This window comes from Kitasatospora phosalacinea (genome assembly GCF_000716545.1).
GTDB lineage: Bacteria > Actinomycetota > Actinomycetes > Streptomycetales > Streptomycetaceae > Kitasatospora > Kitasatospora phosalacinea.
On sequence record NZ_JNWZ01000005.1, the window covers coordinates 57672 to 115342 of the forward strand.

At 72.9% G+C, this 57671-nt stretch carries 52 protein-coding genes (2 of these 52 cut by a window edge); 44 read left to right on the forward strand and 8 right to left on the reverse strand.

Going from position 1 to position 57671, the window contains the following annotated elements:
- Positions 1 to 399, reverse strand: partial view of an SDR family oxidoreductase gene (locus OO48_RS03875; protein ID WP_033212795.1) — the 5' portion only. It extends 366 nt beyond the left edge of the window; the window shows 399 of its 765 coding nt (coding positions 1-399); the start codon lies at positions 397 to 399; its stop codon lies off the left edge, out of view.
- 101 nt (positions 400 to 500) lie between these two features.
- Between OO48_RS03875 and OO48_RS03880 the strand changes: the two genes are divergently transcribed.
- The 8 genes from OO48_RS03880 (at position 501) to OO48_RS03915 (ending at position 13235) form a co-directional block, all read left to right on the forward strand.
- On the forward strand, positions 501 to 1349 hold the full coding sequence (locus OO48_RS03880; protein WP_033212796.1) for a helix-turn-helix transcriptional regulator: 849 nt from the start codon (positions 501 to 503) through the stop codon (positions 1347 to 1349).
- A 102-nt stretch (positions 1350 to 1451) separates the two neighbouring features.
- On the forward strand, positions 1452 to 2465 hold the full coding sequence (gene adhP / locus OO48_RS03885; protein ID WP_033212798.1) for an alcohol dehydrogenase AdhP: 1014 nt from the start codon (positions 1452 to 1454) through the stop codon (positions 2463 to 2465).
- A gap of 103 nt (positions 2466 to 2568) precedes the next feature.
- Positions 2569 to 3582, forward strand: coding sequence for a LacI family DNA-binding transcriptional regulator (locus OO48_RS03890; RefSeq protein ID WP_033212799.1), 1014 nt, complete (start codon positions 2569 to 2571; stop codon positions 3580 to 3582).
- Positions 3583 to 3783: 201 nt separating this feature from the next.
- Positions 3784 to 8085 carry a discoidin domain-containing protein gene (locus tag OO48_RS03895; protein WP_051731704.1) on the forward strand — a complete coding sequence of 1434 codons (4302 nt, stop codon included), beginning with the start codon at positions 3784 to 3786 and terminating at the stop codon, positions 8083 to 8085.
- 325 nt (positions 8086 to 8410) lie between these two features.
- The gene (locus OO48_RS03900) at positions 8411 to 9811 is read left to right on the forward strand and encodes an extracellular solute-binding protein (RefSeq protein WP_033212801.1); all 1401 of its coding nucleotides are present in this window, start codon (positions 8411 to 8413) and stop codon (positions 9809 to 9811) included.
- A gap of 62 nt (positions 9812 to 9873) precedes the next feature.
- Positions 9874 to 10740, forward strand: a complete 867-nt coding sequence (locus OO48_RS03905) for a carbohydrate ABC transporter permease (RefSeq protein WP_081951897.1) — start codon at positions 9874 to 9876, stop codon at positions 10738 to 10740.
- 9 nt (positions 10741 to 10749) lie between these two features.
- On the forward strand, positions 10750 to 11619 hold the full coding sequence (locus OO48_RS03910; protein ID WP_033212802.1) for a carbohydrate ABC transporter permease: 870 nt from the start codon (positions 10750 to 10752) through the stop codon (positions 11617 to 11619).
- Positions 11620 to 11651: 32 nt separating this feature from the next.
- A complete protein-coding gene (locus OO48_RS03915) occupies positions 11652 to 13235 on the forward strand; it encodes a glycoside hydrolase family 13 protein (RefSeq protein WP_033212804.1) in 1584 nt (527 codons plus the stop codon).
- 71 nt (positions 13236 to 13306) lie between these two features.
- On the opposite strand, the gene OO48_RS03920 is transcribed toward OO48_RS03915, so the two are convergent.
- Positions 13307 to 14419: a glycoside hydrolase family 18 protein gene (locus OO48_RS03920; protein ID WP_106970239.1), complete on the reverse strand. Its 1113-nt coding sequence runs from the start codon at positions 14417 to 14419 to the stop codon at positions 13307 to 13309.
- A 146-nt stretch (positions 14420 to 14565) separates the two neighbouring features.
- On the opposite strand from OO48_RS03920, the gene metH reads away from it, so the two are divergent.
- The 3 genes from metH (at position 14566) to OO48_RS03935 (ending at position 20918) form a co-directional block, all read left to right on the forward strand.
- Positions 14566 to 18069, forward strand: coding sequence for a methionine synthase (metH, locus tag OO48_RS03925; RefSeq protein ID WP_033212805.1), 3504 nt, complete (start codon positions 14566 to 14568; stop codon positions 18067 to 18069).
- A 206-nt stretch (positions 18070 to 18275) separates the two neighbouring features.
- Positions 18276 to 18980 (forward strand): HAD family hydrolase, encoded by a 705-nt coding sequence (locus OO48_RS03930; RefSeq protein WP_051731705.1) that lies wholly within the window; start codon positions 18276 to 18278, stop codon positions 18978 to 18980.
- A 345-nt stretch (positions 18981 to 19325) separates the two neighbouring features.
- Positions 19326 to 20918: an ABC transporter substrate-binding protein gene (locus OO48_RS03935; protein WP_033212806.1), complete on the forward strand. Its 1593-nt coding sequence runs from the start codon at positions 19326 to 19328 to the stop codon at positions 20916 to 20918.
- An 81-nt stretch (positions 20919 to 20999) separates the two neighbouring features.
- Here OO48_RS03935 and OO48_RS03940 read toward each other — a convergent pair whose 3' ends face one another.
- Both OO48_RS03940 and OO48_RS03945 read right to left on the reverse strand, forming a co-directional pair.
- Positions 21000 to 21671, reverse strand: a complete 672-nt coding sequence (locus OO48_RS03940) for a response regulator (protein WP_033212808.1) — start codon at positions 21669 to 21671, stop codon at positions 21000 to 21002.
- Positions 21672 to 22538, reverse strand: a complete 867-nt coding sequence (locus OO48_RS03945) for a RecB family exonuclease (RefSeq protein ID WP_081951898.1) — start codon at positions 22536 to 22538, stop codon at positions 21672 to 21674.
- A gap of 150 nt (positions 22539 to 22688) precedes the next feature.
- Here OO48_RS03945 and OO48_RS03950 point away from each other — a divergent pair, with 150 nt between their 5' ends.
- The 3 genes from OO48_RS03950 (at position 22689) to OO48_RS03960 (ending at position 25620) form a co-directional block, all read left to right on the forward strand.
- Positions 22689 to 23873, forward strand: a complete 1185-nt coding sequence (locus OO48_RS03950; RefSeq protein WP_033212811.1) for a site-2 protease family protein — start codon at positions 22689 to 22691, stop codon at positions 23871 to 23873.
- A gap of 68 nt (positions 23874 to 23941) precedes the next feature.
- Positions 23942 to 24910 carry a tRNA (adenine-N1)-methyltransferase gene (locus tag OO48_RS03955; RefSeq protein WP_033212812.1) on the forward strand — a complete coding sequence of 323 codons (969 nt, stop codon included), beginning with the start codon at positions 23942 to 23944 and terminating at the stop codon, positions 24908 to 24910.
- A 131-nt stretch (positions 24911 to 25041) separates the two neighbouring features.
- A complete protein-coding gene (locus OO48_RS03960) occupies positions 25042 to 25620 on the forward strand; it encodes a hypothetical protein (RefSeq protein ID WP_051731706.1) in 579 nt (192 codons plus the stop codon).
- A gap of 7 nt (positions 25621 to 25627) precedes the next feature.
- Here the strand turns inward: OO48_RS03960 and OO48_RS03965 are convergent, their stop codons facing one another.
- Positions 25628 to 25915 (reverse strand): ferredoxin, encoded by a 288-nt coding sequence (locus OO48_RS03965; RefSeq protein ID WP_033212814.1) that lies wholly within the window; start codon positions 25913 to 25915, stop codon positions 25628 to 25630.
- 232 nt (positions 25916 to 26147) lie between these two features.
- Here OO48_RS03965 and arc point away from each other — a divergent pair, with 232 nt between their 5' ends.
- The 24 genes from arc (at position 26148) to OO48_RS04080 (ending at position 49228) form a co-directional block, all read left to right on the forward strand.
- The gene (gene arc, locus OO48_RS03970; RefSeq protein WP_033212815.1) at positions 26148 to 27914 is read left to right on the forward strand and encodes a proteasome ATPase; all 1767 of its coding nucleotides are present in this window, start codon (positions 26148 to 26150) and stop codon (positions 27912 to 27914) included.
- A 105-nt stretch (positions 27915 to 28019) separates the two neighbouring features.
- Positions 28020 to 29531 (forward strand): depupylase/deamidase Dop, encoded by a 1512-nt coding sequence (gene dop / locus OO48_RS03975; protein WP_033212817.1) that lies wholly within the window; start codon positions 28020 to 28022, stop codon positions 29529 to 29531.
- A gap of 97 nt (positions 29532 to 29628) precedes the next feature.
- Positions 29629 to 29847 (forward strand): ubiquitin-like protein Pup, encoded by a 219-nt coding sequence (locus OO48_RS03980; protein ID WP_033212818.1) that lies wholly within the window; start codon positions 29629 to 29631, stop codon positions 29845 to 29847.
- Between the two features lie 179 nt (positions 29848 to 30026).
- Entirely contained in the window at positions 30027 to 30872 is an 846-nt protein-coding gene (gene prcB, locus OO48_RS03985; RefSeq protein WP_033212820.1) for a proteasome subunit beta, read from the forward strand.
- A gap of 32 nt (positions 30873 to 30904) precedes the next feature.
- Positions 30905 to 31657, forward strand: a complete 753-nt coding sequence (gene prcA, locus OO48_RS03990) for a proteasome subunit alpha (RefSeq protein ID WP_033212821.1) — start codon at positions 30905 to 30907, stop codon at positions 31655 to 31657.
- A gap of 97 nt (positions 31658 to 31754) precedes the next feature.
- On the forward strand, positions 31755 to 33116 hold the full coding sequence (gene pafA / locus OO48_RS03995) for a Pup--protein ligase (RefSeq protein ID WP_033212823.1): 1362 nt from the start codon (positions 31755 to 31757) through the stop codon (positions 33114 to 33116).
- An 80-nt stretch (positions 33117 to 33196) separates the two neighbouring features.
- The gene (locus OO48_RS04000; RefSeq protein ID WP_033212824.1) at positions 33197 to 34192 is read left to right on the forward strand and encodes an FKBP-type peptidyl-prolyl cis-trans isomerase; all 996 of its coding nucleotides are present in this window, start codon (positions 33197 to 33199) and stop codon (positions 34190 to 34192) included.
- A gap of 113 nt (positions 34193 to 34305) precedes the next feature.
- On the forward strand, positions 34306 to 35589 hold the full coding sequence (locus tag OO48_RS04005) for an FKBP-type peptidyl-prolyl cis-trans isomerase (RefSeq protein WP_051731707.1): 1284 nt from the start codon (positions 34306 to 34308) through the stop codon (positions 35587 to 35589).
- Positions 35590 to 35654: 65 nt separating this feature from the next.
- Positions 35655 to 36026: an FKBP-type peptidyl-prolyl cis-trans isomerase gene (locus OO48_RS04010; RefSeq protein WP_033212825.1), complete on the forward strand. Its 372-nt coding sequence runs from the start codon at positions 35655 to 35657 to the stop codon at positions 36024 to 36026.
- Between the two features lie 118 nt (positions 36027 to 36144).
- A complete protein-coding gene (locus tag OO48_RS04015; RefSeq protein ID WP_033212827.1) occupies positions 36145 to 37119 on the forward strand; it encodes a helix-turn-helix transcriptional regulator in 975 nt (324 codons plus the stop codon).
- On the forward strand, positions 37116 to 38081 hold the full coding sequence (locus OO48_RS04020; RefSeq protein ID WP_033212828.1) for a helix-turn-helix transcriptional regulator: 966 nt from the start codon (positions 37116 to 37118) through the stop codon (positions 38079 to 38081). Before OO48_RS04015 ends, OO48_RS04020 begins: the two co-directional genes overlap by 4 nt.
- On the forward strand, positions 38078 to 38308 hold the full coding sequence (locus tag OO48_RS04025; protein ID WP_033212829.1) for a hypothetical protein: 231 nt from the start codon (positions 38078 to 38080) through the stop codon (positions 38306 to 38308). Before OO48_RS04020 ends, OO48_RS04025 begins: the two co-directional genes overlap by 4 nt.
- A 13-nt stretch (positions 38309 to 38321) precedes the next feature.
- On the forward strand, positions 38322 to 38477 hold the full coding sequence (locus tag OO48_RS38050; protein ID WP_157845369.1) for a hypothetical protein: 156 nt from the start codon (positions 38322 to 38324) through the stop codon (positions 38475 to 38477).
- A gap of 132 nt (positions 38478 to 38609) precedes the next feature.
- On the forward strand, positions 38610 to 38873 hold the full coding sequence (locus tag OO48_RS04030; RefSeq protein WP_033212830.1) for a twin-arginine translocase TatA/TatE family subunit: 264 nt from the start codon (positions 38610 to 38612) through the stop codon (positions 38871 to 38873).
- A 117-nt stretch (positions 38874 to 38990) separates the two neighbouring features.
- Positions 38991 to 39887 carry a twin-arginine translocase subunit TatC gene (gene tatC, locus OO48_RS04035; RefSeq protein ID WP_051731708.1) on the forward strand — a complete coding sequence of 299 codons (897 nt, stop codon included), beginning with the start codon at positions 38991 to 38993 and terminating at the stop codon, positions 39885 to 39887.
- A gap of 136 nt (positions 39888 to 40023) precedes the next feature.
- Entirely contained in the window at positions 40024 to 41190 is a 1167-nt protein-coding gene (locus OO48_RS04040; RefSeq protein ID WP_033212833.1) for an NAD(P)/FAD-dependent oxidoreductase, read from the forward strand.
- 53 nt (positions 41191 to 41243) lie between these two features.
- Complete coding sequence (locus OO48_RS04045) at positions 41244 to 41552, forward strand: (2Fe-2S)-binding protein (RefSeq protein WP_106970240.1); 309 nt, start codon at positions 41244 to 41246, stop codon at positions 41550 to 41552.
- Complete coding sequence (locus tag OO48_RS04050; RefSeq protein WP_051731709.1) at positions 41533 to 42966, forward strand: FAD/NAD(P)-dependent oxidoreductase; 1434 nt, start codon at positions 41533 to 41535, stop codon at positions 42964 to 42966. Before OO48_RS04045 ends, OO48_RS04050 begins: the two co-directional genes overlap by 20 nt.
- Before the next feature lie 132 nt (positions 42967 to 43098).
- Positions 43099 to 43962 (forward strand): dihydrodipicolinate synthase family protein, encoded by an 864-nt coding sequence (locus tag OO48_RS04055; RefSeq protein WP_081951908.1) that lies wholly within the window; start codon positions 43099 to 43101, stop codon positions 43960 to 43962.
- A 92-nt stretch (positions 43963 to 44054) separates the two neighbouring features.
- The gene (locus tag OO48_RS04060; protein WP_033212835.1) at positions 44055 to 45062 is read left to right on the forward strand and encodes a proline racemase family protein; all 1008 of its coding nucleotides are present in this window, start codon (positions 44055 to 44057) and stop codon (positions 45060 to 45062) included.
- 42 nt (positions 45063 to 45104) lie between these two features.
- The gene (locus tag OO48_RS04065; protein ID WP_033212837.1) at positions 45105 to 46484 is read left to right on the forward strand and encodes an aldehyde dehydrogenase family protein; all 1380 of its coding nucleotides are present in this window, start codon (positions 45105 to 45107) and stop codon (positions 46482 to 46484) included.
- Positions 46484 to 47491, forward strand: a complete 1008-nt coding sequence (locus OO48_RS04070; protein WP_033212838.1) for a proline racemase family protein — start codon at positions 46484 to 46486, stop codon at positions 47489 to 47491. Before OO48_RS04065 ends, OO48_RS04070 begins: the two co-directional genes overlap by 1 nt.
- On the forward strand, positions 47488 to 48444 hold the full coding sequence (locus OO48_RS04075) for an ornithine cyclodeaminase family protein (RefSeq protein WP_051731710.1): 957 nt from the start codon (positions 47488 to 47490) through the stop codon (positions 48442 to 48444). Before OO48_RS04070 ends, OO48_RS04075 begins: the two co-directional genes overlap by 4 nt.
- A gap of 64 nt (positions 48445 to 48508) precedes the next feature.
- Positions 48509 to 49228: a GntR family transcriptional regulator gene (locus tag OO48_RS04080; protein ID WP_033212839.1), complete on the forward strand. Its 720-nt coding sequence runs from the start codon at positions 48509 to 48511 to the stop codon at positions 49226 to 49228.
- 48 nt (positions 49229 to 49276) lie between these two features.
- On the opposite strand, the gene OO48_RS04085 is transcribed toward OO48_RS04080, so the two are convergent.
- Positions 49277 to 49948: a flavin reductase family protein gene (locus OO48_RS04085; protein WP_033212841.1), complete on the reverse strand. Its 672-nt coding sequence runs from the start codon at positions 49946 to 49948 to the stop codon at positions 49277 to 49279.
- 65 nt (positions 49949 to 50013) lie between these two features.
- On the opposite strand from OO48_RS04085, the gene OO48_RS04090 reads away from it, so the two are divergent.
- Positions 50014 to 50718: an ArsR/SmtB family transcription factor gene (locus OO48_RS04090; protein WP_033212842.1), complete on the forward strand. Its 705-nt coding sequence runs from the start codon at positions 50014 to 50016 to the stop codon at positions 50716 to 50718.
- 50 nt (positions 50719 to 50768) lie between these two features.
- Here OO48_RS04090 and OO48_RS04095 read toward each other — a convergent pair whose 3' ends face one another.
- Both OO48_RS04095 and OO48_RS04100 read right to left on the reverse strand, forming a co-directional pair.
- A complete protein-coding gene (locus OO48_RS04095) occupies positions 50769 to 51506 on the reverse strand; it encodes an ABC transporter ATP-binding protein (RefSeq protein WP_425338503.1) in 738 nt (245 codons plus the stop codon).
- Positions 51503 to 52555: an FtsX-like permease family protein gene (locus OO48_RS04100; protein WP_033212844.1), complete on the reverse strand. Its 1053-nt coding sequence runs from the start codon at positions 52553 to 52555 to the stop codon at positions 51503 to 51505. Before OO48_RS04100 ends, OO48_RS04095 begins: the two co-directional genes overlap by 4 nt.
- A 249-nt stretch (positions 52556 to 52804) precedes the next feature.
- On the opposite strand from OO48_RS04100, the gene OO48_RS04105 reads away from it, so the two are divergent.
- The 5 genes from OO48_RS04105 to OO48_RS04125 all read left to right on the forward strand — a co-directional run.
- Entirely contained in the window at positions 52805 to 54160 is a 1356-nt protein-coding gene (locus OO48_RS04105; protein ID WP_051731711.1) for a sensor histidine kinase, read from the forward strand.
- Entirely contained in the window at positions 54157 to 54801 is a 645-nt protein-coding gene (locus tag OO48_RS04110; protein ID WP_033212845.1) for a response regulator, read from the forward strand. Before OO48_RS04105 ends, OO48_RS04110 begins: the two co-directional genes overlap by 4 nt.
- Before the next feature lie 213 nt (positions 54802 to 55014).
- Positions 55015 to 55359: a WXG100 family type VII secretion target gene (locus tag OO48_RS04115; RefSeq protein WP_081951900.1), complete on the forward strand. Its 345-nt coding sequence runs from the start codon at positions 55015 to 55017 to the stop codon at positions 55357 to 55359.
- A gap of 3 nt (positions 55360 to 55362) precedes the next feature.
- The gene (locus OO48_RS04120; protein ID WP_033212848.1) at positions 55363 to 57528 is read left to right on the forward strand and encodes a DUF6571 family protein; all 2166 of its coding nucleotides are present in this window, start codon (positions 55363 to 55365) and stop codon (positions 57526 to 57528) included.
- A 32-nt stretch (positions 57529 to 57560) separates the two neighbouring features.
- Positions 57561 to 57671, forward strand: partial view of a hypothetical protein gene (locus tag OO48_RS04125; protein ID WP_157845371.1) — the beginning only. 969 nt of this gene lie beyond the right edge of the window; only the first 111 of its 1080 coding nucleotides appear in the window; the start codon lies at positions 57561 to 57563; the stop codon falls past the right edge of the window.

Consider the following 57671-nt stretch of genomic DNA (forward strand, 5'->3'; position numbering starts at 1 on the left):
CGTGGCGTCCGGCTGCCGCTGGAGGTGCTCGACGAAGGCCGCGACGAGCCGGATCGTGCCCAGGAGGTTCGTGGTGACCGTGGCTTCGGCGGTGGCCAGGAACGACGAGGGGCGGTGCCAGTCCTCGGCGCTCATCACGCCGGCCATGGTCACCAGGACGTTCAGGCCGGGGTGGCGGGCGAGGACCTGCTCCGCCGCCGCCTCGATGCTCGCCGGGTCGGCGGCGTCGACGCGCACGGTGTCGATGCCGGGGTGCTCGGCCGCGATCTGCTCCAGCAGGTCGGCCCGCCGGCCGCCCACGACGACGGTGTTGCCCCTCTCCCGCAGCGCGAGGGCGAGCGCCAGCCCGAGGCCGCTGGTGGAACCGGGGATGAAGACGGTGTTTCCGGAGATGTTCACGGCTCCCAATGTCGTCCCTCCCCGGCGGCGGTGGCAGAGACGCGTTGTCGGGGGACCGCCGGTCCCTGGTTGGGCGGCGGCGACCGGACGACAATCGGACCATGGACCGCACCGCACTCGCCGACTTCCTGCGCCGCCGCCGCGAAGCACTCCGGCCGGAGGACGTCGGCCTGCCCCGGGGCGCCCGCCGGAGGGCTCCGGGGCTGCGCCGGGAGGAGGTCGCCTCGCTCGCCGTGATGTCGACCGACTACTACACCAGGCTGGAGCAGCGGCGCGCCCCCCAGCCCAGCGAGCACATCCTGTCCTCGCTCGCGCGGGCGCTGCGACTGACCGGGGACGAACGCGACTACCTGTACCGGATCGCCGGGCGCAACGCCCCCGCCGCACCGTCGGCCCCGCCCCACGTCGCCCCCGCGCTGCTGCGGGTGCTCGACCGCCTCGACGACACCCCGGCGCTCGTTCTGGGCGACCTGGGCGAGACCCTGGTGCAGAACGGCCTGGCCGCGGCGCTGTTCGGCGACGCCTCGCACCTGACCGGCCCGGCCCGCAGCGCGATCTACCGCTGGTTCACCGACCCCGCCGCCAGGTCCCTCTACCCCGAGGAGGACCGCGACCGGCAGAGCCGCGCCCAGGTGGCGAACCTGCGCGCCGCCCACGGCGTCCGCGGCCCGCGCTCCAGCGCGGGCGAGCTGGTGCGGGCCCTGAGCGCGGCCAGCGAGGAGTTCGTCGACCTGTGGGCGCGGCACGAGGTCGCCCGGCGCTTCGAGGACCGCAAGACGCTCGTCCACCCCGAGGTCGGGCCGATCGAGGTCGACTGCCAGGCCCTGTTCACCGAGGACCAGTCCCAGGTGCTGCTGGTGCTCACGGCCGCGCCGCGCAGCGAGAGCGAGGAGAAGCTGCGCCTGCTCGCCGTGCTGGGGCAGAGCCGCTTCGCCGCCGCCGACCGCTGAACCGGCGCGTCCGTTCGCGGTCCGAGCGGGGAACACGCAGGCTGTTCCGGGGGATTCGTCCCCATTCGTCACCACCGTCCGGCCTGCGAGGAGAGCAAGGACATGAAGGCAGCCGTCGTCCGGGACTTCACCGAACCGCTGGAGATCGAGGAGCGCGAGGTGCCGTCCCCGCAGCCGCACCAGGTGCTGGTGCGGATCGAGTGCTCCGGCCTGTGCCACACCGACATCCACGCCGCGCACGGCGACTGGCCGGTCAAGCCGTCCCCGCCGTTCGTGCCCGGCCACGAGGGCGTCGGCATCGTGGAGTCGGCCGGCGCGAACGTCCGGCACGTCCAGGTCGGCGAGCGGGTGGCGATCCCGTGGCTGGCCGATGCCTGCGGCCGGTGCGACCACTGCGTGACCGGCTGGGAGACGCTCTGCCTCGCCCAGCACAACTCCGGCTACTCGGTGGACGGCGCGTACGCGCAGTACGCGCTGGCGCACGGCGACTACGTCGTCCCGGTGCCGGACGGGGTGGACCCGATGGACGCCGCCCCGCTGTCCTGCGCGGGCGTCACCACGTACAAGGCGGTCAAGCTCTCCGGCGCCCGGCCGGGCACCCGGGTGCTGGTCTCCGGCATCGGCGGCCTCGGCCACCTCGCGCTGCAGTACGCCCGGATCTCCGGCGCCGAGACGGTCGCCGTCGACATCACCGACGACAAGCTGGAGCTGGCGCAGGAGCTCGGCGCCGACCACGTCCTCGACGCCCGCACCCAGGACGTCGCGCACGAGGTGCGGAAGCTCGGCGGCGCGGACGCGGCGGTCTCGCTGGCGGTCTCCAACGCCTCCTTCCGGGCCGCCTACGACTCGCTGCGCCGCGGCGGCACGCTCGTCCTGGTCGCGCTGCCCGCCGAGGGCGAGCTGACCCTGCCGGTCTTCGACACGGTGCTGAACGGGACGAAGGTGATCGGTTCGATCGTCGGCACCCGGCAGGACCTGGCGGAGGTGTTCCGGCTGCACCGGCTGGGCCGGACGAAGGTGATCCGGGAGACCCGCAGGCTGGAGGACGTCAACTCCTGCTTCGCGGAGGTGCTGGCCGGCAAGGTCTCGGCCCGGCTGGTGTTCGACCTGCGCTGACCTCCGCAAGCCGGGGGAGCGGACCGAGGACGGCACCGACCGGTTCCGTCCTCTTCTGCAAATCAACGCAAGCCGCTTGCGTTTTCTGTCGTACACTCGGCGCATGACACGACGACTTGCCGAGGTGGCGAAGAAGGTCGGGGTCAGCGAGGCGACCGTCAGCCGGGTGCTGAACGAGAAGCCCGGTGTCTCCGAAGCGACCAGGGCGGCCGTTCTCACCGCCCTCGACGTGCTCGGCTACGAGCGGCCCACCCAGTTGCGCGGGGAGCGCGCCCGCCTGATCGGGCTGGTCCTGCCGGAGTTGGGCAACCCGATCTTCCCGGCGTTCGCCGAGGCGGTGGGCGGCGCGCTGGCCGGCCAGGGCTTCACCCCGGTGCTGTGCACCCAGACCGCGGGCGGGGTCTCCGAGGCCGACTACGTCGACCTGCTGCTGGAGCAGCACGTCTCCGGCGTGGTGTTCTTCGGCGGCCTGTACGCCCAGGGCGACGCGCCGCACGACCACTACCAGCGCCTGGCCGAGCGCAGCCTGCCGACGGTGCTGCTGAACGCCGCGATCGAGCACCTGGACTTCCCCCGGGTCTCCTGCGACGACGCGGTGGCGGTCGAGCAGGCCTTCGGCCACCTGCGGCAGTTGGGGCACACGGAGGTCGGCCTGGTGCTCGGCCCGCTGGACCACATGCCCTCGCAGCGCAAGCTGGCCGCGGCCCGGGCGGTGGTGGCCAAACTGGGCCTCGAACTGCCGGACGAGCACGTCGAGCGGGCGCTGTTCAGCCTGGAGGGCGGCCAGGCGGCCACCACCCGGCTGCTGCGCCAGGGCGTCACCGGCGTGGTCTGCGCGAGCGACCCGCTGGCGCTGGGCGCGGTGCGTGCGGTGCGCCGGGCCGGGCTCGCGGTGCCGGACGACGTCTCGGTGGTCGGCTACGACGACTCCTCGTTCATGATGTGCACCGATCCGCCGCTGACCACCGTCCGGCAGCCGATCGAGGCGATGGGCCGGGCGGTGGTGGAACTGCTGGTCGGCGAGATCGCCGGGGTCCGGGTCACCCACGACGAGCTGCTCTTCGAGCCCGAGCTGGTGGTGCGCGGATCGACCGCGCCGGCCCGCGCGCGGGGCTGACCGGCAGCGGGCAGCGGCCCCCGAGGGGGCGTCAGGGCAAGGCCGCCGAGCGGGCGGGCACTTCGGTGCCCGCCCGCTTTTCGTGTGCGCACGCTTGCACCGATCCGTTGACATGTTCGTAGCGTCGCTGTAACTCTTGGCTGCCATCGCGCAAAAGATAGACAGAAGACTGTCATCTTCTTGACCTTGTGAAGGGACGTCATGAGATCGAAGCGCATAACCGCGCGGCTGACGGCGTCGTCAGCCGCGCTGGGAATGCTCCTGCTCGCCGGGCCGCTGCTCCCGGCGGCGCAGGCGGCCGGAGGGCCGAACCTGGCGCTCGGCAAGACCGTCACCGCCTCCAGCGCCAACGGCGCCTACACGGCCGGCAACGTCAACGACGGCAACCAGGACAGCTACTGGGAGTCCAACGGCATCGCCTCCGCGCAGTGGGTCCAGGTCGACCTGGGCGCGGCGGCCCCCATCGACACCGTGGTGCTGAAGATCCCCGGCTCCTGGGGCGCCCGGACCGAGACGCTCAGCGTGCTCGGCTCCACCGACGGCACGAACTTCTCCACCATCACCTCCGCGGCCGACCACACCTTCGACCCGGCCTCCGGCGACCGGGTGACGATCTCCTTCGGGGCCACCAGCGCCCGCTACGTGCGGGTCAGCATCACCGCCAACACCGGCTGGCAGGCCGCCCAGATCTCCGAGTTCGAGGTCTACGGCGCCACCTCCGCCTCGGCGAACCTGCTGGCCGGGCGCACCTTCACCGCCAGCGGCTACTCGCAGACCTACGTGGCGGGCAACGTCGGCGACGGCAACCAGGCCACCTACTGGGAGAGCGCCAACAACGCCTTCCCGCAGTGGATCCAGGGCGACCTGGGCTCCGCCGTCCCGGTCAACAAGCTGGTGCTGAAGCTGCCGGCCGGCTGGGAGAAGCGCACCGAGACGCTCAAGGTCCAGGGCTCCACCGACGGCACCAACTTCACCGACCTGGCCGCCTCGGCCGGCTACGTGTTCGACCCGGCCGCCGGCAACGCGGTGACGGTCAACCTGGCGACCACCACCACCCGGTACCTGCGGCTGGCCTTCACCGCCAACACCGCCTGGCCGGCCGGCCAGCTCTCCGAGTTCGAGGCGTACGGCCCGACCTCCGGCGACACCCAGGCGCCCAGCGCCCCGGCCAACCTGGCGTACAGCTCGCCCGCGGCCGGGCAGACCAAGCTGACCTGGGGGGCGTCCACTGACAACGTGGGCGTCACCGGCTACGACGTGTACGCCAACGGCGCGCTGCTGACCTCGGTGTCGGGCACCACCCTGACGTACACCGACAGCCGCTCCGACAGCCAGACGGTGTCGTACTACGTGAAGGCGAAGGACGCGGCGGGCAACCAGTCCGCGGCCTCCAACACCGTCACCCGCACCGGCCAGTCCGGCGACACCCAGGCGCCCAGCGCCCCGGCCAACCTGGCGTACAGCTCGCCCGCGGCCGGGCAGACCAAGCTGACCTGGGGGGCGTCCAGCGACAACGTGGGCGTCACCGGCTACGACGTGTACGCCAACGGCGCGCTGCTGACCTCGGTGTCGGGCACCACCCTGACGTACACCGACAGCCAGCCGGACACCGCGACCGTCTCGTACTACGTGAAGGCGAAGGACGCGGCGGGCAACACCTCCGCGGCGTCCAACACCGTGGTGCGCACCGGCAGCGGGGGAGGGACGGGCACCAACCTGGCGGCGGGCAAGCCGATCTCGGCCTCCTCCTCCACCTTCACCTTCGTGGCGACCAACGCCAACGACAACGACACCGCGACCTACTGGGAGGGCGCGGCGGGCAGCTACCCGAGCACCCTCGCGGTGAAGCTGGGCGCCAACGCGACCACCAGCGCGGTGGTGGTCAAGCTCAACCCCGCCTCGGCCTGGGGCCCCCGCACCCAGACCATCGAGGTGGACGGCCGCGAGCAGAGCGCGAGCGGCTTCACCACCCTGGTGCCGGCGCAGAGCTACACCTTCGACCCGGCGAGCGGCAACGCCGTCACCATCCCGGTCTCCGCGACCGTCGCCGACGTGCAGCTGAAGTTCACCGCCAACTCCGGCTCCAGCGGCGGCCAGGCCGCCGAGTTCCAGGTGATCGGCGTCCCGGCCCCCAACCCGGACCTGAGCGTCACCTCGGTCGGCAGCAACCCGGCCGCCCCGGTCGAGACCGACACCCCGACCCTGTCGGCGGTGGTGAAGAACGGCGGCACCAACCCCTCCGGCGCCACCTCGGTCAACTTCTACCTGGGCACCGCCAAGGTCGGCTCGGCCAACGTCGGCGCCCTCGCAGCCGGTGCCTCCACCACCGTGACCGCGCAGATCCCGGCGCAGAACGCGGGCAGCTACCAGCTGACCGCGAAGGTCGACGAGGACAACAAGGTCATCGAGCAGGACGAGACCAACAACTCGTTCACCGCCGCGAGCGTCCTGACGGTCAGCCAGGTCGCCTCCTCCGACCTGGTCGCCGCCCCCTCGACCTGGTCGCCCTCCAACCCCGCCGACGGCAGCGCGGTGAACTTCACCGTCGCGGTCAAGAACCAGGGCACGGTGGCCAGCGCCGCCGGCAGCCACGGCATCACCGTCACCATCGCGGACGCCACCAGCGGCACCGTGCTGAAGACCCTGACCGGCGCGTACAGCGGCACGCTCGCCCCCGGCGCCACCGGCGGCCCGGTCTCGCTGGGCAGCTGGACCGCCGCCAACGGCCGCTACACCGTCAGGACGGTGATCGCCGACGACGGCAACGAGCTGCCCGTCAAGCAGGCCAACAACGCCAGCAGCCAGTCGCTGTACGTCGGCCGCGGCGCCAACATGCCGTACGACACGTACGAGGCCGAGGACGGCGCGCTGGCCGGCGGCGCCCGGGTGGTCGGCCCCAACCGCACCATCGGCGACCCGGCGGGCGAGGCCTCCGGCCGCAAGGCCGTCACCCTCAACTCGACCGGCTCCTCGGTGGAGTTCACCACCAAGGCCGCGACCAACACCCTGGTCACCCGGTTCTCCATCCCGGACGCGGCGGGCGGCGACGGCACCAGCGCCACCCTGAACGTCTACGTGGACGGCACCTTCCTCAAGTCGATCGACCTGACCTCCAAGTACGCCTGGCTGTACGGCTCGGAGACCGGCCCCGGCAACACCCCGAGCGCCGGCAGCCCGCGGCACGTCTACGACGAGGCCAACGTCCTGCTGGGCACCACCGTCCCGGCCGGGCACCGGATCAAGCTGCAGAAGGACGCCGCGAACACCTCGCAGTACGCGATCGACTTCGTCAGCCTGGAGCAGGCCACCCAGGTCCCCAACCCGGACCCGGCCAAGTACGCCGTCCCGGCCGGCTTCTCGCACCAGGACGTGCAGAACGCCCTGGACAAGGTCCGGATGGACACCACCGGCACCCTGGTCGGCGTCTACCTCCCGGCCGGCGACTACCAGACCGCGAGCAAGTTCCAGGTCTACGGCAAGCCGGTGAAGGTGGTCGGCGCCGGCCCCTGGTTCACCCGGTTCTACGCCCCGACCAGCCAGTCCAACACCGACGTCGGCTTCCGGGCCGAGTCCACCGCCAACGGCTCGACCTTCAGCGGGTTCGCCTACTTCGGCAACTACACCTCGCGGATCGACGGCCCCGGCAAGGTGTTCGACTTCGCCAACGTCGCCAACATCACGATCGACAACATCTGGACCGAGCACATGGTCTGCATGTACTGGGGCGCCAACACGGACTTCATGACGATCACCAACTCGCGGATCCGGGACACCTTCGCCGACGGCATCAACATGACCAACGGCTCCACCGACAACCTGGTCTCCAACAACGAGGCCCGGGCCACCGGTGACGACTCCTTCGCGCTGTTCTCCGCGATCGACGCGGGCGGCGCGGACGAGAAGAACAACGTGTTCCAGAACCTCACCTCGATCCTGACCTGGCGCGCGGCGGGCGTCGCGGTGTACGGCGGCTACGCCAACACCTTCCGCAACATCTACATCGCGGACACCCTCTGCTACTCGGGCATCACCATCTCCTCGCTGGACTTCGGCTACCCGATGAACGGCTTCGGGGCCTCGCCCACCACCAACCTGCAGAACATCTCCCTCGTCCGGGCCGGCGGCCACTTCTGGGGCCAGCAGGTCTTCCCGGCGATCTGGGTGTTCTCCGCCTCCAAGGTGTTCCAGGGCATCCGGGTGAGCGACGTGGACATCGTCGACCCCACCTACAGCGGCATCATGTTCCAGACCAACTACTCGGGCGGCCAGCCGCAGAACCCGATCACCGACACCGTCTTCACCAACGTGTCGATCAGCGGGGCGCAGCGGAGCGGTGACGCCCTCGACGCCAAGTCCGGGTACGGCATCTGGGCCAACGAGATGCCGGAGGCGGGGCAGGGCCCGGCGGTCGGCAGCGTCACCTTCAACCACCTGACGCTGAGCAACAACTACAAGGACATCCAGAACACCACCTCGACGATGCGCATCACCGTCAACCCGTAACACCCTCCCGCCGCCGGGGCGGGGCGCGGACGGCCCCTGACCGCCGTCGCGCCCCGTCCCGGCAGGTCTGCGGCCCGGCCGCCGGCCGACGGCCCGTGACGCCCTCCCCGGGGGCGTTGCGGGCCGTTGCCGCGTTCCGGGCCGTCCCGTGTCACGGTACGCGCAAGCGAAAGTCACGTTTTTGCGAAATACAGTCGACATCTTGTGGCAACCTGTCGGCGGCTGCTTAAGTAGTCGGCACATCCCCACCGCAAACCAACGGGCTTCCACGGCGCCTGCCGTCTGCTGCGCGCTGCCCTCCTGTGCTCGAAAGGGACCACCCCCCATGAACCGTGACCGGCTCCTCCGCAGATCCGTCGCCCTGGTCGCCGCGGCCGGCCTGGCGCTCACCGCCGCGGCCTGCTCGTCCAGCTCGGGCTCCTCGGACGGCGGCGACAAGGGCGGCAGCGCGGACGCCGCGGCGCCCCTCGACCCGAACACCAAGGTCACCCTCTCGATCGACTGCGAGCCCCCGGTCACCAAGGCCGCCGAGCGCAAGCAGTGGGAGGACGACATCAAGGAGTTCAACAAGCAGTACCCGAACGTCACCATCAACGCGAAGGACGCCTCGCCCTGCGAGGAGCCGCCGGCCTTCACCGCCCAGCTCAAGGGCAAGACCCAGCCCGACGTCTTCTACAGCTACTTCACCGACCTGAACCAGGTGCTGGACGAGGACGGCGCCGAGGACATCAGCGCCTACGTCAACGAGAAGACCGTCCCCGCGCTCAAGGACATCGACCCCTCGGTGCTGGCCACCCTCAAGTCGGACGGCAAGCTGTACGGCCTGCCCACCTCCAACTACAAGATGGGCCTGCTCTACAACCGCAAGCTCTTCACCCAGGCCGGCCTGGACCCGGACAAGCCGCCGACGACCTGGCCCGAGGTCCGCGAGGCCGCCAAGAAGATCGCCGCGCTCGGCAACGGCGTCAACGGCTACGGCGACTACAGCGCCACCAACCAGGGCGGCTGGCACTTCACCGCCGAGCTCTACGGCCTCGGCGGCTCGATGACCACCGAGGACGGCAAGAAGGCCGCCTTCAACACCGCCGAGGGCAAGCAGGTCCTGCAGAACCTGTACGACATGCGCTGGACCGACAACTCGATGGGCGCCACCCAGGGCCTCAAGTGGCCCGACCTGATGACCCAGATGTCCTCCGACAAGCTCGGCATGTACATCGGCGCCCCGGACGACATCACGTACATGGTCCAGACCCTCAAGGGCAAGTACGAGGACTACGGCATGGGCCCGATGATCGGCGGCAAGGGCGCCCTGCTCGGCGGCAACGACTACCTCTTCAAGAAGGGGTCCACCCCGGACCAGATCAAGGCCGGCATCGCCTGGATCAACTTCAAGTACCTGACCGTCGGCAAGGGCCAGTTCCAGTACTCCCGCAACAAGGCCGACGGCCTGCCGGTCGGCCTGCCGCAGCCCGCCTTCTTCACCGGCGCCAGCCTGGAGGCCGACAACAAGGCCAAGGCCGCCGACGCCACCGTCCCGGTCGCCAACTACGCGCCGTTCATCAACACCCCCGTGCCCGGCAAGACGGAGCCCGCCAACGCCCAGCAGATCTACAAGGTCCTGGACAACGCCGTCTCCGGTGTCCTGACCGACAAGGGCGCCGGCGTCGACAAGCTCCTGTCCGACGCCGAGACCCAGGTCAACCAGGTCCTGGCGAGCCTCCAGTAACACCCCGACCGGGGCCGGCCGCACGGGCCGGCCCCGGTCCTGATTCCCCTTCGGAGACACCCATGCGGCAAACACTGCGCCGAAACGTGACCGCGCACGGTTTCCTGCTCGGCGCGCTGCTCTGCTTCGCCCTCTTCTCGTGGTACCCGATGATCCGCGAGATCGTGATGAGCTTCCAGCGCACCAAGCGCGGCCACACCCGCTGGGTCGGCCTGGACAACCTGGACCTGCTCACCCAGGACCCCGCGTTCTGGCAGGCCTGGCGCAACACCCTGCTGTTCACCGTGCTCGCCCTCGCCCTGGGCTTCGCCGTCCCCTTCGTGGTCGCCATCGTGCTCAACGAACTGCGGCACGCCAAGGGCTACCTGCGGGTCCTGGTCTACCTGCCGGTGATGATGCCGCCGGTGGCCTCCGTGCTGCTGTTCAAGTACTTCTACGACCCGGGCTACGGCCTCTTCAACAACATCCTGCACACCCTGCACCTGCCGACCTCGGCCTGGCTCAACTCCTCCGACACCGCGATGATCTCGGTGGTCATCGCGGCGACCTGGATGAACATGGGCGGCGCCACCCTGATCTACCTGGCCGCGCTGCAGACCATCCCCGGCGAGCTGTACGAGGCCGCCGAACTCGACGGCGCCGGCCTCCTGCGCCGGATCTGGCACGTCACCATCCCGCAGACCAGGCTGATCCTCTCGCTGCTCCTGCTGCTGCAGATCGTCGCCACCATGCAGGTGTTCGTCGAGCCCTACCTGCTCACCGGCGGCAACGGCCCGCAGGGCTCCACCACCACCGTGGTCTACCTGATCTACCAGTACGCGTTCAACTTCAACAACTACGGCGCCGCCTCGGCGCTCGGCCTGGTCCTGCTGCTCGTCCTCGCGGCCTTCTCCGCGGTGTACGTCCGGCTGTCCCGGAACAACGACTAGGAGGCCGCCGTGCGCACCCTGATATCCGACACCCAGCTCAACCGCCGCCGCGGCAGGATCGTCTACCGGATCGTCCTGTGCCTCGTCGTCGGCGGCTTCACCCTGGTCTTCCTCGGCCCGCTCTACTGGCTGGTCACCGGCGGCCTGAAGACCACCCAGGAAGTCATCCAGAACCCGCCCACGCTCTTCCCGCACTCGGTCCACTTCGACACCTACGGCGAGGCCTGGTCGAAGATGCGGATGGGCCGGCTGCTGTTCAACACGCTCTACTACGCGTTCGGCGCGCTCGCCTTCCAGCTGGTCTTCGACGTCGCCGCCGCCTACGCGCTCTCCAAGCTCCGCCCGGTGCTCGGCAACGTCATCCTCGGCATGATGCTGGCCACCCTGATGATCCCCTCCGCGGTGCTCATCGTCCCGCAGTACCTGACCGTGCTCGACCTGCCGCTGCTGCACGTCAACCTGGTCAACACCCCGTGGGCGATCTGGCTGCCCACCGTCGCCAACGCCTTCAACATCTTCCTGCTGAAGCGGTTCTTCGACTCCGTCCCGGACGAACTGCTGGCCGCCGCCTCGGTCGACGGCGCCGGACCGCTGCGCACCCTGTGGTCGATCATCCTGCCGATGTCCCGGCCGATCCTCGGCGTGGTCTCCATCTTCGCGGTGGTGAACGTCTGGAAGGACTTCCTCTGGCCGCTGCTGGTGCAGACCGACCCGAAGAACCAGACGCTCAACATCGGCATCACCTCGCTGTCCACCGGCGTCCCGCAGAACGTCGTCATCGCCGCGCTGGCCATCGCCTCCGCGCCGACCGTCGTGTTCTTCCTGATCTTCCAGCGCAACATCATGGCCGGCCTCACCGCCGGCTCCATCAAGGGCTGACGCTCCGTCACCTCCCGAAAGGACAACCCGCCGTGGCACATCAGCCCGCGACCTCCGAGTGGTGGCGCGACGCCGCGATCTACCAGGTCTACCCCCGCTCCTTCGCCGACGGCAACGGCGACGGCGTCGGCGACCTGGCCGGAGTCCGCGCCCGCCTGCCGTACCTCGCCGAACTCGGCGTCGGCGCGATCTGGTTCAACCCCTGGTACCCGTCCCCGATGGCCGACGGCGGCTACGACGTCGCCGACTACCGCGGCGTCGAACCGGTCTTCGGCACCCTCGAAGAGGCCGAACTGCTCATCGCCGAGGCCCGCCGGCTCGGCCTGCGCACCATCGTCGACATCGTCCCCAACCACGTCTCCGACCAGCACCCCTGGTTCCGGGCCGCGCTGGCCGCCGCCCCCGGCAGCCCGGAGCGCGAGCTGTTCCACTTCCGCGAGGGCCGCGGCGAGAACGGCGAACTCCCGCCCAACGAGTGGAAGTCCGAGTTCGGGGGCTGCCCCTGGACCCGCCTCCCCGACGGCCAGTGGTACCTGCACCTGTTCGCCGCCGCCCAGCCCGACCTCAACTGGGCGCACCCCGCCGTCCGCGAGGAGCACCTGGAGATCCTGCGCTTCTGGTTCGACCGCGGCGCCGCCGGCGTCCGGATCGACTCCGCCGGACTGCTCACCAAGGACCCCGACCTCGCCGACGTCGAACCCGGCCGCCCGCACCCCTACGTCGACCGCGACGACCTGCACGAGATCTACCGCAGCTGGCGCGCCGTCGCCGACTCCTACAGCCCGCCGCGCGTCCTGATCGGCGAGATCTGGGTCCCCGACGCCGAACGCTTCGCCCGCTACCTGCGCCCGGACGAGATGCACACCGCGTTCAACTTCGACTTCCTGGCCCGCCCCTGGGACGCCGCCGCGCTGCGCGAGTCCATCGACACCACCCTCGCCGCGCACGCCCCCGTCGGCGCCCCCGCCACCTGGGTGCTCGCCAACCACGACATCACCCGCACCGTCACCCGCTACGGCCGCGAGGACACCCGCTTCCAGTTCGCCACCAAGTCCTTCGGCACCCCCACCGACCTCGGCCTCGGCCGCCGTCGGGCCCGCGCCGCCGCCCTGCTCAGCGCGGCCCTGCCCGGTGCGCTCTACCTCTACCAGGGCGAGGAGCTCGGCCTGCCCGAAGTCGAGGACCTCCCGCTGGACTCCCTCCAGGACCCGATGCACTTCCGCTCCGGCGGCACCGACCCCGGCCGCGACGGCTGCCGCGTCCCGCTCCCCTGGAGCGGCGCCCACCCGCCCTACGGCTTCACCCGCGACGGCAAGGACCCCTGGCTCCCGCAGCCCCCCGACTGGGCGCCCCTCACCGTCGAGGCCCAGAGCGGCGACCCGGACTCCATGCTCACCCTCTACCGCGAGGCCCTCCGCCTGCGCCGCGAACTGCGCGGCGACTTCGCCTGGCTCCCCGACGCCCCCGGAGGCGTCCTGGCCTTCCGCCGCGGCGACGTCCGCTGCCTGGTCAACCTCTCCGCCCCGCCGCTCCCGCTCGACGGCGAGGTCCTCCTGGCCTCCGGCCCCCTGCCGGACGGCCGACTGCCCGCCGACACGGCGGTCTGGCTCCGGTAAGGCCGGACCGAGGGCGCGAGAACAGGGGTGCGAGGAGCCGCGCGCGCCGGCGAACCGGCCGACGCGCGCGGCTAGTCGGACCAGCCCTCCCGGTACGCCGCCCAGTGGTCCGGCGTCGCCGCGAAGTCCACGTACAGCGCGAGGCCGAAGTTCTGCCGCCCGCCCGGGCCGAGGCCCAGCCGCGCCCCGCGGACCGCCGCGCGGACGGTCTCGGCGTCGCCCCGGTGCGAGGGCGTGTCCGCCCAGTACGCGGGCAGGCCCATCAGCAGGTCGACGTCCGGCGGGGTGTTGGCGAGGGCGAGCGAGGTCTGCCGGGCGACGTAGCCGCCGTACAGGGACTCCACCGGCATCGAGGTATCGTAGGACATCACCGCGACCTGGTCGACCCGCCGCGCCGCCGCCGCGAAGTACCCGGCCGACCAGTACTTGCCGTGGTCGCTGAGCGCGAAGGTGACCCGGCCCAGCCCGGGGACGGGGTCGATCTGCGGGGCGGCGATGGACAGCGGCACCGAGCGGGCGGCGGTCAGCCCGTGCACCTGGTCGAGCAGGGCGAGGAAGCCGGGGGAGCCCGAGTGCACCGGCTCCAGGTCGAAGTGGACGCCGTCGAAGCCCAGGTCGAGGACCTGCCCCGCGGCGGCGGCGATCCGGTCCCGGACGTCGGCGCGGTCCAGGTGCAGGCCGACCTTCTCCGGCGCCACCACGTCCCCCAGCCAGGACTGGACCCGCACCCCCGGCATCGCCGCGTGCGCCCGGGCCAGGAAGTCCGCCGCGCCGGGCGCCAGCGCCGGGTCGAGCGAGCCGTCGTGCTCCAGCGGCCCGGTGTGCACGTACAGGTCGTGGATGCCGGTGCGGCGCACCTTCGCGGCCAGCGCGGTCAGCTCCTCGGGCGTGCGCCGCCCGTCGACCCAGGCGTGGCCCAGCCAGATCGCGTCCTTGCCGCGGGTGCGGGCGTCCGCGGCCGGCTCGCCGGCGTACTCCCAGCGCAACGCCGCGGCCGCGCCGAGCACCGGCAGCACCACCAGGGCGAGCGCGGTGCCCAGCGCGGTGAGGACGCGCCGGCGCCGGCTCCAGCGGATCCGCCCGCGCCGGCGGCGGCGCACCCGGGCGGCCAGTGTCCGCCATTCGGACGGACGCAGGGCGAGCCCCGCGCGCTTCCACCGGCTCTGCTCCCCCGAAGCGGGCATGATCGTGCTCCCTTCCGGTGGACAGGGACGCCCACAATGTGGAAAAGGTTCCGCCCGGACCCGGCCGGACCGATACCCTGGCGGGGTGCACCCCCGGTCCAGGCGGGGTGCATAGCCGACAGCCGTCGCACTCAGGGAGCAGCCACATGGCCACCGTTGTACCCACGTCCGCCCAGCAGGACCGCGCCGACGCCCTGCGAGAGGCCCTCGCCACCCGAGTCGTGGTCGCCGACGGGGCGATGGGCACGATGCTCCAGGCGCAGGACCCGACGATGGAGGACTTCCAGCAGCTGGAGGGCTGCAACGAGGTCCTGAACGTCACCCGCCCCGACATCGTGCGCTCGGTGCACGAGGCGTACTTCGCGGTCGGTGTGGACTGCGTGGAGACCAACACCTTCGGCGCGAACCACTGGGCGTTGAGCGAGTACGACATCCCGGAGCGGATCTTCGAGCTGTCCGAGGCGGGTGCCCGGATCGCCCGCGAGGTGGCCGACGAGTTCACCGCCGGGGACGGCCGCGTCCGGTGGGTGCTGGGCTCGATGGGCCCGGGCACCAAGCTGCCGACGCTGGGTCACACCACGTTCGAGGTGGTCCGCGAGGGCTTCCGGCGCAACGCGGCGGGCCTGATCGCCGGCGGTGTGGACGCGCTGCTGATCGAGACCAGCCAGGACCTGTTGCAGACCAAGGCGTCGGTGCTGGGCTGCAAGGCCGCGCTGGCGGAGGCGGGCGTGAACCTGCCGGTCCTCGCCCAGGTGACGGTGGAGACCACGGGCACGATGCTGCTGGGCTCGGAGATCGGTGCGGCGCTGGCGGCGCTGGAGCCGCTGGGCATCGACTTCATCGGCATGAACTGCGCCACCGGCCCGGCCGAGATGAGCGAGCACCTGCGCTACCTGGCGAAGAACGCCAAGGTCGGCCTGTCCTGCATGCCGAACGCGGGCCTGCCGGTGCTGGGCAAGGACGGCGCGCACTACCCGCTCAGCCCGGCCGAACTCGCCGACGCCCACGAGGGCTTCGTGCGCGACTACGGCCTGGCCCTGGTCGGCGGCTGCTGCGGCACCACCCCCGAGCACCTGCGGCAGGTGGTCGAGCGGGTCCAGGGCCTGCCGATCACGGCGCGCGACCCGCGGCCGGAGGCGTCGGCCGCCTCCCTCTACCAGGCGGTGCCGTTCCGGCAGGACACCTCGTACCTGGCGATCGGGGAGCGGACCAACGCCAACGGGTCGAAGAAGTTCCGCGAGGCGATGCTCGCCGCCGACTGGCAGACCTGCGTGGAGATCGCGCGCGAGCAGATCCGCGAGGGCGCGCACCTGCTGGACGTGTGCGTGGACTACGTGGGCCGTGACGGTGTGGCGGACATGCGGGAGATCGCCGGCCGGCTGGCGACCGCCTCCACGCTGCCGATCGTGCTGGACTCCACCGAGCCGCCGGTCCTCAAGGCCGGTCTGGAGATGCTGGGCGGCCGGGCGGTGCTGAACTCGGTCAACTACGAGGACGGCGACGGCCCGGACACCCGGTTCGGCAGGATCGCCGCGCTGGCCCGCGAGCACGGCGCCGGGGTGATCGCGCTGACCATCGACGAGGAGGGCCAGGCCCGCACCGCCGAGACCAAGGTCGCCATCGCCGAGCGCCTGATCGGCCAGCTCACCGGCGAGTACGGCATCGACGAGTCCTCGATCCTGGTGGACTGCCTGACCTTCACCCTGGCCACCGGCCAGGAGGAGTCGCGCCGCGACGGCATCGAGACCATCGAGGCGATCCGCGAGCTCAAGCGCCGCCACCCGGACGTGCAGACCACCCTCGGGCTGTCGAACATCTCCTTCGGCCTCAACCCGGCCGCCCGCCAGGTCGTCAACTCCGTGTTCCTGCACGAGTGCGTGGAAGCCGGCCTGGACTCGGCGATCGTGCACGCCGCCAAGATCCTCCCGATGAACCGCATCCCCGAGGACCGCCGGCAGGCCGCCCTCGACCTGGTCTACGACCGCCGCAGCGAGGGCTACGACCCGCTGCAGAAGCTGCTGCAGCTCTTCGAGGGCGTCTCCGCCGCCTCCTCCGCCGCGTCCAAGGCCGAGGAGCTGGCCGCCCTCCCGCTGGAGGAGCGCCTGCAGCGCCGGATCATCGACGGCGAGCGGAACGGCCTGGAGGCCGACCTGGACGCCGCGCTGGCCGAGCGCCCCGCGCTGGAGATCATCAACGACACGCTGCTGTCCGGGATGAAGGTCGTCGGCGAGCTGTTCGGCTCCGGCGAGATGCAACTGCCGTTCGTCCTGCAGTCCGCCGAGGTGATGAAGGCCGCCGTCGCCCACCTCGAACCGCACATGGAGAAGTCCGACAGCGAGGGCAAGGGCACCATCGTGCTGGCCACCGTCAAGGGCGACGTCCACGACATCGGCAAGAACCTGGTCGACATCATCCTGTCCAACAACGGCTACAACGTCGTCAACCTGGGCATCAAGCAGCCCGTCACCGCGATCGTCGAGGCCGCCCAGCAGCACAAGGCCGACGTGATCGGCATGTCCGGCCTGCTGGTCAAGTCCACGGTGATCATGAAGGAGAACCTGGAGGAGCTCAACCAGCGCGCCCTGGCCGCCGACTTCCCGGTCATCCTCGGCGGCGCCGCCCTCACCCGCGCCTACGTCGAGCAGGACCTGCACGAGATCTACGACGGCGAGGTCCGCTACGCCCGCGACGCCTTCGAGGGCCTGCGCCTGATGGACGCCCTGATCGGCATCAAGCGCGGCGTCCCCGGCGCGGCCCTGCCCGAACTGCGCAAGCGCCGGCACGCCCGGGTCGAGGTGGAGGAGCCGGAGGAGGTCAACCTCGGCCAGATCCGCTCCGACGTGGCCGTCGACAACCCGGTCCCGACCCCGCCGTTCTGGGGCGACCGGATCGTCAAGGGCATCCCGTTCCAGGACTACGCCTCCTGGCTGGACGAGGACGCCCTGTTCAAGGGGCAGTGGGGCCTCAAGGGCGGCCGCTCCGGCGGCCCCACCTACGAGGAGCTGGTGGAGACCGAGGGCCGCCCGCGCCTGCGCGGCTGGCTGGACCGGCTGCAGACCGAGGGCTGGCTGGAGCCGGCCGTGGTCTACGGCTACTTCCCGGCCAACTCCAAGGGCGACGACCTGCTCCTCTACCGCGAGGACGGCTCCGAGCTGACCCGCTTCACCTTCCCCCGCCAGCGCCGCGGCCGCCGGCTCTGCCTGGCCGACTTCTTCCGCCCGGAGGAGAGCGGCGAGCGCGACGTGGTCGGCCTGCAGGTCGTCACCATGGGCAACCGGATCTCCGAGGCCGCCAACGAGCTGTTCGCGGGCAACTCCTACCGCGACTACCTCGAACTGCACGGCCTGTCCGTCCAGCTGGCCGAGGCGCTGGCCGAGTTCTGGCACGCCCGGGTCCGCTACGAGCTCGGCTTCGGCGACGAGGACCCGCAGGACGTCCGGGACATGTTCGCGCTCAAGTACCGCGGCGCGCGCTTCTCGCTCGGCTACGGCGCCTGCCCCGAGCTGGAGGACCGGGCCAAGATCGCCGAGCTGCTCAAGCCGGAGCGGGTCGGCGTGATCCTCTCCGAGGAGTACCAGCTGCACCCCGAGCAGTCGACCGACGCCATCGTGGTCCACCACCCCGAGGCCAAGTACTTCAACGCGAGGTAGTCCTCCGACCGGGCATCATCCGTTCGCCGCACCGCCGCCCGGTGCAATCCCACCGGGCGGGCGTATTCTTGATGATCCTGAAACGGGCCGGTCCGCAGTTAGGCCCCGCCCGGCCGGTCTTGCCGGCCGGGCGGGGCCTGGCGGGCCGGCCCGTGCCATCCCCGGACGCACCCGCGCCGGGGCATCCGACAGGAAGGACGGCGCGCATGACGACGGTCTCGACCCCGCTCCGCATCGACGGGGACGGCGAGGACGGCGGCCTGCACGCCGTCCTGCTCGACATGGACGGCACCCTGGTCGACACCGAGGACTCCTGGTGGCAGGCCGAGGTCGACCTGTTCGCCGAACTCGGCCACCGGCTCACCGCCGAGGACCGCACCCACGTGGTCGGCGGCCCGATGACCCGGGTGATCGACTACCTGATCACCCGCACCGCGGTCACCCTCAGCCCGGCCGAGCTGACCGTCCTGATCAACCAGCGCTTCGTCGACCTGCTGGCCGGCGGCGTCCCGCTGATGCCCGGCGCCGAGCGGCTGCTCAACACCCTGGCCGCGCACGGCGTCCCGACCGCCCTGGTGTCCGCCTCGCACCGGCACATCATCGACATCGTGCTGCGCAGCCTGGGCGCCCAGCACTTCGCCTTCACCGTGGCCGGCGACGAGGTCGCCCGGACCAAGCCGCACCCCGACCCCTACCTGGCCGCCGCCGCCCGGTTCGGCGCCGACCCGGCCCGCTGCGTGGTCGTCGAGGACACCCCCACCGGCGTCGCCGCCGCCGAGGCGGCCGGCTGCCCGGTCATCGCCGTCCCCTCCATCGCCGCCATCGAGCCCGCCCCCGGCCGCCTGGTGCTGCCCTCGCTGGAGCACGTCGACCTCGACCTGCTGCGCACCCTGGCCGCCTCCCGGGTGTGAGCTTCGTCTCGGTCACACCCTTTGCCGGTTTCGTTCCGCGTCCGGTGGTACGCGGAACGTGTCCGTCGCCGCGGGCGAAAACGGGCATTGGCTGACAACTCGTCGGCCGTCGCGGCAAGATCATCCGAACTCGGTGCGACCGCGGACCGAACCCTCGGTGACCGCCCGGGGGCGATATGGCACGCTAAGGCGCGTTCAGTCCCCGTGCCGTGCCGCCGCCCACCCCGGAAACCCGGGACGAAGGGCGCGCGCGGCCGCAGCAGACCCGCGGCCCCGCCCGACCCCGGCGCCGGGCGGCGGGCACCGGCGACAGCCGGCCGCACGCAGTGAGGAAGACCACCCCGCATGACGACGCCCAACCGCCTGGCCGTGCTCAGCTGTGCCGCTCTCGTCGCCACCACGGCAGCCGGCTGCGCCTCCGTCGAGAAGGTCGCCGGCGGCGACGGTGACGGCACCATCACCATGGGCACCACCAACGTGACCAGCGTGCTCGACCCGGCCGGTGCGTACGACGCGGGCTCCTGGCTGATCCTGAACAACGCCTTCCAGTCGCTGCTGAGCTTCCCGCCCGGCGCGACCGAGCCGCAGCCCGACGCCGCCGAGTCCTGCCGCTTCACCGGTGCCGACGCCCTCACCTACAAGTGCACCCTGCGCAGCGGCCTGAAGTTCTCCAACGGGCACCCGCTGACCGCCCAGGACGTCAAGTTCTCCGTCGACCGGGTCAAGAAGATCGCCGACCCGTCCGGCCCGAGCCCGCTGCTGTCGACCATCGCCTCGGTGGACGCCTCCGGCGACCGCGAGGTCGTCTTCCACCTGGAGAGCCCGGACGCGGTGCTCCCGGCCAAGCTGGCCTCCGCGGCCGGCTCGATCGTCGACCACCAGGTCTTCCCGGCGGACGGGCTGCTCGGCAACACCTCCCTGGTCGGCTCCGGTCCCTACAAGATCGACTCGGTCGAGATGAAGGGCAAGGCCCCGAAGAAGATCCAGCTCAGCGCCAATCCGAGCTACCAGGGCACCGCCCAGCTGCACAACAGCAAGTTCACGGTGCAGTACTTCGACAAGCCCGAAGAGCTGAAGACCGCCCTGGACGGCAAGGCGGTCGACCTCACCGACAACAGCCTCGACCCCACCGAGGCCGCCAAGATCAGGACCGACGACCTGTCCGGCGCCGGCACCCTCCGGGTCGCCGAGGGCGCCTCCGGCGACACCCGCTACCTGGTGTTCAACACCAAGGACGAGACCGGCGGCAACCAGGCCGTCCGGCAGGCCGCCGCCCAGCTGATCGACCGCAAGGCGATCTCCCAGGACGTGTACGCGGGCACCGTGCAGCCGCTGTACTCGGTCGTCCCGGCGGGCGTGGCCGGCCACAACACCGCCTTCTTCGACAAGTACGGCGAGCCCGACCCGGTCAAGGCCAAGCGCATCCTGAACAACGCGCACGTCACCACCCCGGTCAAGCTCACCCTGACCTGGTCCCGGGCCCGGGCCGGCGCCGCCGAGCTGGAGGCCGTCAAGCAGGAGCTGGAGAACGGCGACCTGTTCCAGGTCACCGTCCAGCAGGAGCCCGACTGGACGGCCTACCAGGCCGGCTGGAAGAACGGCAGCTACCAGGCCTACACCGTCGGCTGGACGCCCGACTACGCCGACGCCGACGACTACATCAGCCCGCTGGTGGTCAACGGCGGCGCCTACCACAACGGTTGGAACAACCCGCAGATCAGCGACAAGCTGGTGCCCGAGTCGATCAAGCTCACCGACCGCACCGGCGGCGGCGCCTACGACCAGATCCAGAAGATCCTGGCCGACGCCGTCCCGATGGTCCCGCTGTTCCAGAACAAGTCCTTCTACGTCTACCACCCCGGCATCACCGGCGTGGACAGCACCATGGACAACACCGGCGTGTTCCGGTTCTGGCAGATCGGCCGCACCTCGCAGTGACCCGGGCCCCGCGCGAACGGCCCGCCACCCCCTGCGGGGTGGCGGGCCGTTCGGCGTGCCGGGCCCGGGGCCGAGCCGGGCCTACAGCGAGCCGGGGCGCACCAGGCCGCTCTCGTACGCGTACACCGCCGCCTGCACCCGGTCGCGCAGCTGCAGCTTGGTCAGCACGTGGCCGACGTGCGTCTTCACCGTGGTCTCCGAGACGAACAGCTCGGCGGCGATCTCCGCGTTCGACAGGCCGCGCGCCACCAGCCGCAGCACCTCCACCTCGCGCTCGGTCAGCACCGTCAGCGCCTGCGGCGGCGTCTCGTCCCCCGAGGGCAGCTTGGTGGCGTACATGTCCAGCAGTCGGCGGGTCACCGACGGGGCCAGCATCGCCGCGCCGTCCGCCACCACCCGGATCGCCTGCACCAGCTCCTCGGCCGGCACGTCCTTCAGCAGGAAGCCGCTGGCACCCGCCCGCAGCGCCTCCACCACGTACTCGTCCAGGTCGAAGGTGGTCAGCACCAGCACCTTCGCCGGGCCGTCCCGCTCCGGGCCGGCGATCCGCCTGGTCGCCTCCACGCCGTCCATCCGCGGCATCCGGATGTCCATCAGCACCACGTCCGGCTGCAGGGCGCGGACCTGGTCCAGCGCCTGCTGCCCGTCGCCCGCCTCGCCGACCACCACCAGGTCGGGCTCGGCCTCCAGGATCATCCGGAAACCGGTACGCAGCAGCGGCTGGTCGTCCACCAGCAGCACACGGATCGTCACCTACGACTCCTTGCCGGAAATGGTCACAGTGGTCAGCGGCAGTGGGTACGGCGGGGGAGTGCCGCCGAACTCCGGGCACGACGCCTTGTGGTCGCACCAGTCGCACAGCCGGTTGCGCGTCGCCGGGAAGTCACCGGTGGCCACCGCCGCCGAGATCGCCTCCCACAGCGCCTCCAGCTTCCGCTCCACCGCCAGCAGGTCGGCCTCGTCCGGGTCGTACGTCACCACGTCCCCGCCGCCGCCCAGGTACACCAGCTGCAGGCGCTTGGGGACGATGCCCTTCCAGCGCCACACCACCAGTGCGTAGAACTTCATCTGGAACATCGCCTTGCCCTCGAAGTCCCGCGAGGGGGCCCGGCCGGTCTTGTAGTCCACCAGCCGCACCTCGCCGGACGGCGCGACGTCCACCCGGTCGACGTACCCGCGCAGCAGCAGGCCCGAGGGCAGCGCGGTCTCCACGTACAGCTCCCGCTCCACCGGGTGCAGCCGCGCCGGGTCCTCCAGCCGGAACCACTTCTCCACCAGCTTCTCGGCGTCCGCCAGCCAGCCGGCCAACTTCTCCGGCTCGCCCGGGAACAGTTCGGACAGCTCCGGCCGTTCCCCCAGCAACCGCTCCCACTGCGGGCCCAGCAGCCCGAGCGCCCGCTGCGGCGTGCGCTCGGCCGGCGGGTGGTCGAACAGCCGCTCCAGCACCGCGTGCACCAGCGTCCCCCGGGTGGCGGCCGCGCTCGGCGGCTCCGGCAGCCGGTCGATCACCCGCAGCCGGTACAGCAGCGGGCAGGTCATGTAGTCACCCGCCCGGGACGGCGACAGCCCGGTCGGCCGGGCGGCCGGACGCGGAGCGGGCGAAGGGTCGGTCTGCTGCATGCCACGACCCTATTGCACCGGACCGACACGATGGGCGAACGGGTCGAAGAGCTGGGTATAGGAAGGGGGAGGGCGGGGTGCGCCGCCGTTCCCGGGGCGTGATCACGTAGCGTACGAGGCACCAGCGGACGGCGGGACGGAAGGAGCACGGTGAACGACACCGAGGGGCGGGCACCGGAGAAGCCGAAACCCGACGACCAGCCGCGCGGCGGCATCCTGATGGGCCGTCCCTTCGGCGTGCCCGTCTACGTCACCCCGTCCTGGTTCCTGGTCGCCGCGCTGATCACCTGGATCTTCGGCAGCCGCCTCGCCGAGGTCCTGCCCGACCTCGGCGCCGCCCGCTACCTGCTCGCCTTCTCGTTCGCCGTCGCCTTCTACGGCTCGGTGCTGGTCCACGAACTCGCCCACACCGTGGTCGGGCTGCACTACGAGCTCGGCGTGCGCCGGATCCAGCTCCAGTTCCTCGGCGGCGTCTCCGAGATCGAGAAGGAGGCCGACCGTCCCTGGCGCGAGTTCTGGCTCGCCTTCGTCGGCCCGCTGCTCTCGCTCGCCCTCGGCGGCGCCTTCTGGCTCGGCCTGCGCGCCGTCGAACCCGCCACCGTCCCCGGCGTGCTGCTCGCCGGCCTGATGGTCTCCAACCTGGTCGTCGCCGCCTTCAACCTGCTCCCCGGCCTCCCGCTGGACGGCGGGCGGATGCTGCGCGCCGTCGTCTGGGCCGTCACCGGCAACCCGATGAAGGGCACCCGGGCCGCGGTCTGGGTCGGCCGCGCGCTGGCGATCGCCGTCGTCCTCGGCCTGCCGGTCCTCAGCTCCTCCCAGGACGTCGAGCGCACCACCACCGAGGCCATGGTCGACGGCGTGCTCGCCGCCATCCTCGGATTCATCATCTGGCAGGGCGCCGGCAACTCGCTGCGCAACGCCCGCCTCAAGGAGGTGCTGCCCCGGCTCAAGGTCCGCGAGATGGCCCGCCGCAGCATCGACGTCCCCGCCGACACCCCCCTCGGCGAGGCCATGCGCCGGGCCCGCGAGGTGCACGCCGGGGCGATCGTGGTGGTCGACGGACGCGGCGAGCCGACCGCCGTGGTCAAGGAGTCCGCGGTCAGCGACGTCCCCGAGCACCGCCGCCCCTGGATCGCCGTCAGCGCCGTCTCCCGCGACCTCGAACCGGGCCTCACCGTCCCCGTCGACCTGGCGGGCGAACAGATCCTCGACACCCTGCGCCGCGCCCCCGCCACCGAGTACCTGGTGGTCCGCCCGGACGGCTCGGTCTACGGCGTCCTCTCCCTCACCGACCTCGAGCGCAAGCTCACCGCCGCGCTCCAGGGCCGCCCCTGACCGGCCCCGCGGAACCGGGACGATCATGTGGTCGGGGGCAGCCCTCCCGCTCCCGTAGGATGGCCCCCATGTCCGAACCGACCGGTGCCGCCCGCCGACGCGGGCCCTTCAAGGTCGGGGACCAGGTCCAGCTGACCGACCCCAAGGGCCGCCACTACACGTTCACGCTCCAGGCCGGGAACCAGTTCCACACCCACAAGGGTGCGTTCCCGCACGACGAGCTGATCGGCGCTCCCGAGGGCACGGTCGTCCGCACGACGGGCAACGTCCCGTACCTCGCGCTGCGCCCCCTGCTCCCCGACTACGTCCTGTCCATGCCGCGCGGCGCGGCCGTGATCTACCCCAAGGACGCGGGGCAGATCCTGGCCATGGCCGACATCTTCGCCGGCGCCCGGGTGGTCGAGGCGGGCGTCGGCTCCGGCGCCCTCTCCACCTACCTGCTGCGCGCCGTCGGCGACACCGGCATGCTCGCCTCCTACGAGCGCCGGCAGGACTTCGCCGACATCGCCAAGGGCAACGTGGAGCGCTACTTCGGCGGCCCGCACCCGGCCTGGAAGCTCACCGTCGGCGACCTCCAGGACAACCTGGTCGAGGCCGACGTCGACCGCGTCATCCTCGACATGCTCGCCCCCTGGGAGTGCCTGGACGTCGCCTCCAAGGCGCTCGTCCCCGGCGGCCTGATCTGCTGCTACGTGGCCACCACCACCCAGATGTCGCGCACCGTCGAGGCGCTGCGCGAGCACGGCAGCTTCACCGAGCCGCAGGCCTGGGAGACCATGGTCCGCACCTGGCACCTGGAGGGCCTGGCCGTCCGCCCGGACCACCGGATGATCGGCCACACCGGCTTCCTGCTCACCGCCCGCCGCCTCGCCGACGGCGTCGAGCCCCCGCTGCGCCGCCGCCGCCCCGCCAAGGGCTCCTACGGCGAGGACTACGAGACCGGCCCGGAGAGCGAGCTCACCCTCGCCGAGCGCGCCGCCGTCCGCAAGGCGCAGCGCGAAGCGGCCTCGCACGAGGCGCGGGAGCTGCCGCAGTAGCGGTCGGCGCGACCCGGCTGTCGGCGTCCTCCGCCCGGCGCCGTTGCCCGCGCCCCTGGTTGCGCGCGGTGCGCGGGTCTGTGGAAGGATGCGCGGACCGGAAAGGGCGGACCGTGAAGGGGAGTCTCGTGGTGACGGAGCGTCGGATACCCGGGCACGCGCGGTCGGGGCTGAAGCACTGGGTGCTGGTCGCGGCGGGCTGCGCGGCCGTGGTGGGCGGGGCCCTGGGGGCCACCTCGGCGACCGGCGCGGTGACGCCCGGTCAGGCCGCCGCCGAGCCGACCGCCCGGCCGGTGCCCTCCTCCGTGCCGCCGCCGGAGGTCGACCTGACGAAGGCGCACCTGCCGCTGGACTGCGGGCCGTTCCCGGTCGCGGTCGGCCTGAAGGCCTCCGCCGTGCTGGACGGCGAGCCGGTGACCGTCGCCGCCGCGCACTGCCAGGCCGACATGGGCACCCCGCCGGACGGGGTGTTCCTGGTCGCCGCCGGGGGCGCCCCCGTCGCGCTGCTGCCCGACGCCGAGGGCCTGACCGTCACCGAGCTGGCGATCCGCAGCGACGGCTCGATCCGCGGCAGGGCCCGCGGCTACTCGTCCCCCGACGTGCCGCGCTTCTCGCCCGACCTGCAGGTCGAACTGGTCTGGACCCGGACGGGCGGGGCGGGCGGCCCCTGGACGAAGACCGAGGCCGCCGCGCCGGTGCGCACCGCCTGAGCGGCCGTCAGTCCGCGTCCGGCCCGTAGACCTCGACGCCGTCCGCCGCGCGGCGGACGTGGATGCAGTCGCCCGGGCAGTCCTTGGCGGAGTCCACCACGTCCTGAAGGAGCGTCAGCGGGACGGGCACGCTCTCGCCCGGCTGCTGGCGCAACTCGTCGTCCGCGCCCTTGACGTAGGCCAGACCGTCGATGTCGAGCTCGAAGACCTCCGGCGCGTACTGCGCGCAGATGCCGTCGCCGGTGCACAGATCCTGGTCGATCCAGACTTCGAGTGCCTCGCCCGTGCCCGCCATTGCCCCTGCCGTTTCTGCTCTCGTCGCCCCGTATTCGGGGACATTCCTGTCACGATACATCCGCTCTGCTTTGAACCGTTGAGCGGTGGGCATCTCCTCTACCAAGAGGGGAAGCACGCAGGGCGAACAACCGGACACGCCCGACCCGCCTTTCTGATCACTAAGGGGTTTACATCGCCCTGGTCCCAGGTAGGTTTGGGTCGTCCAGCTCCCCCAGGAGGAGGTGAGGACCGTGGCAGCCCACGACGACGAGTACGACCGCAGCGCCGGCAGGCCCGCACGGGGGTCCGACGAGGCCGCGCAGGTCTCCTACCTCGAGCAGGAGATCGCTGTCCTTCGGCGCAGGCTCGCGGATTCCCCGCGCGGATCGAGGATCCTCGAAGAGCGGATCATCGAGCTGCAGACCAGTCTGGCCGGTGTGACCGCCCAGAACGAGAGGCTCGCCGCGACCCTGCGCGAGGCCCGCGACCAGATCGTGGCCCTCAAGGAGGAGGTCGACCGGCTCGCCCAGCCGCCGGCCGGATTCGGCACCTTCCTAGAGAAGAACGAGGACGGCACCGCCGACATCTTCACCGGGGGCCGCAAGCTCCGGGTCAACGTCAGCCCCAGCGTCGAGCTGGACGAACTGCGCCGCGGCCAGGAGGTGATGCTCAACGAGGCGCTCAACGTCGTCGAGGCGATGGCGTTCGAGCGGATCGGCGAGATCGTCACCCTCAAGGAGGTGCTGGAGGGCGGCGACCGCGCGCTGGTCGTCGGCCACACCGACGAGGAGCGCGTGGTGCGGCTCGCCGAGCCGCTCCAGGGCGTCACGATCCGGGCGGGCGACGCACTGCTGCTGGAGCCCCGCTCCGGCTACGTGTACGAGGTGGTGCCCAAGTCCGAGGTCGAGGAGCTGGTCCTCGAGGAGGTCCCGGACATCGACTACCGGCAGATCGGCGGCCTCTCCGGCCAGATCGAGCAGATCAGGGACGCGGTGGAGCTGCCCTACCTGCACGCCGAGCTGTTCAAGGAGTACGAGCTCCGGCCGCCCAAGGGCGTCCTGCTCTACGGCCCGCCCGGCTGCGGCAAGACGCTGATCGCCAAGGCGGTGGCCAACTCGCTGGCCAAGAAGGTCGCCGAGGTGACCGGCCGGCCGCAGGGCAAGAGCTACTTCCTCAACATCAAGGGCCCCGAGCTGCTCAACAAGTACGTGGGCGAGACCGAGCGGCAGATCCGCCTGGTCTTCCAGCGGGCCCGGGAGAAGGCGAGCGAGGGCACGCCCGTCATCGTCTTCTTCGACGAGATGGAGTCGCTGTTCCGCACCCGCGGCTCCGGCGTCAGCTCGGACGTGGAGAACACCATCGTCCCGCAGCTGCTGGCGGAGATCGACGGCGTGGAGGGCCTGGAGAACGTCATCGTCATCGGCGCCTCCAACCGCGAGGACATGATCGACCCGGCGATCCTGCGGCCCGGCCGCCTGGACGTCAAGATCAAGATCGAGCGGCCGGACGCCGAGGCGGCCAAGGACATCTTCTCCAAGTACCTCAAGGACACCCTCCCGTTCCACCCGGACGACCTCAAGGAGCACGACGGCTCGGTGTCGGTCACCGTCGCCGCCATGATCCAGTCGGTGGTCGAGCGGATGTACTCGGAGACCGAGGAGAACCGCTTCCTGGAGGTCACCTACGCCAACGGTGACAAGGAGGTCCTGTACTTCAAGGACTTCAACTCCGGCGCCATGATCCAGAACATCGTGGACCGGGCCAAGAAGATGGCCATCAAGGACTACCTCGACCACGGCCAGCGCGGTCTGCGCGTCTCCCACCTGCTCGCCGCCTGCGTGGACGAGTTCAAGGAGAACGAGGACCTGCCCAACACCACCAACCCGGACGACTGGGCCCGCATCTCCGGCAAGAAGGGCGAGCGGATCGTCTTCATCCGCACCCTCGTCACCGGCAAGCAGGGCGCCGAGTCCGGCCGTTCCATCGACACCGTCGCCAACACCGGGCAGTACCTGTAGCACGCGTACGACCCCGTCCGGCTGCGGCGCTCGGCAGGGCACCGCAGCCGGACGGCGCGTCTGCGCCGGCAGCACCCAGCAGTACCCACAGGTCAGGAGGGCCGCATGACCGTACGGCGCGTGATGGGCATCGAGACCGAGTACGGCATCTCCGTGCCCGGCCACCCCAACGCCAACGCCATGCTCACCTCGTCCCAGATCGTCAACGCGTACGCCGCGGCGATGCACCGGGCGCGCCGCGCCCGCTGGGACTTCGAGGAGGAGAACCCGCTGCGCGACGCCAGGGGCTTCGACCTGGCCCGGGACGTGGCGGACGCCAGCCAGCTCACCGACGAGGACATCGGCCTGGCCAACGTCATCCTCACCAACGGCGCCCGGTTCTACGTCGACCACGCGCACCCCGAGTACTCCTCGCCCGAGGTCACCAACCCGCGCGACGCGGTGCTCTGGGACAAGGCCGGCGAGCGGATCATGGCGGAGGCCGCCGAGCGCGCCCTGGAGCTGCCCAACGGGCAGCGGATCCTGCTCTACAAGAACAACACCGACAACAAGGGCGCCTCCTACGGCACCCACGAGAACTACCTGATGCAGCGGGCCACCCCGTTCGCCGACATCGTCCGCCACCTCACCCCGTTCTTCGTCTCCCGCCAGGTGGTGTGCGGGGCCGGCCGGGTCGGCATCGGCCAGGAGGGCGGCGGCCACGGCTTCCAGCTCAGCCAGCGCGCCGACTACTTCGAGGTCGAGGTCGGCCTGGAGACCACGCTCAAGCGCCCCATCATCAACACCCGCGACGAGCCGCACGCCGACGCCGAGAAGTACCGCCGGCTGCACGTCATCATCGGCGACGCCAACCTGTCGGAGATCTCCACCTACCTCAAGCTCGGCACCACCGCACTGGTGCTGTCGATGATCGAGGACGGCTTCATCGCCGTCGACCTCGCCGTCGACCAGCCCGTGCGCACCCTGCACCGGGTCTCCCACGACCCCGACCTCAAGCAGCTGGTCCAGCTGCGCAGCGGCCGCCGGCTGACCGCCGTCCAGCTCCAGATGGAGTACTGCGAGCTGGCCCGCAAGTACGTCGAGGACCGCCACGGACAGGACGCCGACGACCAGACCATGGACGTACTGGCCCGCTGGGAGGACGTGCTGGGCCGCCTGGAGCGCGACCCGATGAGCCTGTCCCGGCAGCTCGACTGGGTCGCCAAGAAGGAGCTCCTGGAGGGCTACCGGCAGCGGGACGGCCTGGAGTGGGACAGCCCCCGCCTCCAGCTGGTCGACCTCCAGTACAGCGACGTGCGGGCCGACAAGGGCCTGTACAACCGGCTGGCGGCGCGCGGCCGGTTCGAGCGGCTGTTCACCGACGACGAGGTGCGCCGTGCCGCCACCAGCCCCCCGGACGACACCAGGGCGTACTTCCGCGGCCGCTGCCTGGAGCAGTACGCCGACCACGTGGCCGCGGCCTCCTGGGACTCCGTCATCTTCGACCTGCCCGGCCACGACAGCCTCCAGCGCGTCCCGACCATGGAGCCGCTGCGCGGCACCCGGGAGCACGTCAAGGAGCTGCTCGACCGGTGCCGCACCGCCGAGGACCTGGTGCGCGTCCTCTCCGGCGGGTAACTTTTCGATCACCGGGGGTGAACATTTCCCCGACGGGGAATCATTCCGGTGAGCAGCCAGCGTTGAACGAGAACACCGAACGAGCGGGGTGAGGAAAATGGCGGACAAGGACACCGGCGGCGGCCAGCAGCGGGCAAACCGCTCCTCCGAGGAGGCCGAGGAGCAGGCCGCGGAAACTCAGGCTTCGGACGACCTCAAGGAGCGCCAGGAAAAGCTCAGCGACGACGTCGACTCGGTGCTCGACGAAATCGACGAGGTGCTGGAATCCAACGCGGAGGATTTCGTGCGCGGATTCGTCCAGAAGGGCGGCGAGTGAGGAGGGGGAACCCCCTCCTCCACCGAGAACGGCACCACGAGCGCCGCAGGTGTGCCCTGAGCGCGCCTGCGGCCTCGCGTTCCCGCAAGCTCCTGTGCACAGCGGGTGGAACCGGACCCCGAAGCGGGTAGGGTCCGGGGCACCAAGCAACTTTCGATCTTCGATCCGGAAGGACACGTGTGGAAGCCAACCTCAGTGGCACCGGGCGTCTGCCGGCCGCCTTCCTCACCCCCGGCTCCTCCTCGTTCCTCGACTTCCTCGACAGCCACGCGCCGCAGCTGCTCCCCGGCCGGCGCGCCCTCCCCGAGGGGATGACGGTCGAGGCGCCGCACGGCACCACCATCGTCTCCGCGGTGTTCGACGGCGGCGTGGTGCTGGCCGGCGACCGCCGCGCCACGATGGGCAACGTCATCGCCCAGCGGGACATCGAGAAGGTCTTCCCGGCGGACGAGTACAGCGCCGTCGGCATCGCCGGCACGGCCGGCCTCGCGGTCGAGATGGTCCGGCTGTTCCAGCTGGAGCTGGAGCACTACGAGAAGATCGAGGGCGCCGTGCTCTCGTTCGAGGGCAAGGCGAACCGGCTCACCACGATGATCCGTTCCAACCTGGCGATGGCCATGCAGGGCCTCGCGGTCGTCCCGGTCTTCGCCGGCTACGACCTCGACCTCGGCCGCGGCCGGATCTTCACCTACGACGTCACCGGCGGCCGCTCCGAGGAGCGGGCCGGCTTCGCCGCCACCGGCTCCGGCTCGGTGTTCGCCCGCGGCTCGATGAAGAAGCTCTACCGGGAGGGGCTGACCGGCGAGGAGGCCGCCACCCTCGCCGTCCAGGCGCTGTACGACGCCGCCGACGACGACTCCGCGACCGGGGGGCCCGACCTGGCCCGCAAGATCTTCCCGATCGTCACGCTGATCACCGAGGACGGCTTCCGCCGGCTCACCGAGGAGGAGGTCTCCGCGATCGCGATCTCCATCACCGACCAGCGCCGCGAGCACCCGAACGGCCCGCAGGCCCCGCTCCTCTGAGTCCGCCCCAACCACCCGAAGGGAGACCGGCGGTGTCCACGCCGTTCTACGTCTCGCCCCAGCAGGCCATGGCGGACCGCGCGGAGTACGCCCGCAAGGGCATCGCCCGCGGCCGAAGCGTGGTCGTGCTCACCTACGCCGACGGCATCGTCTTCGTCGCGGAGAACACCTCCCGCGCCCTGCACAAGGTCTCCGAGATCTACGACAAGATCGCCTTCGCCGCGGTCGGCCGCTACAACGAGTTCGAGAACCTGCGCATCGGCGGCGTCCGCTACGCCGACCTGCGCGGCTACTCCTACGACCGGGCCGACGTCACCGCCCGCGGCCTGGCCAACGTCTACGCGCAGACCCTCGGCACCATCTTCTCCTCGGTCGGGGAGAAGCCCTACGAGGTCGAACTGATCGTCGCCGAGGTCGGCCGCGCCGCCGCCGACGACCAGATCTACCGGCTCACCCCCGACGGCTCGGTGGTGGACGAGAAGAACGCCGTGGTGGTCGGCGGCAACGCCGACTCCATCGGCAACTACCTCGGCCAGCGCCACCGCGCCGGCCTGAGCCTCGCGGAGGCGCTCAAGCTGGCGGTCGACGGCCTGGCCCGCGACCCCAACGGCGGCACCCCCCGCGCCCTGACGCCCGAGCAGTTGGAGGTCGCCGTCCTCGACCGCCAGCGCCCCCAGAAGCGGAAGTTCAAGCGCATCCTGGGCGGCCAGCTGGCCCGGCTGCTCAGCGGCGACGAGTCGGCGGCCGCCGAGGACGGTAGCGACGGGAGCGCCGACACCGAATGACCGGCCCGGGCGGCCCGCCCGACGCGGCGGGCCGCCCGCCCGGTCCACCACCGCCACCGAGGGGTTCCACCGAGCTTCGAACAGAGAAGAGTCGCACATGGACCGCCGAATTTTCGGGCTGGAGAACGAGTACGGAGTCACCTGCACCTTCCGGGGGCAGCGCCGGCTGTCGCCGGACGAGGTCGCCCGCTACCTCTTCCGCCGGGTCGTCTCCTGGGGCCGCAGCAGCAACGTCTTCCTGAAGAACGGCGCCCGCCTCTACCTCGACGTCGGCTCCCACCCCGAGTACGCGACCCCCGAGTGCGACGACGTCACCGAGCTGGTCACCCACGACAAGTCCGGCGAGCGGATCCTCGAGGGCCTGCTGGTGGACGCCGAGCGGCGGCTGCACGAGGAGGGCATCGCCGGCGACGTCTACCTGTTCAAGAACAACACCGACTCGGCCGGCAACTCCTACGGCTGCCACGAGAACTACCTGGTGGCCCGGCACGGCGAGTTCTCCCGGCTGGCGGACGTGCTGATCCCGTTCCTGGTGACGCGGCAGCTGATCTGCGGCGCCGGCAAGGTGCTGCAGACCCCGCGCGGCGCGGTCTACTGCGTCAGCCAGCGCGCCGAGCACATCTGGGAGGGCGTCAGCTCCGCCACCACCCGCTCCCGCCCGATCATCAACACCCGGGACGAGCCGCACGCCGACGCCGAGCGCTACCGGCGGCTGCACGTCATCGTCGGCGACTCCAACATGTCGGAGACCACCACGCTGCTCAAGGTCGGCGCCACCGACCTGGTGCTGCGGCTGATCGAGGCCGGCGTGGTGATGCGCGACCTGACGCTGGAGAACCCGATCCGGGCGATCCGCGAGGTCAGCCACGACCTGACCGGCACCCACCAGGTCCGCCTCGCCAACGGCCGGGAGGCCTCCGCCCTGGAGATCCAGGAGGAGTACTACACCAAGGCGCTGGAGTTCGCCGACCGCAAGGGCCTCAACGAGGGCACCGTGGCCCGGGTGCTGGACCTGTGGGGCCGCACCCTGGAGGCGGTGCGCAGCGAGGACCTGGCCAAGGTCGGCACCGAGATCGACTGGATCATGAAGTACCAGCTGATCGAGAAGTACCGGGCCAAGCACCAGATGACCATGTCCAACCCGCGGGTCGCCCAGATCGACCTCGCCTACCACGACATCCACCGCCGCCGCGGCCTGTTCTACCTGCTGCAGAAGAACGGCCAGGCCAAGCGGGTCACCACCGACCTGCTGACCTTCCAGGGCAAGTCGGTGCCCCCGCAGACCACCAGGGCCCGGCTGCGCGGCGACTTCATCCGCCGCGCCCAGGAGCAGCGCCGCGACTTCACCGTCGACTGGGTGCACCTCAAGCTGAACGACCAGGCGCAGCGCACCGTGCTGTGCAAGGACCCGTTCCGCTCGGTCGACGAGCGGGTGGAGAAGCTGATCGCCGGCATGTGAACGGCCGGCTCCGCACGGTCCGTCGGGGGCGCGCCGAGCGCCTCCGACGGACCGGACGAATCGGGTCATAGGCTGACGCCATGCGTCGAACCGCCTGCCTGCTCACCGTTCCCCTGACCGTCGCACTGCTCGCCGGGTGCAGCAGTTCGGGCGGCTCGGGGAAGTCCACCGCGACGACGCCCCCGGCCGCCTCGGCCTCCGCCGTCGCGGTGCCGAGCCCGGTGGCGTCCGCCTCGCCGATGCCGTCCGTCAGCGGCGAGTTCGGCTCGAAGGCGACGATCACGCTGCCCTCCGAGCAGCCCGGCGGCCAGTTCGTGGTGAGCGTCGTGAGCGAGGGCTCCGGGCCGGAGGTCAAGAAGGACGACTGGGTGACCGTCAACTACACGGTCAAGGACTGGACCAGCGGCAAGGACCTGTCCAGCTCCTACGACGACAAGGGCAAGCCGCAGCTCTACCAGGCGGGCACCGGGCAGCTGGTGCCCGCCTTCGACCAGAGCGTGGTCGGCAAGAAGACCGGCTCCCGGCTGCTGGTGGTGGCCCCGCCGGCGGCCGGGTTCGGCAGCCAGGGCTCGACCGCGCTGGGCGTCGGCAAGGACGACACCGTGGTGTTCGTGCTGGACGTGGTGGGCACCGTCGCGCCGGACACCACCATCCCCGGGGACATCGTCCAGCCGCCCGCGAACGCCCCGCAGGTGAAGGACAACGGCAAGGCCGCGCCGACCATCACCGTCCCCTCCGGCCAGCAGCCGCCCGCCGACCTGCAGCAGTACGTGCTGGTCAAGGGCACCGGCCCGGAGGTGCAGAGCGGGCAGACGCTGCTGGTCCAGTACACCGGCGTGGTCTGGGCGGACGGCAAGGAGTTCGACTCCTCGTGGAACCACGGCGGGGCGCAGCCCATGCAGGTGGGCACCGGCAGCCTGATCAAGGGCTGGGACCAGGGACTGGTCGGCAAGAACGTCGGCAGCCGGGTGATGCTGGTGGTGCCGCCCTCGCTGGGCTACGGCGACCAGGCCAGCGGGTCGATCCCGGCGAACTCCACCCTGGTGTTCGTGATCGACATCCTGGAAGCAGTCTGAGAACCGCCTGACAGCGGGGCGCGGACCGGACTGAACGGCTCTCATGCCGACCTGACATACTGCTGCCCCGCACCAGTGGTACACGCGTCGTCGGGCGAGTCGAATGGGGAGTCATGTCTGAGAAAGCGTCGAGCCCGGGCGAGGCCGACAACACCGGGAACAAGCCTTCCCTGGACCGCGAGTCGATCGTCGTCCCCGCGGAGATCCTGACCCAGGCCGGCTGGGCCCCGCCCACCAACCCGGTCAGTCCCGATGCCAAGGACGACCAGGCGCCGCAGTTCTTCGCGTCCAACCAGCGCAAGGTGCCGCTCTCCGAGGCCGGGTACGACGAGGACCCGGGCGGGGTGGGCCGGCTCGGCGTCATCCTGGGTTCGGTCGTCGCGGTCCTGCTGCTCGCGTCCGGCGTGACGATGTACTACGTCAACAAGGACGGCGACACCAAGCCCGCCGCCAAGGCGGACGCGGCGACGGCCGCCCCGAGCGCGGCCGCGTCGCCCTCGCCGAGCCAGGAGCCGGTGCCGCCGATCAAGGACAGCGCCAAGGTGCTGCCCTCGGTCTCCGGCGACTTCGGCTCCAAGGCCGCCATCACGCTGCCCAAGGACGCCCCCGAGGGGACGTTCGTGGTCAAGGAACTGTCCGCGGGCAACGGCCCGAAGGTCGACAAGGGCAACTGGGTCTCCGTCGACTACACGGCGATGGACTGGCAGACCGGCAAGGAGATCCCCGGCTCGTACGGCGACGAGAACGCCAAGCCGCAGCTGTTCCAGGCCGGCGGCGGGTCGCTGATCCCGGCGCTGGACAGCGTCGTCGAGGGCCACAAGGCCGGCAGCCGCCTGCTGGTGGTCGCCCCGCCCGCCGCCGCGTTCGGCGCGAACGGCAACAGCCAGCTGGGCATCGGGGCCGGCGACAGCCTGGTGTTCGTGCTGGACATCCGGCAGGCCACCGCGCCGGGCGCGGTCCTCTCCGGCGAGGTGACCCCGCCGCCGGCGGACTTCCCGAAGGTCAAGGACAACGGCAGCAAGCCCGCCGACATCACCCCCGTCCCGGGCGCCGCCGACCCGACCGAGCTGAAGAGCCACGTGCTGATCCAGGGCAAGGGCCGCAAGATCGAGCAGGGCGAGAAGGTGCTGGTCCAGTACACCGGCGCGCTGTACAAGGACGGCAAGAAGTTCGACTCCTCGCTCGACCGGGGCGAGGCGTTCACCTTCACCACCGGCGCCGGCCAGGTCATCGAGGGCTGGGACAAGGGCATCACCGGCCAGAACATCGGCAGCCGGGTCGAGCTGGTCGTCCCCGCCTCGCTGGGCTACAAGGACCAGGCCAGCGGGTCGATCCCGGCGAACTCCACCCTGGTGTTCGTGGTGGACATCCTGGACGCGGGGGCCGGCGGCAACTGACGGTCACCGGCCGCCGGTGCGCCTAGGATGAGTGGCGTTCACGCAACCGAACGAGAAGAGCAATCGTGAGCCTGACCAAGCCGGAGATCGACTTCCCGGGCGGCGACGCCCCGACCGAGCTCCAGATCCGCGACATCGTGGTCGGCGACGGCGCCGAGGCCAAGGCCGGCGCGGTCGTCGAGGTCCACTACGTCGGTGTCACCTTCGCCTCCGGCGAGGAGTTCGACGCCTCCTGGAACCGCGGCCAGACCTTCAAGTTCCCGCTCGGGGGCGGCCGGGTCATCAAGGGCTGGGACCAGGGCGTCGAGGGCATGCGCGTCGGCGGCCGCCGCGAGCTGGTCATCCCGCCGCACCTGGCGTACGGCAACCAGTCGCCGAGCCCGCTCATCCCGGCCGGCTCCACCCTGATCTTCGTGGTGGACCTGCTGGGCGTCTGACCTCGGACGTACCACCGACACCCCCGGTTCCGCCAGGAGCCGGGGGTTCGGCTTTCTCTGGACGCGTCCGTACCGGTACGGTCAGGCGGGTCACCCCCGATCGGAGGAAGGGTCAGCGATGGCGATCGCCAAGGCAGAGCGGCTGATGAACCTAGCCCTGTGCCTGATGAACACCCGGCGTCCGCTCTCCAAGAAAGAGCTGCGCGAGTCCGTCGAGGCGTACCGGGAGGCCTGGCAACAGGGCTCCGAGGACGCCTTCAACCGGATGTTCGAGCGCGACAAGGACGACCTGCGGGAACTCGGACTGATCATCGACGTGGACGAGAACGCGCTCGACGGCGAGATCGGCTACCTCGCCCGCCGCGACCGCAACCGCCTCCCGGAGATCGCCCTGGACGCCGAGGAGGCCGCCGCCCTGGCGCTGGCCGCCCGGGTCTGGCAGCAGGCCAAGATGTCCGGCGCCGCCAGCGGTGCGCTGCAGAAGCTGCGCGCCGCGGGCGTCCCGTTCGTCGAGGACCGCGAGCACGGCGCGCTGGAGCCGCGGATCCCCGGCCGGGAGGCCGCGTTCGAGCCGCTGCTCACCGCCGCCCGCGACCGGCGCCCGGTCACCTTCGACTACCGCAAGGCCGGCGCCGCCACCGCCGAGCCGCGCTCGGTCGAACCCTGGGCGCTGGAGTGCTGGCGCGGCCACTGGTACCTGGCCGGGTACGACCGCGACCGCGGCTCGGCCCGGGTGTTCCGGCTCTCCCGGATCACCGGCAAGGTCCGCTCCCGGGCCGGCGCCTTCACCGGCGAGGTGCCCGAGCACGTGGACGTCCGGGCCGTGGTGGCCCGGTTCGCCGGCGAGGGCGCGACCGCCGTGGCGCAGGTCGAGGTGCGCTCCGGCGCCGCCTACCCGCTGCGCCAGCGGGCGCTGGAGACCCGGCCGGTGGACGCCGACTGGGACGAGCTGGACATCCCGTACGGCAACGGCCTGGGCGCCGACCTTGCCGAGTACGGGCCCGACGTCATCGTGATCGGCCCCGAGGACCTGCGGGCCGACGTCATCGACCGGCTGCGCGCCGTCGCCGGTCTCTCGGAGGTGCGGGCATGAGCAACGCGATCGACCAGACGCGGCGGATGCTGTCGCTGGTGACGTACCTGCGCGAGCGGCCCGGGGCCGAGGTGGCCGAGGTGGCGCGGGCGTTCGGGATCACCGAGCGGGAGCTGATCGGCGACCTGAACGTGCTGCCGATGTGCGGCACCTCCTTCCGCGGCGGCGACCTGCTCGACATCGACACCGACGGCGAGCGGATCTGGTGGCACAACGTGGACGACGTCGCCCAGCCGCTGCGGCTGGCCGCCGACGAGGCCACCGCGCTGCTCGTCGCCGCCCGCGCCGTCGCCGGGCTGCCGGGGCTGCGCGAGCGCGACCGGCAGGCGCTCACCCGGGCCGTCGCCAAGATCGAGGACGCGGCCGGCGAGAACGCCGCCTCCGCCGCCCGGATCGGCGTCACCTTCGAGGCCGAGGGCACCGTCTTCGCCGACATCGACCGCGCCCTGAGTGAGGGCCGCCTGATCTGGCTGCGCTACTGGTCGCACGGCCGCGGCGAGCTGACCGAGCGCGAGGTCGACCCGATCCGGCTGGTCACCGAGGGCCACACCTACCTGGAGGGGTGGTGCCGCACCTCCGAGGACCGGCGCACCTTCCGGCTGGACCGGATCGCCGAGATCAAGGTGCTGGACGAGCCCGCCAACCCGCCCCGGCTCCAGCCCCGCGACCTGTCCGCCGGGCTGGTCGCCCCCACCGCGGACGACCCGCAGGTGGTGGTGGAGGTCGGCCCCGGCGGCCGCTGGGTCGCCGAGTACTACACCCACGACAGCGCCGAGGAACTCCCCGACGGCGGACTGCGGATCACCATGCGCTCCGCCGAGCCGGCCGGCCTGCGCACCCTCGCGCTGCGCCTGGGCCGGGACGGCCGGATCACCGCGCCCGCCCAGCTCGCCGAACAGGCCCGCACCGCCGCGCTGGCCGCGCTGGAGCACTACCGGGACGGACGGGTCTCAACCACGTGACCGGAGGCACCAGGTTCAAGGTGTACTGCTCGCAGTGCCGGGAGAAGGTCGAACTCCCGGCCGGCGAGTTCCGGCTGGCCCTCGGCGCCAGCAAGGAGCGCACCTTCTACAGCTTCACCTGCCCGGCCTGCGGAGCCGCCGTCCGCAAGATCGCCGGGGAGAAGATCGTCGCCGCGCTGACCGAGGCCGGCGTGCGCACCATGCGGCTGCTGCCGGTGGACGGATAGGGGAGGCCCGCACGTGAACTGGACCCTGGTCGGGGCCGTCCTGCTGTCCACCGCGGGCCTGCTGGTGCTCGGCGTGCTCGCGCTGCGGCTGTGGCTGGACGCCCGGGCGCTGGCCCGCGAGGTGGACGGCGCGGTCGACGCGCTGCAGCGGGCGAACAAGGCGGGCTGACGCCCGACCGGCGGCGGGGCGGCCGGTACCCGATCGTTGGGTACCGGGTTCCCGTCGCGACACCCCGAGCGGCTACCATCGCCCGCAGAGGGGGAGCCCTGCCTCCCGGACAAGGAAGGCGGTGCTCCGGAGATGAGACTCCTGTCGCCCGGCTCGCTGCTGCTGGTCACGGTGTTCGCGGTGCTGCTGTTCGGCGGCAAGCGGCTGCCGGACGCGGCGCGGGCGCTCGGACGGTCCCTGCGGATCCTCAAGAGCGAGGGCAAGGCGCTGCGCCGGGAGTTCGACTCCGGCCGCGAGGGCGCGGTGCCCGTCGCCGAGGCCGCGCGGAGCGCCGCCGAACCGGAACGGGTGGTCAAGTCCGCCCCCGGCGCGTCGCGCACCGACCGGGCCGCCTGAGCGACCCGGCCTGAGCACCACCGTCGGGCTCCCGCACCACTCCGACTACGACGAGCGCACGATTCGAGGACCGGGTTGAGCAAGACGACCAAAGCGGCCAAGGACCCTGAAGGGCGGATGGCGCTCGCCGACCATCTCCGCGAGCTGCGCAACCGGCTGGTCAAGTCGCTGCTGGCGATCATCTTCTTCACGATCATCGCGGCGTTCTTCAACAAGCGGCTGCTGGACTTCCTGATCGCCCCGCTGCCCGCCTGCGGTCCGGACGGGCACCCGGTGCCGGGTGACGAGCACTGCGCGCAGGTGTCCAACATCGGCCTGCTGACGCCGTTCACCCTGGTGCTGAAGGTCAGCCTCACCGCCGGCGTGGTGGCCGCCACCCCGGTCTGGCTGTACCAGCTGTGGAAGTTCGTGGCGCCCGGTCTGCACCAGCACGAGAAGCGCTACTCGGTCTCCTTCCTGGCCGTCGGCACCCCGCTCTTCCTGGCCGGTGCGGCGTTCGCCTACCTGGTCATGCCGATGACCGCGCAGATGCTGATCAGCTTCGTCGCGGACGGCGTCACCTCGATCGTGCCGGTGGAGGACTACCTCGACCTGGTCACCCGCATGGTGCTGGTGTTCGGCGCGGGCTTCGAACTGCCGCTGTTCCTGGTGATGCTGAACCTGGTCGGGGTGCTCACCGGCAAGCGGATGCTGGGCTGGTGGCGCGCCATGGTGATGGGCATCACGGTGTTCGCGGCGTTCGCCACCCCGTCGGCCGACCCGGTGTCGATGCTGGCGCTGGCCGCGCCGATCTGGGCGCTGTACTTCATCGCGGTCGGCATCTCGCTGGTGAACGACAAGCGCAAGGCGGCCCGCAACCCCGACGCCGGGCTGAGCGACGAGGAGGCCTCCGAGGTCGACCTGACGGTCGAGGGCGTGGCGGGCCCGGAGTCGGTCGGCGGGGTGGAGCCGGTGGAGGCCCCGGCGCCGATCCCGGCCACGCGGCGCGACCGGATCGACGACGACATCACCTGACGGGCGGCCGTTGACCGGCCAGGCCGACGGACGGCCCCGGACCCCTGTGGTCCGGGGCCGTTCCGCGTTCCGGGTGAGGGGGCCGGGGCCGGCGGGGGTCTTGCCCGAGATTTGAGCCATGTGACATATTACTGGCGTGCTCAAGCGAACCCCCTACGACGTCGTGGTGGTCGGCGCCGGCGTCGTCGGCGCCGCCTGCGCCTACTACGCGGCCCGGGCCGGTCTGAAGACCGCCGTGGTGGACCGCGGCCCGGTGGCCGGCGGGACCACCGGCGCCGGCGAGGGCAACCTGCTGGTCTCCGACAAGGAGCCCGGACCGGAACTCGACCTCGCGCTGCTCTCCGCCCGGCTGTGGCGCGAACTCGCCGCGGAGTTCGGCGAGCGCGTCGAGTACGAGCCCAAGGGCGGCCTGGTGGTCGCCACCGAGGCCGCCGGGCTCGACCCGCTGCACGGCTTCGCCGCCGCGCAGCGCGCCGCCGGCGTGGAGGCCGTCCCGGTCGCCGCCGACGAACTGCGCACCCTCGAACCGCACCTGGCCCACGGACTGCCCGGCGGCTACCTGTACCCGCAGGACGCCCAGGTGCAGCCCGCGCTGGCCGCCGCCCACCTGCTGCGCGCCTCCGGCGCCGACCGCCACCTCGGCGAGGCCGTCACCGGGCTGCTGCGCGGCCCCGGCGGCGCCGTCACCGGCGTGGCCACCGCACGCGGCGCCATCGCCGCGCCCGCCGTGGTGAACGCCGCCGGCACCTGGGGCGGCGAACTCGCCGCGCTGGCCGGCGCGCACCTGCCGGTGCTGCCCCGGCGCGGCTTCGTGCTCGTCACCGAACCGCTGCCGAGGATCGTCCGGCACAAGGTCTACGCCGCCGACTACGTCGCCGACGTCGCCTCCGGCTCGGCCGACCTGCAGTCCTCCGCCGTGGTCGAGGGCACCCCCGCCGGGCCGGTGCTGATCGGCGCCAGCCGGGAGCGGGTCGGCTTCGACCGCACCCTCGACCCCCGGGTGCTGCACCGGCTGGCCGCCCAGGCCGCCGCGCTCTTCCCGGTGCTGCGCACCGTCCAGGTCCAGCGCTCCTACCGGGGCTTCCGCCCCTACCTGCCCGACCACCTGCCCGCCATCGGGCGCGACGCCCGGGTGCCCGGCCTCTACCACGCCTGCGGGCACGAGGGCGCGGGCATCGGCCTGGCGCCCGCCACCGGGCTGCTGATCGGCCGCCAGCTCACCGGAGCCGATCCGGGCTTCGACCTGGCGCCGTTCCGGCCCGAGCGGTTCGAGCGGTTCGAGGGCGCGGAGGGGGAGTCGTGAGGGCGGGCTCGCGGGAGCGGGCGGTGCGAGGCGCGTGGAGACGAGGAGTGGTCATGGATCCGTTCGACCTGGTGGGGGCCGAGCCCGGCCCGGCCCGGACCGTCCTGTTCGACGGGCGTCCGGTGCCCGCGCTGCCCGGGCAGACGCTGGCCGCCGCGCTGTGGGCCGACGGCGTGCTCGCCTGGCGCACCACCCGTGGCGGGGGGCGGCCGCGCGGCGCGTTCTGCGGGATCGGCCAGTGCTTCGACTGCCTGGCCACCGTCAACGGCCGTCCCAACCAGCGCCTGTGCCTGCTGCCCGCCGAGCACGGCGACACCGTCACCACCCAGGAGGGGCACGGCCATGCCGACCTCGAAGTCTGAGCCGACCGGGCCGGCCGGCGGCCGCGCGGGGCCCTGCTACGACCTCGCGGTGATCGGGGCCGGCCCCGCCGGGCTGGCGGCGGCCGACACCGCCGCCCGGTTCGGCCTGCGGGTCGCGCTGGTGGACGCCGGCAGCCGGCTCGGCGGGCAGTACTACCGGCACCCGGCGCCCGAGCTGGGCGCGGCCAGGCCCGGGAGGCTGCACCACGGCTGGGCGGTGTTCACCCGGCTGCGGGCCCGGCTGGCGGCCTCGCCGCTGGTCGACCACCTGGCCGGCCACCACGTGTGGGCGGCCGAGGCGGGCGGGCCCGGGGACGGCGGGCGGCCCTGGCGGCTGCACGCCACCCACGGCCCCGGGGCGGCCGACCGGACCACCGTCCGGGCCCGCGCCGTCCTGCTGGCCACCGGTGCCCACGAGCGGCACCTGCCCTTCCCCGGCTGGACGCTGCCCGGCGTGGTGTCCGCGGGCGGCGCGCAGGCGGTGCTCAAGTCCTCGCTGGTGCTGCCCGGCCGCCGGATCGTGGTGGCCGGCAGCGGCCCGCTGCTGCTGGCCGTCGCCTCGTCGCTGGTCTCGGCCGGGGCGGAGGTCCCCGCGGTCGTGGAGGCCGCCTCCTACCTCGGCTACGCCCGGGGGCTGCCGGTGCTGGCCGGCAACCCCGCCAAGCTGGCCGAGGGCGCCGCGCACGGCGCCGGGCTGCTGCGCCGCGGCGTGCGGCTGCGCCGCGGCAGCGCGGTGGTCGAGGCGCACGGCACCGACCGGGTCACCGCCGTGACGGTGGCCCGGCTGGACTCCCGGTGGAGGCCGGTGCCCGGCAGCGGGCGGCGGATCGCGTGCGACGCGCTGGCGATCGGGCACGGACTCGTCCCGCAGATCGAACTGGCCGTCGAACTGGGCGCCGGGACGGTCACCGGGCCGGACGGCGCGGTCGCCCTGGAGGTCGACGCCGAGCAGCGCACCAGCGTGCCCGGGCTGTGGGCGGCGGGGGAGACCTGCGGCGTCGGCGGCGCGGACCTGGCGCTGGCCGAAGGCGTGCTGGCCGCCCACGCGGTGGCCGGGCGCCCGGCGCCCGCCCGGGAGGCCGCCACCCGGCGGCGGCGGCGCGCGTTCGCCGCGCTGATGGCCGCCGCGCACGCCCCCGGGCCGGACTGGACCGGCTGGGTCACCGACGACACCGAGGTCTGCCGGTGCGAGGAAGTCCCGGCGCGGGAGGTCCGGGCGGCCGTGGAGGAGCTCGGCGCCGGCGACGCCCGGACGGTCAAGCTGCTCACCCGGGCCGGGATGGGCTGGTGCCAGGGCCGGATGTGCGGGCCCGCGGTGGCCCGCCTGTCCGGCGGGGGCGCCGGGCGGCCGGACAGCCGCCCGCTGTCCTGCCCGGTGCCGCTGGCGCAGCTGGCCGAGCCCCGGCCGGACTGAGCCCCCCGCCGCCCCCGGGGCGGCGGGCCCTTGTGGACCCCGCTCGCCCACTTGTAAAATGTCACACATCATATCGAGGGAGATCTCGTGACCCCCACCCCCCGCGACCCCGCCCGCCCCTGGCGCGGCGTCATGGTCGCCACCACCCTGCCTTTCCGCGCCGACCTCACGGTGGACTACGACGCCTACGCCGAACACGTCCGCCGGCTGATCGACCGGGGCTGCGACGGCGTCGTCCCCAACGGCTCGCTCGGCGAGTACCAGACCCTCACCCCCGAGGAGCGCGCCAGGGTCGTCACCACCGCCGTCGAGGCGGCCGGCGACGGCGCCCGGGTGATGGCCGGCGTGGCCGCCTACGGCAGCGCGGAGTCCCGCCGCTGGGCCGAGCAGGCCGCCGAGGCCGGGGCCGGGTCGGTGCTGCTGCTCCCGCCGAACGCCTACCGCGCCGACCACGCCGCGGTGCGCGCCCACTACGCCGAGGTCGCCCGGGTCGGCGTGCCGGTCGTCGCGTACAACAACCCGATCGACACCAAGGTCGACCTCGTTCCCGCCCTGCTCGCCCAACTGCACGCCGAGGGCTCGATCGTGGCCGTCAAGGAGTTCTCCGGCGACGTCCGCCGCGCCTACGAGATCGGCGAACTGGCCCCCGGCCTGGACCTGCTGGTCGGCGCCGACGACGTGCTGCTCGAACTGGCCGTGGCCGGCGCCGTCGGCTGGATCGCCGGCTACCCGAACGCGCTGCCCGCCACCTGCGCCGAGCTGTACCGCGCCGCCGTCTCCGGCGACCTGGCCACCGCCGTTCCGCTCTACAGGTCGCTGCACCCGCTGCTGCGCTGGGACTCCAGGACCGAGTTCGTGCAGGCCATCAAGCTCTCCATGGACCTCGCCGGCCGCCCGGGCGGCCCGACCCGCCCCCCGCGCCTGCCGCTCCCCCCGGAGACCGCGGCCGCGGTGCGCGCCGCGACCGGGAAGGCGCTCGCCGAAGGCCGCGAGTAGCGCCGCCGCCAAGGCGGTCCCGACCGGCGGGGGAGCCGGTCCGGGCCGCCGGACGCCCCTGAACCGCCGTCAGCCGATCGGAGAGCACCGCGATGCGGACCCGCCACGTCTTCCACGCCGTCGACTCGCACACCGAGGGGATGCCCACCCGGGTGGTCACCGGCGGCTTCGGCACCGTCCCCGGCGCCACCATGGCCGAGCGGCGCACCCACTTCCAGCGCCACCTCGACCGGTTCCGCACGCTGCTGATGTACGAGCCGCGCGGCCACTCCGCGATGAGCGGCGCGATCCTGCAGCCGCCCACCCGGCCGGACGCCGACTTCGGCGTGCTGTACATCGAGGTCTCCGGGCTGCTGCCGATGTGCGGCCACGGCACCATCGGCGTCGCCACCGTGCTGGTCGAGACCGGCATGGTGCCGGTGGTCGAACCGGTCACCACGGTGCGGCTGGACACGCCCGCCGGGCTGGTGGTCGCCGACGTCCGGGTGGAGGACGGCGCCGCGACCGCCGTCACCATCCGCAACGTGCCCTCGTACTCCGTCGCGCTGGACCGGAAGCTGGAGGTGCCCGGCTACGGGACGGTCACCTACGACCTCGCGTACGGCGGCAACTACTACGCCATCCTGCCGCTGGAGCGGCTCGGGCTGCCGTTCGAGCGCGGGCGCAAGGACGACATCCTGGCCGCCGGACTGGCCGTGATGGACGCGGTCAACGCCTCGGACGGGCACCGGCCGGCCCACCCCGAGGACCCGTCCATCCACGGCTGCCACCACGTCCAGCTGCTCGCGCCCGGCTCGGACGCGGCGCACTCGCGGCACGCGATGGCGATCCACCCCGGCTGGTTCGACCGCTCGCCCTGCGGGACGGGCACCTCCGCGCGGATGGCGCAGCTGCACGCGCGCGGCGAGCTGGCGATCGGCGCGGACTTCCGCAACGACTCCTTCATCGGGACGACCTTCACTGGCCGCCTGGTCGAGGAGACCACGGTGGCCGGCCTGCCCGCCGTCGTCCCGACCGTCACCGGCCGGGCCTGGGTGACCGGCACCGCGCAGTACTTCCTCGACCCGACCGACCCGTTCCCGGCCGGCTTCCTGCTGTAGCCGCGGCGGCCGTCGGCCACCCCCTGCGAAAGGTTCTCCCGCATGACCACCATCGACTCGTACAACCCCGCCGACCCCGACGACCTGGTCGCCTCGGTGCCGTCCACCGGGGCCGGGGGCGTCGCGGCGGCGCTCGCGGGCGCGCGCGGGGCGCAGCGCGACTGGTGGGCGCTGGGGGCGGCCGGGCGGTCGCTGGCGCTGACGGAGGCCGCCGCCGCGATCGAGCGGGCGGCCGACGAACTGGCCGGACTGGTGGTCCGCGAGGTGGGCAAGCCGGTCGCCGAGGCGCGCGGCGAGGTCGCCCGCACCGTGGCGATCTGGCGCTACTACGCGCAGGCGCCGTTCGCCCCGGCCGGCGAGGTGCACGAACCCGCCGCCGGGCCGGGCCTGCTGCTGACCCGCCGCCGCCCGTACGGGGTGGCCGGGCTGATCACGCCGTGGAACTTCCCGCTGGCGATCCCCACCTGGAAGGCCGCGCCCGCGCTGGCCGTCGGCAACACCGTGGTGCTCAAGCCGTCCTCCGAGGCGGTGGCCTGCGCGCTGCGGCTGGCCGAACTGGCCGGCCTGCCCGAGGGCGTGCTCACGGTGGTGCCGGGCGGCGGGGAGGCGGGGACGGCGCTGGTCGAGGGGGCGGACGTCGTCTCGTTCACCGGCTCGACCCCGGTGGGCCGCTCGGTGATCGCGGGCGCGGCCGGGCGCGGCGTCCCGGTGCAGGCCGAGATGGGCGGCCTGAACGCCGCGCTCGTCCTCCCGGACGCCGACATCGAGCGGGCCGCCGCCCACCTGGCGGGCGCCATCGCCGGCTACGCGGGCCAGAAGTGCACCGCCACCGGCCGGGTGATCGCCGTCGGCGGCGCGTACGGGCCGCTCGCCGAGGCCCTGGCCGGGGCGCTCGCGCGGACCCCGGCCGCCGACCCGTCCGCGCCGGCCACCGTCTGCGGCCCGGTGATCAACCGGTCGGCGCTGGAGCGGCTGACCGGCGCCGTCGACACCGCCCGCGCGGGCGGCGCCACCGTGCTGGCCGGCGGCGCGGAGGCCGAACGGACGGGCTGGTTCCTGGGACCGACCCTGCTGGCGGGCGTCCCGGCCGGGCACCCGCTGCTGGCGGAGGAGTTCTTCGGGCCCCTCGCCGTGCTGCTGCCCGCCGCCGACCTGGACGAGGCGGTCGCGCTGGCCAACGACACCCGGCACAGCCTGTCCGCCTCCGTGCACTCGCGCAGCCTGGAGGTGGCGCTGGCCGCCGCCGACCGCCTGGACGCGGGCATGATCCGGATCAACGCGCCCTCCAGCGGCGTCGACTTCCACCTGCCGTTCGGCGGCGCCAAGGGCGCCTCGTACGGCCCCCGCGAGCAGGGCCGGGCCGCGCTCGACTTCTACACCGCCTCCCGCACCGTCAGCGTGCTGCCCGCCGGGGAGCACTGATGCAGCAGATCTCCACCACCGACTACCACACCGCGGGCGAGCCGTTCCGGATCGTCGTCGCGGGCCTGCCGCCGATCCCCGGCGACACCGTCGCCGAACGCCGCTCGATCGCGATCGGCACGGGCGGCGCCACCTCGCCGCGCCCCGGCGCGCTGGACGACGTGCGCCGCCTGCTGACCCGCGAACCGCGCGGCCACGCCGGCATGTACGGCGGGTTCGTGGTGCCCCCGGACGACGGCGGGGCCCACTTCGGCGTCCTGTTCTGGCACAAGGACGGCTACTCGACCGCGTGCGGCCACGGCACCATGGCGCTCGGCGCCTGGGCCGTCGACACCGGGCTGGTCGCCGCCCCCGACGACGGCACCGCGCTGGTGCGCATCGACGCCCCCTCCGGCCGGGTCAGCGCCACCGTGCACCGCAGCGGCGGCCGCACCACCGCCGTGACCTTCCGCAACGTGCCGACCAGGGTGCTGGCCCGCGGGGTCGGACTGACGGTCGGCGGGCGCCCGGTGGCGGTCGACCTGGCGCACTCCGGCGCGGTGTACGCCGCGCTGCCCGCCGCCGCGCTCGGCCTGTCCGTCGTCCCCGACCGGCTCGCCGAACTCACCGCCGCCGGACGGGACGTCCGCGCCGCGCTGGAGGGCCACCGGGCCCTGGCCGAGCACCGCGACGGCGTCTACGGCGTCATCCTGTACGACGAGCTGCCCGACACGCCGGCCGGTCCGCACCAGCGCAACGTCACCGTCTTCGCGGACGGCCAGGTCGACCGCTCCCCGTGCGGCTCCGGCACCTCCGCCCGGCTCGCCCTGCTCGCCGACGAGGGCGCGCTCGGCGGTGAGCGCACCCTGCGCCACGACTCGGTCATCGGCACCGCCTTCACCGGCCGGGTCCGCGGGCGCCGCGACGGCGGCGTGGTCACCGAGGTCACCGGCACCGTCCACCGCACCGGCGAGCACCGCTTCGTCCTCGACCCCGAGGACGTCCTCGGCGCGGGGTTCCTGCTGTGAACGTCGCCGGGCTGGAACTGACGCTCGACCACCTCGCCGCCGTGGCCGCGCTGGAGCGGGCGCTGCTGGACGGACTGGACGTGGAGGGCACCCCGGCCCGGGCCGGGGTGCCCGTCCCGGCCGGGGAGCTGCTGCTGATGCCCGCCGCGACCGAGCGCTTCGCGGGGGTGAAGATCGCCGGGGTGGCGCCCGCCAACCCGGCGGCCGGGCTGCCCCGGATCACCGGCTGCTACCTGCTGCTCGACGGCCCCACCCTGCGCCCGCTCGCCCTGCTGGACGGGGCGGCGCTCACCGCGCTGCGCACCCCCGCCGTCACCGCGCTCGCCCTGCGGGCGCTGGCCGCGCCGGACGCCCGGCACCTGGTGCTGTTCGGCGCCGGGCCGCAGGCGCTCGGCCACCTGGAGGCGTTGGACGCGGTGCTGCCCGGGCTGGCGCGGGTCACCGTGGTGGCCCGCCGCCCGGGCCCCGCCGGGGAGTTGGCGGCGCGCGCGGCCGCGCTGGGCCTGGACGCGGCCGTCGGCGCACCGGAGGCGGTCGCCGGCGCGGACGTCGTGGTGTGCTGCACCACCGCCCGCACCCCGCTGTTCGACGGCGCGCTGGTGCCCGACCGGGCGGTGGTCGCGGCGGTCGGCTCGCACGAGCCCGGGGCCCGCGAGGTGGACGCCCGGCTGGTGGACCGCGCCGACCTGTTCGTGGAGGCCCGCGAGGCCGCGCTGCGCGAGGCCGGGGACCTGCTGCTGGCCGGGGCGGGGGCCGAACGGCTCGTCAATCTGGCCGAACTGGTCACCGGGAGGGCCGCCGTCCGCCATGATCGGCCCAGGTTCTTCAAGAGCGTGGGCATGGCGTGGCAGGATCTGGCGGTGGCGTCGGCGCAGTACGCGTCGACGCGGTGGGGCGCGGGGCGGTGGAGCACGGGGCGGCGCGCGGACACGGACGGCGACGACCGCGGGTAGGGCACCCACTCTCCGCAACGTGACATTGTACAATGGGGTCCTGTTGAACCTCCGGAGGAACACCATGGCCGACCTCAAGCCCCGCAACCTCATCTCCGTCCAGGAGCGGCTGCGCGACCAGGTCGCCCACGCCCTGCGTGCGGCACTCATCTCCGGTGAACTGCGCCCCGGCGTGGTCTACTCCGCCCCGACGCTGGCCGTCGACTTCGGGGTCTCCGCGACCCCCGTCCGGGAGGCGATGCTCGACCTGGCCCGCGAGGGACTGGTCGAGGCCGTCCGCAACAAGGGCTTCCGGGTCACCGAGCTCTCCGACCGGGACCTCGACGAGTTCACCGAGATCCGCGCGCTGATCGAGGTCCCCACCGTCGGCCAGGTCGCCCGCACCGCCACCGCCGAACAGCTGGAGGCGCTGCGCCCGCAGGCCCGGGCGATCGTCGCGGCCGCCCGCGAGCACGACCTGATCGGCTACCTGGAGGCCGACCGGCAGTTCCACCTCGACCTGCTCGCGCTGGCCGGCAACGCCCGGCTGGTCGAGACGGTGGGCGACCTGCGCAAGCGCTCCCGGCTGTACGGCCTCAACCGGCTCGACCAGCGGGGCGAACTCGTCACCTCCGCCGAGGAGCACCTCGAACTGCTGGACGTCCTGCTGACCGGCGACGCCGAAGCCGCCCAGGCGTGCATGACCCGCCACCTCGGCCACGTCCGCCACCTGTGGGCGGCCGGCGACAAGGCCGCCGAGCGGCCCGCCGGGCCGGAGGGCGCGCTGCGGCTGTCGGGGCGCTGACGGGCCGTCGGCGGCGGTCCGGGCGGGGGTGGTCCGGGCGGGGGTGGTTCAGGGCCGCGGGGTGCGGCTGCGCGCGGAGTGGCCGAGCTCCGGGCCCAGCCCGAAGTAGTGCCGGAAGTTGTACACCAGCGGGCTCCACGCGGCGGGCTCCACGTAGTCGGTGCCCGGCACCGTGACCGACTCCGCCGCGTGCACCCGCCGCACCCGCGCCTGCACCACCCGGAACTCCCCGGTGACGTCCGCGCGCAGGTCCACCACCTCGGCCTCCAGCTGCAGCGGGCACTCGGCGACCCGCGGCGGGACCACGGTGTCGGAGGGCAGCGCGGTCAGCCCCGCGTGGCCGAACTTGTCCCGGACGAACACCGGCCAGCCCGTCCCGTCCGACCCGCCCGTCCCGTCCGGCCGCGCCGGGCGGTCGGGGCACCCGGTGGTGGCGCCCAGCCGCTCCACCTCCCGCCACAGTCCGGGCCCCGGCACGTTCACCACCAGCTCCGGCCGGGCCGCCAGGTTCCGCACCGTCCAACCCTCCCCTCCCAGGCCGAGCACCACCGTGCGGTCCAGCGCCCACGCGGAGGAGACCGGCGCGAGGTTCGCCGAACCGTCCGGGTTGACGGTGCTCAACAGCACCACCGGGGTGCCGAAGTACAGGACGTGCGGCTCGATGACGCGGTGGGACGGGCGGGACGGGTGGGACGGTGCTCCGAGGAGGTCGTTTCGCATGCCGCCGACCGTAGGCCCGGGACGCTTCGGTCAGGACCGAAGCGTCCGCGCGGCAGGATGGACGGATGGACACCCCGACCGGCGCCCGCGCCCTCGCCGACACCGCGGCCCTGCTCGCCGACCCGACCCGGGCCGCGATCTGCCTCGCCCTGCTGGACGGCCGCGCCTGGACGGCCGGTGAACTCGCCCGCCGGGCCGGGGTCGCCGCGCCCACCGCCACCGGCCACCTGAACCGCCTGGCCGGCGCCGGACTGCTGACCGAGGAACGCCAGGGCCGCCACCGCTACCTGCGACTGGCCGGGCCCGCCGCCGCCGAACTCGTCGAAACGCTCGCCCAGTTCGCGGACCGGGACGCTCCCGCGCCGCCCGCCCGCTCCCTGCGCACCGCCCGGCAGCAGGGCGAACTCGCCCGCGCCCGCACCTGCTACGACCACCTCGCCGGGGCGCTCGGCGTCGCCGTCACCGACGCGATGACCACCCGCGGGCTCCTCGACCACCGCAACGGACTCGCCCTCACCACCGCCGGGGCCGACTGGCTCGGCGCGACCGGCATCACCGTCCGCCCCGGCCGCCGCCCCGCCGTCCGCCCCTGCCTGGACTTCACCGAACGGCGCCCGCACCTGGCGGGCGCCGTCGGCGCGGCGCTGTGCCGGCACGCCGTGGACGCCGGATGGGTGGTGCCGCGCCCGGACAGCCGGGCGGTGCGGGTCACCGCCGCCGGGCGGGAGGCGCTGCGCGGGCTGCTCGGGCTGGAGTGGAGCTGCGACTGAGGACCGGGCGGCCGACCCCCGGCGGCCGACCCCCGGCGACCGGGCGCGCCCTACACCTCCTCGGTCAGCCGGCCGTCGCGCATCGCCAGCACCCGGTCGGCCCGGCCCAGCAGGTCGCGGTCGTGGGTGACCATCACGGTGGCGGTGCGGTGGGTGCGGGTCACCTCCGCGAGCAGCTCGACCACCTGCACGCCGCGCTCGTGGTCCAGTGCCGAGGTCGGCTCGTCCACCAGGAGCACCGACGGGCTGCCGAACAGGGCGCGGGCGATGTTCACCCGCTGGCGCTCGCCGCCCGACAGCTGGTGCGGGCGGCGGCGCTGCTCGGCGCCGGTCAGGCCGACCGACTCCAGCAGTTCCTCGGCCCGGCCACGGGCCCGGGCCGGGCGGCGGCCGCGCACCGACTCCAGGACCAGCAGCTGTTCGACGGCGGTCAGCGAGGCCAGCAGGTTCGACTGCTGGAACACGATGCCCAGGCGCTCGCGGCGCAGCGCGGTGCGCTCGCGCCCGCCCAGCGCGCCCGCGTCCACCCCGTCGATCAGCACCTCGCCGCGATCCGGGCGCAGCAGCGTCGCGGCGACCGCCAGCAGACTGGACTTGCCGGAGCCGGACGGGCCCACGAGGGCCGTGAACTCGCCCGGGGCGACGGTGAGTTCGACCTCGTCCAGGGCGATCAGCCGGCTCTCGCCGTCCGGGTAGCCGAGCGTCACGCCGCGCAGTGCGAGGCCGGTGCGCAGGGAGGTGGCGGTGGTGGTCACGGCGGAGCCTTCCGGAGCGGGGTGGGTGGTCATCGGCCGGCGCCCAGCGCGGCCAGCGGGTCGACGGCGGTGATCCGGCGCACCGCGAGGGCCGCGCCCAGCAGGCCCAGCAGCACCATCGCGGCCACCGGGACGGCGACGGTCGAGGCACCCACGTCGAACGGCACCGACGCCGAGGCCAGCGCCCCGCCGGCCGCGCCCAGCGCCCCGCCCAGCAGCGCCCCGCCCAGCAGGACGGCCGCCGCCTGGGCCAGCGCGTCGCGCACCAGGTAGCCGCTGGAGGCGCCCACCGCCTTCAGCACCGCGATGTCCGGCCGGCGCTGCACCGTCCACACGGTGAAGAACGCGCCGACCACCAGGGCGCTCACCGCGAACAGGAACCCCTGGATCAGCCGCAGGCTGCCCTGCTCCGCCGCGTACCCGTTGATGCCCGCCAGCGCGTCGTCCAGCGACACCGCCCTGAGGTCGGCGGGCAGGCCGTGCGGCAGGCCGCGCACCGCCAGCGCCGTCGGCTGCCGCTGGCCGGAGACCAGCTGCCAGGTCGACGGGGTGGTCCACACGCTCGGGGCGTGCGAGAGCGAGCGCTCGGCGGTGACCGCCGCGACCGTCAACTCCTGCCCGCCGACGGTGACCCGGCTGCCCGGGGCGAGGCGGTACTCGGCGGCCAGGTCGGCGCCGACCACGAGCTCGCCGTCCGCCGGGGCCGCGCCCCGCACCAGGGCCGGCAGCAGCTCCGCGTCCGTGCCCAGCACGCTCACCGAGGCCGCGCCGCCCGCGCCCGTCAGCCGCGACATCGCCACGCCCAGCGGGTGCACCGCGCCCGCCCCCGCCGCCGCCACCGCGTCCCGCTGGCCCGGCGAGACCGTGCTCGACGCGAACGACACCTCCGCCTCCGCACCCGCCGGCGCGCCGAACACCAGGCCGTCCACCGGGAGTTCGGCGATCGTCGAGGACGCCGCCGAGGCCAGGCCGCCGGTCAGGCCGTACAGGAACACCACCAGGGTCGTGATCAGGGTGACCACCGCGCCCATCAGGGCGAACCGCCCCCGGGCGAAACGGATGTCACGCAGAGCGACGAACACGGGAAACCTCTCGTAGGGGCGGCAGGGCAGGCGCAGGGGCCGACAGCGGTCGGTAGCGGTCGGTGGGGTCGGTAGCGGTTGGTGAGGGAGGGTCGGCGGGACGGTTCCCAGCCTGGTCCGCTGACGCCCCGCCGGCATCGGGGAGACGGACGGAGCGCACACCCGTCGAGAGGTGCACCCGGAAATCCATCGAACGGTTGATGTCGCGGCGCGCCTGGCGGCCGGCCCCGCCCCGTATCCTCGGAAAGCGTGCCCCGTACCGAACCCCACGCCTCCCCGGCCGGTCCGACGCCCGCGCTGCGCCTGGCCAACCTCGCCGTGCACGGCCTGTTCTTCACCCTGCTCGCCGTGCTGCTGGCCCGCGCCGCCGCCGACGGGGCGCTCGGACCGGCCGGCTGGGCCACCGCCGGCGCGCTCGCTGCCGGGTACGCCGCCGGCGGGGCGCTGCGGCGGATCCGCGAAACGCGCGCCCTGGGCGCCGCCTGGCTGCTCGCCGTCACCGCGCTGTGGATCGGACTGACCCTCCAGCACCCCGAGTTCAGCTACCTCGCCTTCCCGCTGTACTTCGTCTGCCTGCACGCCCTGCCACCGCGCTTCGCCCTGCCCGCCGTCCTCGCGCTCACCGCCGCCGTCGTCGCCGCCCAGACCACCACCCCCGGCGGCCTCACCACCGCCAAGGTCCTCGGCCCGCTCGCCGGACTCGCCGTCGCCCTGCTCACCGCGTACGGCTACGCCGCCCTCTACCGGGAGAGCCGCGCCCGCCAACGGCTCATCGACGACCTGGTCCGCACCCGCGACGAACTCGCCGCCAGCCAGCGCGAAGCCGGCCGCCTCGCCGAACGCCAGCGGCTGGCCCGCGAGATCCACGACACCCTGGCCCAGGGCCTGGCCGGCATCGTGCTGCTCGCCCGCGAAGCCGGCCACACCCCCGACCTGCCGGCCGCCACCGCGCCTCTGCTGCGCGAGATCGAGCACACCGCCTCCGCCAACCTCGCCGAGGCCCGCCGCTTCGTCCACGCCCTCACCCCGCCCGCGCTCGACGGCACCACCCTCACCGACGCCCTGCGCCGTCTCGCCGACGGCGCCGGCGCCGCCTACCGCCGCGACGGCGAGCCCCACCCCCTGCCCGTCGAAGCCGAAGTCGCCCTGCTGCGCCTCACCCAGGAGGCCCTGGCCAACGCCGTCCGGCACGCCGACGCCCCGCACGTCGCCGTGACCCTCGCCTACCTCGACGACGCCGTCACGCTCGACGTCTACGACGACGGCACCGGATTCGACCCGGCCACCGCGCCCGCCCCCGACTCCTTCGGGCTGCACGGCATGCACGAACGCATCGCCGCCCTCGGCGGCACCCTCACCGTCGAATCCGCCCCCGGCGAGGGCACCGCCGTCGCCGCGGCGCTGCCGCTGCGCGCGATCGACCGGCCCGCGGAGAGCACGGCGGGGGCCGGGGCGCAGCCTTCGGCGGGACGGCCGCCGGGTTCGGCGCTCCGGTCGGCCGGACGGTTCGCTCCGGCGGTGGCTGCCGGGGGTGCGGTGGCTGCCGGGGCTGTCGGGACTGTCGGGGGCGCGGGAGCTGCCGGGGTCGCGGGGGTGCGGCGGTGATCCGGGTGCTGGTGGTGGACGACCACCCCGTGGTCCGGCGCGGGCTGCGCGCCGTGGTCGAGGACCTGCCCGAGGTCACCGCCGTCGGCGAGGCCGCGGACGGCGCCGCCGCGCTCGACCTGCTCGCCGCGCTGCCCGCCGGACAGCGCCCCGACGTCGTCCTGATGGACCTCCAGATGGGCGCCGGCATGCACGGCGTCGAAGCCACCCGCCGGATCACCGCCCTCCCCGACCCGCCCGCCGTCCTGGTGCTCACCACCTACTCCACCGACGCCGACATCCTCGCCGCCGTCGAGGCCGGCGCGACCGGCTACCTGCTCAAGGACGCCCCGCCCGAGGACCTCGCCGCCGCCATCCACGCCACCGCCCGCGGCGAGACCGTCCTGGCGCCGCCCGTCGCCGCCCGACTCCTCGGCCGCGTCCGGGCCGGCCGCCCCTCGCTCTCCCCGCGCGAGGCGGAGATCCTGCAACTCCTCGCCGAGGGCCTGCCGAACCGCCGGATCTCCAGGAGGCTTTTCATCAGCGAGGCGACGGTCAAGACCCACCTGGTGCACATCTACGACAAACTCGGCGTCGACTCCCGCACCTCGGCGGTCGCCGCGGGCCTGGCCGCCGGACTGATCCGCGCCGCGGAGCGCTGACCGGATTCTGCGGAGCGCTGACCGGATTCTTTTGCGCGGGTTGCCCGGTATGCGAACCTCCGTTTATCGGCGAGGCGGGGGGAATTCGCTGGTCGCGGAGTTCTTGGCGCATCCTTCCGAATTCCTTGACCGGTCGTTGGTAGGGTCGTGGGCGAGCCGTCACGGGGGAGAAGTGGACGACGGCTCACATGTTCGGCCTATTGGGGGGACACAATGGGGGAAATTACCGGGAACAGCCGTGATCTGCCGTCGGGAACGCTCCGGGTGGACCTGGAGGAAATGCGGAAATGGTCCACGTCGGCCCGGGAGATCGCCAATTCCTTCGTCGCGGCCAGCCACTCCATCGAGGGAACGGTCACCGACGGCTACGTGGCGCTGTCCGAGTGGGACAGCGGCCCGGCCCTGCGGGCTCGGTGGATCAGGTGGGAAGACCAGATCACCTCGCTCGGCAACCTGCTCGCCGACGTCGCCGACCGGCTGAATCGGACGGCGGACAACTACCGCGCCGCCGACGAGGCCGCCCACCGGCAGGTCACCGCCGCACCGCAGGGGTGGTGACGCGTGGTCACCTACGAAGGCGTGACACGGACCAGGCTCGACCGGCTCGCCGCAGTGGCCGAGGCATGGGGCGGGCTGCGCAACAGCTTCCTGGGCCTGCACGACCAACTGGCGCAGCAGGTGCAGACCCCGATGGTGGCGGGCTGGGAGGGCAGCGCCGCCACTCAGGCCCAGGAGTGGATCAAACGGGCCGTCGGACAACTGGAAGACGCGGCCGAAGAGGCCCGGGACATCGCCACCCTGCTGGACGACGCGGTCGGTGATTTCCTGAAGGCGCAGAACGAATTGCGGCGCCTGTCGGAAGAGGACGCCCCGGCCGGGGGGATGCGGATCACCCCGCAGGGAGAGGTCGTCGACCTGGACTGGGAGAACGCCGGGGAGCGGAGGTTCGACATCGACGCGCTGCTCGCGCAGCAGGTACGGACCACTGAGATGACCGCGCAGATCAACGACGTCCTGGCCCGGGCCACCCAGGCTGACCAAGCTCTGTGCTGGGCTCTCGCCCAGGACCCGAACGGCGAACTCGATCACGGCTTCAACCGGGACTCCTTCGGCGACCTGGACCAGGCCGCAGCCGCTCGACGGGATCTCGCCGAGGCGCTCGCACTGGCCCGCAAGGACGACCTCACGACGGAGGAGCTCACCAGGCTCAACGCCCTGCTGGAGGCCCGCCACGGCGACCCGGCGTTCGCCGAGGGCTTCGCCACCGGCTTGGGCGCGGGTGGCACGGTGGGGTTCTGGCGCCGTGCCAACGACCCGCGGCTGCTCCACGACCCGATGGGCGGCGTCCCGGCGGATCGCGCGGAGGCGCTGACGAAACTCCAGGCGTCCCTGGGCGGGACGCTTGCCACGGCCTCCCACAGCCACAGCGAGGCGATGGCCACCTGGAAGAAGGAGATGATCGGCCTCGGGCCCGAACGGTTCGGCGGATCGGACGGCTCTCCCAGCGGCTTCCAGTTGATGGGCAGCCTGATGCGCACCGGCACCTACGACGGCGCCTTCCTCGACGAGTTCGGCACGGCCCTGGTGGACGTCGAACGCCGCGGTGGGAAGGAAGCGACTCTGTCGTACGTGCGCGGGCGCGGCGGAGCGGCGGGCTGGGAGCACTTGGCGGCGGAGGGTGCCACAGCCGATCCGATGGGGGCTTTCGCCGTTGCCCTCGGCAACAACCCGCAGGCGGCCACCGCGTTCCTCGACCCCGGCCCCGACGGTTCCGACAAGAACCTCGAGTACCTGCTCAAGGAACGCCGGTGGCCGCTCGACTCCGACCAGTACGGGACGTTCGCCACCAATGCCGTCGGACAACTCGGTCCGGCCCTCGAAGCGGCGGCCACCGGTGACCCGGCCGGCCATGCGGACGGCGACCGACGGCACACCGAGGCGCAGGCCCGGACGGCCCAGGCGGTCCTCACGGGGTTCGACCTCAAAGCCGGGGAGGAGGAACTGCCCGCAGGCATGGAGCCCTACGTGGCCAACCTGCTCGCCGACTACGTGGACGACACCCACGCGGCGTTCGGCGCGGTCGACGCCGCGCAGCCGGGCGGCGCGGCCGACGGCACCCCGTACACCGCACCGGACGGCTCCTCGCACATCGCGGTCAACCAGGACACCCTGATCAGGGTGGTGCGCGGAGCGGCAGAGGATCCCGACGCGTACGCGGTGATGCACCTGGCCGAGACGCGTAAGGTCTCCGAGGTGCTCGACGACATTCCGTACGGTGCGAGCGAGGACCAGCGGTACGACCAGATCGAACAGAGCGCCGCCGCCCTCATGGTGTACGACGCCGTCCGGGACGACGTCCGGTACGACAAGCGGGACGAGGACAACGACGCGGTCGAGTGGGACGCCAAGGTGGTCCAGAGCATCGTGGCCGTGGGGGACATCCCGTTGGGCGGTGCCAAGGACCTGGCCGACCCGGCGATGGACGTCTGGCTCACTTCGGTGGTCAATGACACCAAGAACAGCAACAACAACGAGGCACTGGCCGACGTGAGCCGGGCGGACCTGGAATCGCGCGGCCAGTTGAGGCGCCAGATCGAACAGTGGGCCGAGCGGCGCGAGCCGGGCAGCGGCGACTCTTCGGCCGTCCACAGGCTGCAGCGGGATGCGGACAACACCGGTAGGACCTCCTACGAGCACGCGCAGGAAGCATTGAGGGGCAGCGCATGACGCCGGATCGGTTCGAGGCACCCGTGCCGTCCATGCCGTCGGTACCTCCGGCGCCGGTGGCGCCCGCGGTGCCGCCCAGGCCGCGTCCGGCCGGGCGGCGGCGGAAGCTGGCGTGGTTCGGGGTGGTGCTGGTGGTGTCGGGG

Coding starts and splice junctions, on each gene's coding strand:
- OO48_RS03880 (WP_033212796.1), top strand. CDS start 501: ATGGACCGCACCGCACTCGCCGACTTCCTGCGCCGCCGCCGCGAAGCA.
- adhP (WP_033212798.1), top strand. CDS start 1,452: ATGAAGGCAGCCGTCGTCCGGGACTTCACCGAACCGCTGGAGATCGAG.
- OO48_RS03890 (WP_033212799.1), top strand. CDS start 2,569: ATGACACGACGACTTGCCGAGGTGGCGAAGAAGGTCGGGGTCAGCGAG.
- OO48_RS03895 (WP_051731704.1), top strand. CDS start 3,784: ATGAGATCGAAGCGCATAACCGCGCGGCTGACGGCGTCGTCAGCCGCG.
- OO48_RS03900 (WP_033212801.1), top strand. CDS start 8,411: ATGAACCGTGACCGGCTCCTCCGCAGATCCGTCGCCCTGGTCGCCGCG.
- OO48_RS03905 (WP_081951897.1), top strand. CDS start 9,874: ATGCGGCAAACACTGCGCCGAAACGTGACCGCGCACGGTTTCCTGCTC.
- OO48_RS03920 (WP_106970239.1), bottom strand. CDS start 14,419: ATGCCCGCTTCGGGGGAGCAGAGCCGGTGGAAGCGCGCGGGGCTCGCC.
- metH (WP_033212805.1), top strand. CDS start 14,566: ATGGCCACCGTTGTACCCACGTCCGCCCAGCAGGACCGCGCCGACGCC.
- OO48_RS03930 (WP_051731705.1), top strand. CDS start 18,276: ATGACGACGGTCTCGACCCCGCTCCGCATCGACGGGGACGGCGAGGAC.
- OO48_RS03935 (WP_033212806.1), top strand. CDS start 19,326: ATGACGACGCCCAACCGCCTGGCCGTGCTCAGCTGTGCCGCTCTCGTC.
- OO48_RS03945 (WP_081951898.1), bottom strand. CDS start 22,538: ATGCAGCAGACCGACCCTTCGCCCGCTCCGCGTCCGGCCGCCCGGCCG.
- OO48_RS03955 (WP_033212812.1), top strand. CDS start 23,942: ATGTCCGAACCGACCGGTGCCGCCCGCCGACGCGGGCCCTTCAAGGTC.
- OO48_RS03965 (WP_033212814.1), bottom strand. CDS start 25,915: ATGGCGGGCACGGGCGAGGCACTCGAAGTCTGGATCGACCAGGATCTG.
- dop (WP_033212817.1), top strand. CDS start 28,020: ATGACCGTACGGCGCGTGATGGGCATCGAGACCGAGTACGGCATCTCC.
- OO48_RS03980 (WP_033212818.1), top strand. CDS start 29,629: ATGGCGGACAAGGACACCGGCGGCGGCCAGCAGCGGGCAAACCGCTCC.
- pafA (WP_033212823.1), top strand. CDS start 31,755: ATGGACCGCCGAATTTTCGGGCTGGAGAACGAGTACGGAGTCACCTGC.
- OO48_RS04000 (WP_033212824.1), top strand. CDS start 33,197: ATGCGTCGAACCGCCTGCCTGCTCACCGTTCCCCTGACCGTCGCACTG.
- OO48_RS04005 (WP_051731707.1), top strand. CDS start 34,306: ATGTCTGAGAAAGCGTCGAGCCCGGGCGAGGCCGACAACACCGGGAAC.
- OO48_RS04015 (WP_033212827.1), top strand. CDS start 36,145: ATGGCGATCGCCAAGGCAGAGCGGCTGATGAACCTAGCCCTGTGCCTG.
- OO48_RS04020 (WP_033212828.1), top strand. CDS start 37,116: ATGAGCAACGCGATCGACCAGACGCGGCGGATGCTGTCGCTGGTGACG.
- OO48_RS04030 (WP_033212830.1), top strand. CDS start 38,610: ATGAGACTCCTGTCGCCCGGCTCGCTGCTGCTGGTCACGGTGTTCGCG.
- tatC (WP_051731708.1), top strand. CDS start 38,991: ATGGCGCTCGCCGACCATCTCCGCGAGCTGCGCAACCGGCTGGTCAAG.
- OO48_RS04045 (WP_106970240.1), top strand. CDS start 41,244: ATGGATCCGTTCGACCTGGTGGGGGCCGAGCCCGGCCCGGCCCGGACC.
- OO48_RS04050 (WP_051731709.1), top strand. CDS start 41,533: ATGCCGACCTCGAAGTCTGAGCCGACCGGGCCGGCCGGCGGCCGCGCG.
- OO48_RS04055 (WP_081951908.1), top strand. CDS start 43,099: ATGGTCGCCACCACCCTGCCTTTCCGCGCCGACCTCACGGTGGACTAC.
- OO48_RS04060 (WP_033212835.1), top strand. CDS start 44,055: ATGCGGACCCGCCACGTCTTCCACGCCGTCGACTCGCACACCGAGGGG.
- OO48_RS04065 (WP_033212837.1), top strand. CDS start 45,105: ATGACCACCATCGACTCGTACAACCCCGCCGACCCCGACGACCTGGTC.
- OO48_RS04070 (WP_033212838.1), top strand. CDS start 46,484: ATGCAGCAGATCTCCACCACCGACTACCACACCGCGGGCGAGCCGTTC.
- OO48_RS04080 (WP_033212839.1), top strand. CDS start 48,509: ATGGCCGACCTCAAGCCCCGCAACCTCATCTCCGTCCAGGAGCGGCTG.
- OO48_RS04085 (WP_033212841.1), bottom strand. CDS start 49,948: ATGCGAAACGACCTCCTCGGAGCACCGTCCCACCCGTCCCGCCCGTCC.
- OO48_RS04090 (WP_033212842.1), top strand. CDS start 50,014: ATGGACACCCCGACCGGCGCCCGCGCCCTCGCCGACACCGCGGCCCTG.
- OO48_RS04095 (WP_425338503.1), bottom strand. CDS start 51,506: ATGACCACCCACCCCGCTCCGGAAGGCTCCGCCGTGACCACCACCGCC.
- OO48_RS04115 (WP_081951900.1), top strand. CDS start 55,015: ATGGGGGAAATTACCGGGAACAGCCGTGATCTGCCGTCGGGAACGCTC.